General features: G+C 64.5%; 50 protein-coding genes and 1 pseudogene (2 of these 51 only partly in view). 18 read left to right on the forward strand and 33 right to left on the reverse strand.

What is annotated here, in order from left to right; genetic code table 11:
* The 3 genes from groES to HWY30_RS18230 all read right to left on the reverse strand — a co-directional run.
* Positions 1-66: the start of a co-chaperone GroES gene (gene groES / locus HWY30_RS18220; RefSeq protein ID WP_008923887.1), read on the reverse strand. The gene continues 225 nt to the left of window position 1, outside the view; the window shows 66 of its 291 coding nt (coding positions 1-66); the start codon lies at positions 64-66; its stop codon lies off the left edge, out of view.
* A gap of 532 nt (positions 67-598) precedes the next feature.
* Positions 599-1,045: an FkbM family methyltransferase gene (locus HWY30_RS18225; RefSeq protein ID WP_244144939.1), complete on the reverse strand. Its 447-nt coding sequence runs from the start codon at positions 1,043-1,045 to the stop codon at positions 599-601.
* A gap of 229 nt (positions 1,046-1,274) precedes the next feature.
* Positions 1,275-1,664 carry a hypothetical protein gene (locus HWY30_RS18230; RefSeq protein ID WP_090803262.1) on the reverse strand — a complete coding sequence of 130 codons (390 nt, stop codon included), beginning with the start codon at positions 1,662-1,664 and terminating at the stop codon, positions 1,275-1,277.
* 349 nt (positions 1,665-2,013) lie between these two features.
* Here HWY30_RS18230 and HWY30_RS18235 point away from each other — a divergent pair, with 349 nt between their 5' ends.
* Positions 2,014-2,637, forward strand: coding sequence for a hypothetical protein (locus HWY30_RS18235; protein WP_090803261.1), 624 nt, complete (start codon positions 2,014-2,016; stop codon positions 2,635-2,637).
* A gap of 83 nt (positions 2,638-2,720) precedes the next feature.
* Entirely contained in the window at positions 2,721-4,148 is a 1,428-nt protein-coding gene (locus tag HWY30_RS18240; protein WP_090803259.1) for a hypothetical protein, read from the forward strand.
* 96 nt (positions 4,149-4,244) lie between these two features.
* Here the strand turns inward: HWY30_RS18240 and HWY30_RS18245 are convergent, their stop codons facing one another.
* The 5 genes from HWY30_RS18245 to HWY30_RS18265 all read right to left on the reverse strand — a co-directional run bounded on the left by HWY30_RS18245 (position 4,245) and on the right by HWY30_RS18265 (position 11,846).
* A complete protein-coding gene (locus HWY30_RS18245) occupies positions 4,245-6,488 on the reverse strand; it encodes a polysaccharide biosynthesis tyrosine autokinase (protein WP_090805599.1) in 2,244 nt (747 codons plus the stop codon).
* A 49-nt stretch (positions 6,489-6,537) separates the two neighbouring features.
* Entirely contained in the window at positions 6,538-7,677 is a 1,140-nt protein-coding gene (locus tag HWY30_RS18250) for a polysaccharide biosynthesis/export family protein (protein ID WP_167368626.1), read from the reverse strand.
* Positions 7,678-7,717: 40 nt separating this feature from the next.
* On the reverse strand, positions 7,718-9,103 hold the full coding sequence (locus HWY30_RS18255) for an undecaprenyl-phosphate glucose phosphotransferase (protein WP_090803256.1): 1,386 nt from the start codon (positions 9,101-9,103) through the stop codon (positions 7,718-7,720).
* Between the two features lie 55 nt (positions 9,104-9,158).
* Positions 9,159-10,760 (reverse strand): sugar phosphate nucleotidyltransferase, encoded by a 1,602-nt coding sequence (locus HWY30_RS18260; RefSeq protein ID WP_090803255.1) that lies wholly within the window; start codon positions 10,758-10,760, stop codon positions 9,159-9,161.
* A gap of 90 nt (positions 10,761-10,850) precedes the next feature.
* Positions 10,851-11,846: a helix-turn-helix domain-containing protein gene (locus tag HWY30_RS18265; RefSeq protein ID WP_090803253.1), complete on the reverse strand. Its 996-nt coding sequence runs from the start codon at positions 11,844-11,846 to the stop codon at positions 10,851-10,853.
* 877 nt (positions 11,847-12,723) lie between these two features.
* Here HWY30_RS18265 and HWY30_RS18270 point away from each other — a divergent pair.
* Complete coding sequence (locus HWY30_RS18270) at positions 12,724-12,873, forward strand: hypothetical protein (RefSeq protein WP_167368625.1); 150 nt, start codon at positions 12,724-12,726, stop codon at positions 12,871-12,873.
* Positions 12,874-13,160: 287 nt separating this feature from the next.
* Here HWY30_RS18270 and HWY30_RS18275 read toward each other — a convergent pair whose 3' ends face one another.
* From HWY30_RS18275 to HWY30_RS18310, 8 genes are all read right to left on the reverse strand, one after another.
* Positions 13,161-14,663, reverse strand: a complete 1,503-nt coding sequence (locus HWY30_RS18275; protein WP_090803252.1) for an MFS transporter — start codon at positions 14,661-14,663, stop codon at positions 13,161-13,163.
* 61 nt (positions 14,664-14,724) lie between these two features.
* Entirely contained in the window at positions 14,725-15,972 is a 1,248-nt protein-coding gene (locus HWY30_RS18280; RefSeq protein WP_090803250.1) for a CaiB/BaiF CoA transferase family protein, read from the reverse strand.
* Positions 15,969-16,985 (reverse strand): hydroxymethylglutaryl-CoA lyase, encoded by a 1,017-nt coding sequence (locus HWY30_RS18285; protein ID WP_090803249.1) that lies wholly within the window; start codon positions 16,983-16,985, stop codon positions 15,969-15,971. Before HWY30_RS18285 ends, HWY30_RS18280 begins: the two co-directional genes overlap by 4 nt.
* A 245-nt stretch (positions 16,986-17,230) precedes the next feature.
* Positions 17,231-18,124, reverse strand: coding sequence for a LysR family transcriptional regulator (locus tag HWY30_RS18290; RefSeq protein WP_090803247.1), 894 nt, complete (start codon positions 18,122-18,124; stop codon positions 17,231-17,233).
* A gap of 390 nt (positions 18,125-18,514) precedes the next feature.
* Positions 18,515-19,018: a lysozyme inhibitor LprI family protein gene (locus HWY30_RS18295; protein ID WP_167368624.1), complete on the reverse strand. Its 504-nt coding sequence runs from the start codon at positions 19,016-19,018 to the stop codon at positions 18,515-18,517.
* Positions 19,002-19,598, reverse strand: coding sequence for a lysozyme (locus HWY30_RS18300; RefSeq protein ID WP_090803245.1), 597 nt, complete (start codon positions 19,596-19,598; stop codon positions 19,002-19,004). The genes HWY30_RS18295 and HWY30_RS18300 overlap by 17 nt, the downstream gene beginning before the upstream one ends.
* Positions 19,598-19,972: a hypothetical protein gene (locus HWY30_RS18305; protein WP_341809934.1), complete on the reverse strand. Its 375-nt coding sequence runs from the start codon at positions 19,970-19,972 to the stop codon at positions 19,598-19,600. The genes HWY30_RS18300 and HWY30_RS18305 overlap by 1 nt, the downstream gene beginning before the upstream one ends.
* Before the next feature lie 172 nt (positions 19,973-20,144).
* Positions 20,145-20,378 (reverse strand): hypothetical protein, encoded by a 234-nt coding sequence (locus HWY30_RS18310; RefSeq protein ID WP_143037141.1) that lies wholly within the window; start codon positions 20,376-20,378, stop codon positions 20,145-20,147.
* 121 nt (positions 20,379-20,499) lie between these two features.
* On the opposite strand from HWY30_RS18310, the gene HWY30_RS18315 reads away from it, so the two are divergent.
* Together HWY30_RS18315 and HWY30_RS18320 are read left to right on the forward strand one after the other, a co-directional pair.
* Positions 20,500-21,171, forward strand: a complete 672-nt coding sequence (locus HWY30_RS18315) for a LysE family translocator (protein WP_090803241.1) — start codon at positions 20,500-20,502, stop codon at positions 21,169-21,171.
* Positions 21,172-21,427: 256 nt separating this feature from the next.
* Positions 21,428-22,216 carry a sulfite exporter TauE/SafE family protein gene (locus tag HWY30_RS18320; RefSeq protein ID WP_090803240.1) on the forward strand — a complete coding sequence of 263 codons (789 nt, stop codon included), beginning with the start codon at positions 21,428-21,430 and terminating at the stop codon, positions 22,214-22,216.
* Positions 22,217-22,257: 41 nt separating this feature from the next.
* On the opposite strand, the gene HWY30_RS18325 is transcribed toward HWY30_RS18320, so the two are convergent.
* Together HWY30_RS18325 and HWY30_RS18330 are read right to left on the reverse strand one after the other, a co-directional pair.
* Positions 22,258-22,506 carry a hypothetical protein gene (locus tag HWY30_RS18325; protein WP_090803237.1) on the reverse strand — a complete coding sequence of 83 codons (249 nt, stop codon included), beginning with the start codon at positions 22,504-22,506 and terminating at the stop codon, positions 22,258-22,260.
* Positions 22,507-22,766: 260 nt separating this feature from the next.
* On the reverse strand, positions 22,767-23,111 hold the full coding sequence (locus HWY30_RS18330; RefSeq protein WP_090803235.1) for a BON domain-containing protein: 345 nt from the start codon (positions 23,109-23,111) through the stop codon (positions 22,767-22,769).
* A 563-nt stretch (positions 23,112-23,674) separates the two neighbouring features.
* Here HWY30_RS18330 and HWY30_RS18335 point away from each other — a divergent pair.
* The 3 genes from HWY30_RS18335 (at position 23,675) to HWY30_RS18345 (ending at position 27,046) form a co-directional block, all read left to right on the forward strand.
* Positions 23,675-25,078 carry a TAXI family TRAP transporter solute-binding subunit gene (locus tag HWY30_RS18335; RefSeq protein WP_090803232.1) on the forward strand — a complete coding sequence of 468 codons (1,404 nt, stop codon included), beginning with the start codon at positions 23,675-23,677 and terminating at the stop codon, positions 25,076-25,078.
* Positions 25,079-25,238: 160 nt separating this feature from the next.
* Positions 25,239-25,895 (forward strand): 2-hydroxychromene-2-carboxylate isomerase, encoded by a 657-nt coding sequence (locus tag HWY30_RS18340; RefSeq protein ID WP_090803231.1) that lies wholly within the window; start codon positions 25,239-25,241, stop codon positions 25,893-25,895.
* A 200-nt stretch (positions 25,896-26,095) separates the two neighbouring features.
* Positions 26,096-27,046, forward strand: coding sequence for a LysR substrate-binding domain-containing protein (locus HWY30_RS18345; RefSeq protein ID WP_090803229.1), 951 nt, complete (start codon positions 26,096-26,098; stop codon positions 27,044-27,046).
* Here HWY30_RS18345 and xdhC read toward each other — a convergent pair.
* The 3 genes from xdhC to xdhA are packed head-to-tail and all read right to left on the reverse strand — an operon-like array spanning position 27,043 to position 31,588.
* Positions 27,043-27,633 carry a xanthine dehydrogenase accessory protein XdhC gene (xdhC, locus tag HWY30_RS18350; RefSeq protein WP_090803228.1) on the reverse strand — a complete coding sequence of 197 codons (591 nt, stop codon included), beginning with the start codon at positions 27,631-27,633 and terminating at the stop codon, positions 27,043-27,045. The two genes, HWY30_RS18345 and xdhC, sit on opposite strands and share 4 nt — an antisense overlap.
* A 31-nt stretch (positions 27,634-27,664) precedes the next feature.
* A complete protein-coding gene (gene xdhB, locus HWY30_RS18355) occupies positions 27,665-30,034 on the reverse strand; it encodes a xanthine dehydrogenase molybdopterin binding subunit (RefSeq protein WP_090803226.1) in 2,370 nt (789 codons plus the stop codon).
* Positions 30,035-30,070: 36 nt separating this feature from the next.
* Entirely contained in the window at positions 30,071-31,588 is a 1,518-nt protein-coding gene (xdhA, locus tag HWY30_RS18360; protein WP_090803225.1) for a xanthine dehydrogenase small subunit, read from the reverse strand.
* Positions 31,589-31,815: 227 nt separating this feature from the next.
* Between xdhA and HWY30_RS18365 the strand changes: the two genes are divergently transcribed.
* Entirely contained in the window at positions 31,816-33,027 is a 1,212-nt protein-coding gene (locus HWY30_RS18365) for an MFS transporter (RefSeq protein WP_090803223.1), read from the forward strand.
* Between the two features lie 115 nt (positions 33,028-33,142).
* Here HWY30_RS18365 and HWY30_RS18370 read toward each other — a convergent pair whose 3' ends face one another.
* The 6 genes from HWY30_RS18370 to HWY30_RS18395 all read right to left on the reverse strand — a co-directional run bounded on the left by HWY30_RS18370 (position 33,143) and on the right by HWY30_RS18395 (position 42,003).
* Positions 33,143-34,432, reverse strand: coding sequence for an oligosaccharide flippase family protein (locus HWY30_RS18370; protein WP_090803222.1), 1,290 nt, complete (start codon positions 34,430-34,432; stop codon positions 33,143-33,145).
* A gap of 31 nt (positions 34,433-34,463) precedes the next feature.
* Positions 34,464-36,200 (reverse strand): hypothetical protein, encoded by a 1,737-nt coding sequence (locus tag HWY30_RS18375; RefSeq protein WP_090803221.1) that lies wholly within the window; start codon positions 36,198-36,200, stop codon positions 34,464-34,466.
* A gap of 58 nt (positions 36,201-36,258) precedes the next feature.
* Entirely contained in the window at positions 36,259-37,173 is a 915-nt protein-coding gene (locus HWY30_RS18380; protein WP_090803220.1) for a glycosyltransferase family 2 protein, read from the reverse strand.
* Between the two features lie 157 nt (positions 37,174-37,330).
* Complete coding sequence (locus tag HWY30_RS18385) at positions 37,331-38,536, reverse strand: hypothetical protein (RefSeq protein WP_090803218.1); 1,206 nt, start codon at positions 38,534-38,536, stop codon at positions 37,331-37,333.
* 4 nt (positions 38,537-38,540) lie between these two features.
* Positions 38,541-39,641, reverse strand: a complete 1,101-nt coding sequence (locus HWY30_RS18390) for a glycosyltransferase (RefSeq protein WP_090803216.1) — start codon at positions 39,639-39,641, stop codon at positions 38,541-38,543.
* A 142-nt stretch (positions 39,642-39,783) separates the two neighbouring features.
* Entirely contained in the window at positions 39,784-42,003 is a 2,220-nt protein-coding gene (locus HWY30_RS18395) for a GNVR domain-containing protein (protein WP_090803215.1), read from the reverse strand.
* 220 nt (positions 42,004-42,223) lie between these two features.
* Between HWY30_RS18395 and HWY30_RS18400 the strand changes: the two genes are divergently transcribed.
* Complete coding sequence (locus HWY30_RS18400; protein WP_090803213.1) at positions 42,224-42,607, forward strand: hypothetical protein; 384 nt, start codon at positions 42,224-42,226, stop codon at positions 42,605-42,607.
* 463 nt (positions 42,608-43,070) lie between these two features.
* On the opposite strand, the gene HWY30_RS18405 is transcribed toward HWY30_RS18400, so the two are convergent.
* From HWY30_RS18405 to HWY30_RS18425, 5 genes are all read right to left on the reverse strand, one after another.
* Complete coding sequence (locus HWY30_RS18405) at positions 43,071-44,315, reverse strand: glycosyltransferase (protein WP_090803212.1); 1,245 nt, start codon at positions 44,313-44,315, stop codon at positions 43,071-43,073.
* Between the two features lie 92 nt (positions 44,316-44,407).
* A complete protein-coding gene (locus HWY30_RS18410) occupies positions 44,408-45,292 on the reverse strand; it encodes a polysaccharide deacetylase family protein (RefSeq protein ID WP_090805598.1) in 885 nt (294 codons plus the stop codon).
* Between the two features lie 61 nt (positions 45,293-45,353).
* On the reverse strand, positions 45,354-46,607 hold the full coding sequence (locus HWY30_RS18415; RefSeq protein WP_090803210.1) for an NAD(P)-binding domain-containing protein: 1,254 nt from the start codon (positions 46,605-46,607) through the stop codon (positions 45,354-45,356).
* 35 nt (positions 46,608-46,642) lie between these two features.
* Positions 46,643-47,632 (reverse strand): carboxylate--amine ligase, encoded by a 990-nt coding sequence (locus tag HWY30_RS18420; RefSeq protein WP_090803209.1) that lies wholly within the window; start codon positions 47,630-47,632, stop codon positions 46,643-46,645.
* Positions 47,633-48,351: 719 nt separating this feature from the next.
* The gene (locus HWY30_RS18425) at positions 48,352-49,575 is read right to left on the reverse strand and encodes a pyridoxal-phosphate-dependent aminotransferase family protein (protein ID WP_090803207.1); all 1,224 of its coding nucleotides are present in this window, start codon (positions 49,573-49,575) and stop codon (positions 48,352-48,354) included.
* Between the two features lie 223 nt (positions 49,576-49,798).
* Between HWY30_RS18425 and HWY30_RS18430 the strand changes: the two genes are divergently transcribed.
* Entirely contained in the window at positions 49,799-50,794 is a 996-nt protein-coding gene (locus HWY30_RS18430) for a 2-hydroxyacid dehydrogenase (protein ID WP_090803206.1), read from the forward strand.
* 44 nt (positions 50,795-50,838) lie between these two features.
* On the opposite strand, the gene HWY30_RS18435 is transcribed toward HWY30_RS18430, so the two are convergent.
* Positions 50,839-51,420, reverse strand: coding sequence for a plasmid fertility inhibition factor family protein (locus HWY30_RS18435; RefSeq protein WP_425199387.1), 582 nt, complete (start codon positions 51,418-51,420; stop codon positions 50,839-50,841).
* A 142-nt stretch (positions 51,421-51,562) separates the two neighbouring features.
* Here HWY30_RS18435 and HWY30_RS18440 point away from each other — a divergent pair, with 142 nt between their 5' ends.
* From HWY30_RS18440 to HWY30_RS18470, 7 genes and pseudogenes are all read left to right on the forward strand, one after another.
* On the forward strand, positions 51,563-52,381 hold the full coding sequence (locus tag HWY30_RS18440; RefSeq protein WP_090803203.1) for a crotonase/enoyl-CoA hydratase family protein: 819 nt from the start codon (positions 51,563-51,565) through the stop codon (positions 52,379-52,381).
* Positions 52,382-52,480: 99 nt separating this feature from the next.
* Positions 52,481-52,873: an SRPBCC family protein gene (locus HWY30_RS18445; protein WP_090803201.1), complete on the forward strand. Its 393-nt coding sequence runs from the start codon at positions 52,481-52,483 to the stop codon at positions 52,871-52,873.
* 198 nt (positions 52,874-53,071) lie between these two features.
* The gene (locus HWY30_RS18450) at positions 53,072-54,229 is read left to right on the forward strand and encodes an MFS transporter (protein ID WP_090805596.1); all 1,158 of its coding nucleotides are present in this window, start codon (positions 53,072-53,074) and stop codon (positions 54,227-54,229) included.
* A gap of 402 nt (positions 54,230-54,631) precedes the next feature.
* A complete protein-coding gene (locus tag HWY30_RS18455; RefSeq protein WP_090803200.1) occupies positions 54,632-55,264 on the forward strand; it encodes a hypothetical protein in 633 nt (210 codons plus the stop codon).
* Positions 55,261-55,815 carry a hypothetical protein gene (locus HWY30_RS18460; protein WP_090803198.1) on the forward strand — a complete coding sequence of 185 codons (555 nt, stop codon included), beginning with the start codon at positions 55,261-55,263 and terminating at the stop codon, positions 55,813-55,815. The genes HWY30_RS18455 and HWY30_RS18460 overlap by 4 nt, the downstream gene beginning before the upstream one ends.
* Positions 55,816-55,889: 74 nt before the next feature.
* Positions 55,890-57,051 (forward strand): annotated as a pseudogene (locus tag HWY30_RS18465) (MFS transporter).
* A gap of 126 nt (positions 57,052-57,177) precedes the next feature.
* A protein-coding gene (locus HWY30_RS18470; protein WP_090803197.1) for an outer membrane protein assembly factor BamB family protein crosses the window boundary here: on the forward strand, positions 57,178-57,181 show its start. It continues 1,781 nt past the right edge of the window; the window shows 4 of its 1,785 coding nt (coding positions 1-4); its start codon is at positions 57,178-57,180; its stop codon lies beyond the right edge, outside the window.

Consider the following 57,181-nt stretch of genomic DNA (forward strand, 5'->3'; position numbering starts at 1 on the left):
CGCGGTCTTGGTTTCCTGATCCAGACGTTTGACGATCACGCGATCATGCAAAGGACGAAGGTTCATACATACTCCTCTCTGATTGAGACTGAAGAACGCTGAGAAAAACCCGGCTGGCCGAGCCAACCGGAGATGTTGTTAGCACTCTCGTGCAGCGAGTGCTAATTATATGGACGGGCAGTGACAAATTCAAGAAGCGGGGAACGCGGTCGAAGTTCACTGACCCTCAAACGTGATTCGCTCGGGCTTGAACCCGCCCCGTGCGGAATGTCTGCCGTTCGGCATTTTCTCTAAGAAAACAATAATTTACCGACGTGTTGCGTTGAGATTCGGCCCTTCGTGAAGGAAGAGGCGAGCCATGACGAGGCAGCGACTTCGGAGCGGAGCGCCCGCTCGAAACGTCAAACCCAGGGAAATCCCCCATAAGCGCGGGCCGTTACGATAGTCAGCCTTCAGGCAAGTCGAGGGGGCTCATGAATGTGCTTGGCGGCTGAGGCACCAGTCGGTCCAAGTATATCTGGACCGTTGCAGCGGCCGTTGATAGCGGGATTGTGAAATTGATAGCAGCTGCAAGGACGATACTTGCAGAACCGTAACGCTATAACTGAGTGCGAAAGATTTGAGATCTTTCCACTCTGAAGATCAGCGACAAATATGTCCAACTGACCAGTCGATAATTGCGCTCCTCCAGATAGCGAAATATGGCGGAAGCTATTACTTCCCTTATCGAAGTCAGCGTAGACTCCACAATAATGATTTTTGGTTTATACCTGCTGATATCAATCGATCGCAAGACTTCGTAATCGTGACCTTCCACGTCGATGGAAAGCAGATCGATTTCCTGGCCGGCGTACGGGGTGTGCTCGAGAACGTCGTTCAATGTGGTGGTTTCAACGGTCCGGACGGAGATAGGCTTCTGGACTTCGGCCGCAGCCACTGAAAAATTATAGACTTCCTTGAGCTGTTTCTCGTTCGAGACGGCCGCACATACATTGACATCACCGGACCGCGCAAGAGAAAACGTTTCAATTTTCACCGGATCCATGTCTATGTTGATGCCGCGCCAACCACTACTCGACGGTTAGCCGAACATTAAGTGAAAGTCATAATAATGTGTATTTTTGGCCGAAACCGTCGATTGATGCAAAAAGCTTCCGGTTCCAGTCGGTTCGCGTGTCGTCGACTACAGCCGCGCCAGATTCAGCCCGGCGAAGCCTTCTGCATCAGGCCACGATCCGCCAGTTTCGCTCGCCCGACAGCGCGCTCGTTTCACTTCACTTCTGCGCAGGCCGGTGCAACGCATTACCCGCCATCCACTTGAGCCGTTCGCAATTGACCTTGATGCGCGCCGCGAATTCCTTCGGATCTCGCTCGCGGAGTGCGTTCATCTGGCTATTGGTGATGTCGGCGCGGTGCCAGCCCGTGTCCCAGTGCTGATCGAAATCGGTCGCACCGGTCAGGACCTTTCGGAGCCGCTCCTTATAGGCGTCGATCCGCTCGGGCGACACGTCGCAAAACGCCCGCGCGAAGCTTGCGCGCTCGCCCGCCGTCTCCGCGCTCATGTTGGCGTCGCTCGCGCCGCTCGCGAGCGGCGCGGCGAGCGACAGCACCGACAGACAGAACGCTGCGCAAAGCGGCCGATAGCGATACGATAGGTTTTTCATCTTCGACTCCTGACGATCCTTCGTGGCGACCAGGGATTGTCCCGATCTTCAACGCCGCCTCGCCGATTGTGTCCTGATTGCACTGCACGATGGCGTTTTCGCGCGCTATCCGATGCATCGCGTGGCCAAACTGCGGTGCTACGCTCGTTAAAGCGGCATTCGCGACGTGCCCGTTCCGGGGAGCGGTGGCGCAAGCACCGCAACGCCACGGCCTATCGGCAGGCCGCGACAGAAGCACGAGCGCCAGGCATGAGAACGAGCTCGAACACGACGCGCAACGAGCACAGAACGAAAGCACGACACGAAATCAAACACAAAAAGGCGAGACATCGCTGCGGGAGTGACTGCGATGGCATTTAGAACATATACCGTACTGACGCTGTTGGTGACGAGCACTGCCGCGTTTGCGTGGCGGCCTGTCACCTATCCGATCCGAAGTCAGAGCCCTTACGAGCGCAGCATCGACAACGCGATGTGCTACGCCGAGGCGAACCGCGTGACCGGGGTCAACATGGCCCACGAGTCGCAGATTCCGCCGCGTCAGCCGCCCGCGGCCAAAGGTGCGTCGACCGGCGTACCGTCGAAGCCGCCGCTTCCGCCTAGTTCCTTCTCAGCCACGCCGCTGCCGTGGAGCGCGAGCGCGCCCGAAGCCGCGAGCGCGCCGTTGGCTGGCGCGCAAGCGCCTGGCGGCGCATCGTCGGCGAAACCGGTGAACGAAGCCGCGGCCGGCGCCAGCGCGCCAGGCGCGCCAGCCACCGCGGCGGCGAATGTACCGCCGAACGCATCGGCAGCGGCAACGGGCCCCAGTGCGAACGCGGCACCCGGCGCGTCGGATGGGGCGGCCGCTTCGCTGCAGGCCAACGCGGCGTCGAACGTGAAGCTGCCGCCCCTGCCCGCGCCCGAGCCGCCGATGACCCGCTATTGGGCCGCCTACGGCGCGTGCATGCAGGCGCGCGGTTACGTCGTTCAGTAGTCCGGCCGACGCCGCTTGCGGGCGTCGTTGCATTCATTCTTTTTGATGGCGCCGCCCTTCGGCGCCAGTGGAGCGACACGGCCATGCCGCGCGACACGACCTCCGACCAGCCATTTTTCCATCACTGCGCATACTGCGGCGTGCCGCTGTCGGGCCGCTTTTCGCCGTGTCCCGCATGCCACGCACTGCCGATCGATTCGTTCGATACGGACGACAAGCCCGGCGAGCGCTCCGCGCGATCCCGGGCGCTGAGCGCATCGCGCACGCAACTCGAACCGCTGCCAGCGGCCGCGAGCTTGCCCGCGGACCGTTCGTCGCGACGCTCCGCGCAAACGAAGATGAGCCCCTACGATCTGATCGACGAAGCGACGTTCGAGCCGGGCGGGCGTCGACGGCGGCATCCGCTCGCACTTGCCGCAGCCGCGCTCGCGACGCTCGGCGTCGTGTACGTCGGCTTCGTTCTACTCAACGACGACGATGCGAGCGTCGACACGCCGGTCACGGTCTTCGGCACGGTGCGCCCGGACAACCCTGGCCAAGCCCCTGCACAGAACGTTGCGCAGAATGCGGCGCCGTCGGTTGCCGCGGCGCCGAAGCCGGCGTCGATCGTCGCGCAACGGCCGCGTCCCGTTGTCGTCGCGCGGCAGCAACCGGCGAACGTACACGCGGCCCCCGTCGCGCCACCGGCACCGCCCGTCGTTGCGACCGCGCCTGCCGTAGCGCGATCGAGCCCGCCCATCGTGGCGACCGCGCCGACCGTTGCGCCATCGTCACCGCCCGTCGTTGCGACCGCGCCTGCCGTAGCGCGATCGAGCCCGCCCATCGTGGCGACCGCACCGACCGTTGCGCCATCGTCACCGCCGGTCGTTGCGACCGCGCCTGCCGTAGCGCGATCGGCTCCACCCGTCGTGGCGACCGCGCCCGTCCCAGCGCGACCGTCAACGCCCGTCGTTGTGACCACGCCGACCGCAGCGCGACCGTCAACGCCCGTTGTCACGACCGCGCGCGCCGTAGCGTCAACGAAGACATCGAGCGCGGCCATCTCCGCGCCCACGCCGCGTGGCGCGGCGCTCGCGTCGACCAGCACCAACAGCAACACCGACACGATGGCCGCCCCGCTCACGCAAGCCGACAAACAGCGCGCCGACGCCGAGCGCAATCTGAAAGCCGCGCACGGCTATCTGCGACGAGGCAATCTGGCGGCGACCAGAGCACGCCTCGCCGCCGTAATCACCGCGCAGGCCGACAATCGCGACGCGCGCAGCATGCGCGCCCAGGTGAGCACGCTAGAGCAGCAACGCGACGCGTTGCTGAGCCTCGCGCGCGGCTGCAGCAACGTGGGACAGTGGGAGTGCGCGTCGCACAACGCCAACGAAGCGTTGCGGATCGATTCGAGCAGCAAGGCCGCGCAACGGCTCGTCGCGCTCGCGTCGCACGAGTCGGCGTGGCAAACCATGCAGCCGACGGCGGAAGAGTCGCGCGCATTGCGCGATCTGCTGCGTCACCACTAAGGATTGCGAGGTATCTCGCGGGACGGCGGCACGGGCGTGCAGTCGACCACGCCCGCCCGCGCGGCGCCCCGAAAGACGCGCGCGCGGGCAGCAGTGTCAGCCGGCGATGCTGTCGTAGCCGTAATAGCCGCCCTGATACCCTGAGCCGAGAAACGCCGCTTCCTGCGGCACGTCGGTGAGCAGCACGCCGCGCAGACCGACGCCACCGTTACGCAGGCGTTTGGTGGTTTCGATGATCTCATGCAGCGGTTGACGCCCATGCCGCACGACGAGCAGCGTCGTCGCCGCGTATTTGCCGATCAGCGTCGAGTCGGTCACGGCGAGCACCGGCGGCGTGTCGATGATCACGACGTCGTATTGCGGCTTCAACACCTCGAGCATCGCTTCGAAGCGTTTGCTCATCAGCAGCTCGGCCGGGTGCGAGGGCAGCGTGCCTTTCGCGAGCACGTCGAGGTTGGGCAGCACGTCGCGCTGGATCATCGCGTTGAGATCGCCGCCGCACAGCACGTCGGACAGTCCCGGCCGATGGCTGACGCCGAAATGCGAATGCACGTCGCCGCGTCGCATGTCGCCGTCGATGATCAGCACGCGCTTGTTCGCCGACGCGACCAGCGTCGCCAGATTCACCGACAAAAACGACTTGCCCGCATCGGGCCGCGAGCCGGTGATCATCACGACGTTGTTGGCCGCATGATCGAGCGACAGTTGCAGCGAGGTGCGCAGATTGCGCACCCCTTCCACCGCGATATCTTCGGGCGCCTGTTGCGCCAGCACATGCTGCCCGCGCTGGCGCAGCGACACCTTTTCCTGCAGGCGCAATTGCGTCTGGCTGCGCGGCACCACCGCGAATACCGGCACGCCGAGCATCCCCTCGAGTTCGTCCGGGCGCTCCACGCCGCCGCGCATCGCGCGCCGCAAGAAGACCAGCAGCAAGCCGAGCGCGAGGCCGCCGCCGAGCGAGATCAGGATCACCAGCATGCGCTTCGGCCACACCGGATCGTCGGGCGTTTCGGCGAAGTCCACCACGCGCACGCCGCTCACCTGCCCCGCCTGCGCGACCCGCAGTCGCTGCACGCTGTTGAGCAGGTTCATGTACAGATCGGTGTTCACGTGCACGTCGCGCTGCAGACGCAGCGCGGTCTGCTCGGTGTCGGGCATCGTCGAGACGCTGTGGTTCATCGTGCCCTGCGCGCCCTGCAACGCGGCGATCTGCGCATCGAGCGCGGCGACCATCGGATGATTCGGCGTAAAACGCTGCAACAGCTCCGCGCGCTGCTGCTGCAGGTCGAGCAGCTTCGTCTTGTTGTCGACGATCTGCTGCAGCAGCAGCTTGCTTTCTTCACCGAGATCGACGGCGCCATGTGTATTGCGGAACTTGCCGTAGCGCTCTTCCGCGTCGTCGAGCGCCTTGCGCGCGTCGGGTAGTTGCTGTTCGAGATACGCGAGCGTGTGGTCGGATTCGGTCGAACGGCTCGCGAGATCCTGCCGCACGAACTGGCGCGCCACGTTGTTGACGATCGCCGCGGTCAGCGCCGGATCGGCGCCTTCGAGACTCACGCGGATCACGCCGGAGTCCTCCGCCGTTTCCTGCACGACCATCTTCTTCGCCAGACGCTCCACCGTGCCGAGCGTCGACGCGCGCGTCAGCTCGAAACGCGAGCCGGGCGCGCCGACCAGTGTGTCGACGTGCAGCGTGACCGGGCCGACCGCGGTATCGGTTTGCACGGTCTCGCCGACGCGCCCCGACAGGATCGCGCTGCCGTGAGGATCGCGCAGCATGAAGGTGTTGCCGGCGCCCGCGACTAGCGTGAAGGTCTCGCCATACAAGTCCTTCGACGTGTCGAAGCGCGACACCGCGATGCTCTCGTTACCCCACGCGAACCCGCGCAGGTTGACGAACGACGGCAGCCGGAACCACCAGTGCCCGTTCACGAGTCCGGCGATCCTGCTGCCGATCACCGGCAGATAACGCGGCTTCGCCGTAATGTCGAGGTGCAGCGCGCGGACCGCCTCCTCGGTGACGAGACGCGACTTCAAAAGCTCGATCTGCGCCGCGGTCGACGGCTTCGAATCGTACGCGCCGGGAAGCGGCGCCGCCGCGTCCCGGCCGTTCGCATTGACGTTGACCGCGTTCGCCGTCCTGTCCTGGACGTGAAACAGCACGTCCGAACGATAGACCGGCGGCGTGAGGAACGCGTACGCGCAACCGAGCGCGAGCGCGATCAGCGTCACGGTGAGGATCGTGCGCCAACCGCGCACGATCGTGCGCACGTAGTCCGACAGATGCAACTGCCCCGGTTCATACACGCCGGCGTAACGGTTTTCGTAATTGATTGCCATGTTTTCACCCAACAAGGCCTGCCGGTTCAGATATCGCGTCACGCAAGCGTCACTTCGACACGACGACTCCCGTCACCGCCGCGTTGATCGCGGGCAACAGCAGGTTCAACACACGGTTGAAGCGGACCAGACCGCCCTGACCGACGTACACGATGTCCTTCGGCTGCAGCTCGAACTGGTTCGCAAGCAGCATCGCCACCGGCGAGGTCGCATCGAGGTGATAGATCTGCGGCGAGTCGCTGGTCGAATTGCGGATCACGAACAGCTGCTGCCCCGAAGCCGTATTCGAGTCGAAGCTGCCGCCGTCGGAGATCGCCTGCGACAGCGTCAGCGAGCCGTTGCGCAACGGCAGCACCGTGGCCGGCTTGTTGACTTCGCCCATCACGTAGACGCCGCTGTCTTCGCGCCCGTTCACGCGCACGGTATCGCCCGGCTGCAGATAGATATCCGACGGATTGAGGCCGCGCTTGATGAGCTCGTCGATGTTCAGCCTATAGGTCTTGCCGTCGCGGATCAGATCGACCCGGCTGCGATCCGCGGTCGCGTTGAAGCCGCCGCTCAGGCCGATCGCGTTCGTCAGCGACAGCGGAATGTCGTTGATCGATTGCGTGCCCGGTGTGCGCACTTCGCCATCGATATACACCGTCGCGTTACGGAACGACGCGACGCGCACCGTCACCTCGGGCTTCTGATAGACCTTGCTCAGCCGCGAATACAGCTCGCGCTGGATCGTCGCGACGTCCTTGCCGGCGACATGCAGGTTGCCCGCGTACGGAAACTGGATGTCGCCGTGCTCGTCGATCAGGAAGCCCGGCATTGCATCGGAAGGGCGCGAGGTCGTCGGCGGCTGTCCCAGCGCGGCCGCGAGTTCCGGGTGATCCCACACGACGATCTGCAGCACGTCGCCGGGGCCGACCCTGTACATGGCCGGCTTGCCGAACAGACCCGTCGTCGTCGGCGGCAACACCGAGGCAGTCTGGTCGGCATTCATCTTCTTCACCAGTTCCAGATTGATATCGGTGATCGGAATCTGCTTCTGCTGCGAGCCTTCGGTACTGAATTCGCCACCCGTCTCCTGAATCGCGGCCGGCGTGACCATCCGTTGTCCCGGTACGACCTGACATCCGGAAAGCAATGCTGCGCTTGCGAAAACCACAAGACTTCCTGTGCGAAAACCAAGTGAGCTCATGATCTTTACTCCTTCGCCCCGAGGCGTTGTTATCGACTTTCTAGTAAGCGTTTCGATGCACCAGTCCGGCGACAATCGTCGCGCCGATGATCCGCATGTCGAGTGCGAACGACCAGTGACCCAGGTAGTACAGGTCATGTTCGACGCGACGCTCCATCTTCTCGATGCGGTCGGTTTCGCCACGGAAGCCGTTGATTTGCGCCCAGCCCGTGATTCCCGGTTTGATCCGGTAGCGATTGATATAGCCCGCGACCACCTTCTGATAGAGGTCGTCGTGCTCGAGCGCATGGGGACGCGGTCCTACGACCGACATGTCGCCACGCAACACGTTGAAAAATTGCGGCAGCTCGTCGAGGCTCGTGCGGCGCAGAAACGCGCCCACTTTCGTCACGCGCTTGTCGTTGCGCGTCGCCTGGCTCAAGGTGCCCTTCGCTTCGGTATGCACGCGCATCGAGCGGAACTTGTAGATCGTAAACACACGGCCGTCCGCGCCCTTGCGCTTCTGTTTGAACAGCACCGGTCCGCGCGAGGACAGCTTGACCGCGATCGCAATGCCAAGCAGCAGCGGCGCGAGGGCAATGATCGCGGCCGCGGCGAACAGCCGGTCGAAGACTTCCTTTTTCAGCATCGCGTTGGCCGACAGCGGCGAGGCGACCAGATTGATCGCCGGCACGCCGAGCAGATCGACCACGCCACTGCCTTCGAACAGCGCATGGCTGCGCACGTCCGGCATGAAGCGGATATTCACGAGGTCGTCGCGGAACTCGTCGATCAGCGCGCAGATCAGCGGCTCCTCGGACAGCGACAGCATCAGCCATAGCTCGTGCACGTCGTTGGTGCGGATGTAGTCGGCCAGCAGATCGACGCGATCGAACACTGGCACGCGCGGATTCGTCACGCCGGAGTCGTCCGGGCGCGTGTTGTAGACGGCGGTCGCGCGAAAGCCCGCGGTCGGCGCCGACTCGATGCGGCGCAGGAGCGCATCGCACTGCGAACCGCTGCCGACGATCGCCACCTGATGCAGGTTCATACCCGCGCCGCGCGCCCGCGCGAGCACCGCGTGCGCGATCACCCGATTCGCGATCAGCAGGCCACCCGTCGCCGCGGTCCAGTACGAGAACCACAGCCGCGACACGATATCGATGCGATGCAACGAGTACATCAGCACGAGCGCGCAGGCCTGCACGATCAGCCACGCGAGCGACACCTGACCGGCGAGCCCGAGCTTCGAGCGGCCGCGCCATGATTCGTAGAGGCCGAACGCGGGGAAGATCGCGAGCGCGAACGCAGCCGAAAACATCACCAGCGCCCAGTAGAAACCCGACTGGCCGAGATAATCAAAGCGGATCCGCGACGCCACGGTCGCACCCGCCAATACCAGAGCGACATCGAAAATCCGCGCGAGCAGATCCTGAAACTTGCGCATTTTACTTACCTCGTTCTGCCGTTCCTGTATGCAAAAAGGGGCGTGCATGGGCTGCCTACGGGCAGCGGCCGTAGTTGTCGTCAAACCTCACGATGTCGTCTTCGCCGAGATAGGTACCCGACTGGATTTCGATGATTTCGAGCGGCACCCTGCCGGGGTTTTCGAGCCGGTGACGCGTGCCGAGCGGAATGTAGGTCGATTCGTTTTCGCTGAGCAGGAACTGCTCTTCGCCGCGCGTGACGAGCGCGGTGCCGCGCACGACCACCCAATGCTCAGCGCGATGATGATGGAGTTGCAGCGACAGCTTTGCGCCGGGCGTCACGACGATGCGCTTGACCTGGAAGCGCTCGCCGCGATCGATCGAGTCGTAGAAGCCCCACGGGCGCCGCACCTTGCGATGCGCGTCGGCCTCCGGCGCGTGCTGCGCCTTGATGCGCGACACGAGCCCCTTGACGTCCTGCACATGCGAGCGATCCACCACGAGCACCGCGTCGGCGGTCTCGACCACGACGACGTTCGCGGTACCGACGCACGCGACGAGCCGCCCTTCGGAATGCGCATAGCAGGACACCGCGCCTTCGAACGCCACGCGGCCGCGCCCGGCGTTGCCGTTCGGGTCCTTCTCCATCGCGGCCCATACCGCGTCCCATGAGCCGAGGTCGGACCAGCCGGCTTCGAGCGGGATCACGACGCCGGGGGGAATGACCGCGGCTCGACTTTGAGCTTGCATATCGTCCTGTGCCGCGCCTTGCGCTTCGACGTTGCTCGCGCTGTCGTCTTGCGCCGGCGCCGGTTCGGTCAAACGCTCCATCACCGCATAGTCGATCGAATCGGCGGGCACGTCGAGGAACGCGTCGTGCGATGGCCGGAATACGTCGCCGTCCTGCTTGCCGCTCGCAAACGCGGTTGCGCACGGCGCATGCATGTCGGGCCGCAGCGCCGCGAGCGTATCGAGCCACACGCGCGCACGCACGATGAAGATGCCGCTATTCCACCAGTAGGTGCCGGCCGCCAGGTATTGCCTCGCGATTTCCTCGGCGGGCTTCTCGACGAAACCGTCGATCGCGTGGCCGCCAGCGGCCAATGCCGCGCCGATCCGGATATAGCCGAAGCCGGTGTCGGGACGCGTCGGCGGCACACCGAGCGTCGCAATCGCGCCCTCGCTCGCGTGGTGCGCCGCGCACGCTAGCGCGCGCTGCAGGGCAGGCACGTCCGCGATCGCGTGGTCGGCCGGCATCACGATCAGGATCGCGTCGTCGCCGGCCGCGCACGCGAGCGATGCCGCGAGCGTCAGCGCGGGCGCCGTGTCGCGGCGCGCGGGCTCGACGATCAGACGCGCGTCGACGCCGTTTTCATGCAACTGTTCGGCGATCACGAAGCGATGCTCCTCGCCGCACACGACGATCGGCGAAGCGTCGACGCTCCAGCCCGCCGGGAAGCTCTCGAGCCGCCGCGCGGTCGCCTGCAGCAGCGAGTCGGAGCCGACCACGTCGATCAGCTGCTTCGGAAAGTTTTCGCGCGACACCGGCCAAAGCCGCGTGCCCGAGCCGCCCGCGAGAATGACCGGGACGATGTGCGCGCAGCGCGCGCCAGCAACCCCGGCGCTTGCGCCGTTCGGCTCGACGGATCGGGCGCTCACACCTGCCTGCGTCAACATATCGGGAATCCTTTTCGATCTGCAAGGTACGACGAACAACGGACCAGTCCCCGCCTGTCACGCGCGGTTACCGGGCGGGCTCCGTCGGTGCTACTCGCCTGCCATGCGGCGGCTTTGAATCCTGAACTCGGTCGGCGAAATCCTCATCCGCTTGCGAAACACTTTCGCGAGCCGGTCGCCGTTGCCCATCCCGGTGCGCCGGGCGATCTTGTCGACCGGCAATTCCGATTCGGTCAACAGGCTGCACGTCACCGCGAGGCGCTCGTGCAACAGGAAACTCGACGGCGTGATACCCATTTCCATCTTGAAGCGGCGCAGAAAGTTGCGCTCGCTCATCGCCGCGAACTGCGCGGCATCCGCAATCGAAATCGCCTGCTGGCAGTTTTCCTGCAGCCAGCGCGCCGCCGCGCGAACCTTGTCGCCGGGACTCATGCCGCCGTCCTCGCCGAGCAGCGGCGCGAGGTTCGTGCACGAGTCGGACAGCAGCCGCTCGGCAGCCGAGCGCGCGGTCGCGTTGCCCAGATCGCGCTTGATCATCGCGAGCGCGCTGCGCATCGATTCCAGCCGGTCGTTAAGGTCGACGACGCCCTGCTCCGCCGAGCCCGCGCCATTTCTGGCCACGGCCGGCTGGCGCGGGTCGCTCCCGTCCTTGTCCTCGGGCAGGGCCGCCGCGTCGAGCACCGCGCGCCCTTCGGCGATCGGCCGGATCATCGCGGTGTTGCGACGCACGCGCCGCAGCCAACCAAGCAGACGCTCATCGCGCGCCGCCGACGCCGCGCCCTTGCCGCCCGCCACATAGAGCGCGTCGAAGCCGCCGTAATGGCGCGCGTCGAGTCCGTCGGTCCAGACGCGCAAACCCGACGACGAAGTCACCATGCCGCCGCCGGCGGACAGGAACGACACGTCGTACAGCCACGCGCCCGAACCGGAAGTGGCGAGTTCGTTGGCAGCCTGGAACACCTCGGCGATCACGCCCGCCCCTTGCAGCGAGCAGTCGTTGAACAACAGAATCGCGACACGACGCACGCCCTTGTTCGGAGCATGCACCCAGCGCAGCATTGCAGACTCGAGACTCGCGCAGGTCATAGTCATCCTCTCGACAGAAAACGATCTACTACACCTTTTACGATCACGCACGATGCGAACTCCGCGCAATGCATCATAGCGACGGCCTCCGGCGCTCTGCCGTCATGTCCGAAAGTGCAGACATATTGGCACTATGAATACGTGATCGGCCAGTGCAATTCGGCACAATACCGAAACGACCGTCTTTTCACTGGATTAATCGTCTAACCGCATATGGTTGAATATGCACTCGCAAATCTTAATGCAATTTAAAAAATGAATGCGTACGCCAGCGCACACTGCGCGGCTACTCGAAAAGCGGCGTGTCCCGCCTTATGTACCCACCGAGGCGGCATTTTAAAAGAGATTTTTTGCCGGAATGGGCTATCGATGAGTGAAACACCCCTAGCCCTACCCAGCGGGCCCGGCTGTATCGACAACTTCCCCTAACGATCCGCGCAAGCGCCGCGCAACCGACCCTTCCGCCGTCCAATGCAAGCACTCAACGCGCCAGAACAGATTATTTAATCGATTTTTATTGATGGCGGGAATATTAACGTGGCGATTAACGTTTCAAACCTGAAACACGGATATCGGACGACTTTAGCGTCCCCGCAATAGATGGGCCAATGGCGGAATAAGTCGGATGCGAGCGGGTGCATTTCCGCCAACCGATTGCGGAAATGGACTACGAGGTTTCCGCAAAGGGGGTTGGGGACAGCGAACGAAGTCCGCCATTCCTATGCAACGACTGTGACACCCGTCGAGAACGCGCCGCGTAATGGCACGACGCGACGATAGTTCGGCGTCGCCTGACAGGTTTACGGCGGGCAAGCGCACATAAAAGTGGTTCTGAACGGGTTACGATGCCCCCGACAAACGCGCTGGAACCGCACACATGGACGGCATTTCATGGATCACGCTGATACTTGCCACGATGATCGGCGGGTTCCTGTTCGCAATGATCGGCGTGGTGCTGCTCGCGCTGCTGCTCGGCAACGTATCGGACCGGCTGTCGAGCAACGACGAGACTCGCCAGGACTCCTAGGGCCTGTTCACGCTAATAACGGGCTTGCGAACGTGCCTTTCCGCGCGTAGTGCAAGGAGAGAGGAGCGCCGTTTGGCCGAGCCAAACAAGCGACGACCGACGCCGCAATACGGGCGGAAAGGCATGTTCCCCTGTTTTAAAAAACCTTCAAGGGGCTGGCCGCCAGAAGGGCCGATCGCCGCGTCATGCTCCTTGCGAATACATCGAGTATTCGTTGCGTCGCAATCCTTGCGCTCGGCCCTTCTGGCGGCCAGCGCAAGCCCGTTATTAGCGTGAACAGGCCCTAGCTACTTCGAAAGATCCTCGAGCGCGACATCGCGCGTCTTCGGTCCCAGCGTACCGATCGCGACCATGACGATCGCCATTGCCCCCGAGATGAACACGAACACGCCGTTCACGCCGAAGCGACCGAGGCAGGCGGCGATCACGAACGCCGAGAACATCGCCGAAATCCGGCTCCACGAGTAGACGAAGCCGACCGCGCGCGCGCGGATGCCGGTCGGAAACAGTTCGGCCTGGTACGCGTGATAGCTGTATGAAATGATGTTGCCCGCGAGCACAAGGCACACGCCGAGACTCACGAGCAGCACCGTCTCGCGCGCCTGGCTGAACGCGAGTCCGCACACGACGTTGACCGCCGCCATGCAGACGATGACGGTCTTGCGCTCGAAGCGATCGGCGATCAGCAGCCCCAGCAACGGCCCGAGCGGCGCCGCGATCGCGATGATGCTCGCGTACATCAGACTCGTCGTCACCGTGATGCCCTGCTTCATCAGCAGCGTCGGAATCCAGTTCGCGAAGCCGTAGTAGCCCATCGTCTGGAACACGTGAAAGATGATCAGCATCAGCGTGCGCTTACGATACGGCGGCACCAGCAGATCGCGAAACGCCGCCCGCGCGCGCACCGGTTCGGGCAGCGCGGGCTCGGGCAACGGCAGGCCGCATTGGCGCCGATACTCGCGCGCGACGCGTGCTTCGAGACGCGTCATCACCGCGTCGGCTTCGTCGAGGCGGCCTTTTTGCGCGAGCCAGCGCGGGCTCTCCGGCAAGCCGCGGCGAATCCACCACACCACGATCGCGCCAATCGCGCCGATCAGCACGACCACACGCCAGCCGTCGAGACCGAACAGGCGTTGCGGCACCAGCAGATACGACAGGAACGCGACGATCGGCACCGCGCAGAAGCCGACCGCTTGCGAGCACGCCGAAGCGCGCCCGCGAATGTGCTTCGGCACAAGTTCGGAAATATACGTGCCGATCGTGACGATCTCGACGCCGATGCCGACTCCCGCGATAAAGCGCCAGCAGTTCAATCCGAGCGCCGTGTGCTGGAACGCCATCACGACGTTGGCCGCCGTGTACCACAGCAGCGACCAGGTGAAGATCGCGCGCCGGCCGAAGCGGTCGGCGAGAAAGCCGCAGGCCGCCGTGCCGATGAACAGGCCCGCGAACAGCGCGGCGATGAAACTCGCGACGCCGCTCGTGCCGAACAGGCCGCGCGTCGTGGCCGTCAGCAGGCCGCTGTGCACGAGTCCCGGCGCGATATAGCCGGAGTACATCAGGTCGTAGAGTTCGAAGAACATGCCGAAGCTCAGCAGCATCACGAGCTGCCAGATCGTGCGGGTCGCGGGTAGCCGGTCGAGCCGCGCGGAAATGCGCGCGCCGTCGAGCGCGATCGCGCCGGCGCGGTCCGAACCTGCCGCATCCGCGCCCGCGTCCGTGGGTGAGCCGTCGAGCGCGCCGGCATCGCCGAGCGCCGTTGAGTACATCGCCTGATTCGACGATTTCATCGTCTGTCTCCAGAATTATTGGTCTATTGCCCGCTGCAGCGGGTCAAGCGCGGCACGACGCTCACGCAGCCGCGCGCGGCGCCCGCGATTGCACGCCACCGCCGAGCTCCGCGATCCGCGCGTCGTCGAACCCGAGTTCGCGCAGCACCTCGACGGTGTGCTCGCCGATCTTCGCGATCGGCCGACGCGGCCCGAGACGCGCACCGTCGAGCGAAATCGGCAGCAACGGCATCGCGGTTTCGCTGCCGTCGTCGAGCGTCAGCGGCACGAGGCCGCCGCTCGCGTTCAGGTGCGGATCGTCGAACAACTCCTCGGGCTTCGTGATCGACGCGAACGGAATGTGATTGCGCTCGAACAGCGGCACGAGCGTCGCGCCGTCGAAACGGCTCAGGCTTTCGCCGAGCGTCTGCAGCAGCCAGCCGCGCGCGAGCACGCGGTCGTTGTTGGTCGCGAGGCGCGCATCGGCGAGCAGATCGTCGCGTTCGAGAATCGCGCACAGCGCGCGCCACTGCGCGTCGCCGGTCGCGGCGATGAACATCTGCTCGCCGTGCGCGAGCGTAAACACGTCGTAGACGGCCCAGGCGCTGATGCGCTCGGGCATCGGCGCGGCGGCCACGCCGGTCGCCGCGAACTGCTGCATGTGCTGCGCCGAGAGCAGCACGCAGTTCTCGAACAGCGCGCTCTGCACCTCCTTGCCGCGGCCGCTCGCGTGCCGTTCGTGCAGCGCCGCCAGCACGCCGATCGCGCCGAACATGCCGCCCATGATGTCGTTGACCGAGCTGCCCGCGCGTAGCGGACGGCCCACCGGACCGGTCATGTACGCGAGGCCCGCCATCATCTGCACGACTTCGTCGAGCGCCAGACGATGGTCGTACGGACCATTGAGAAAGCCCTTGTGGGACACGTAAATCAGCCTGGGATTGCGCTCGCGCAGCGTCGCGTAATCGAGGCCGAGACTCGCCATGCGGCCGGGCTTGAAGTTTTCGACGAAGACGTCGGCGCTATCGACGAGTTGCTTCAGCGCGGCGAGACCGGCTTCACTGTCGAGATCGAGCGCGACGCTCTTCTTGTTGCGATTGAAGGTGCGGAAAAAGCCCGCGCCGGTGCCGAGCAGCCGGCGCGTGCTGTCGCCGCGCGGCGGCTCGACCTTGATCACTTCGGCGCCGAGGTCGCCGAGAATCATGCCGCAGGTCGGACCCATCACCATATGCGACAACTCGATCACGCGGATGCCCGCGAGCGGCAAGGTACCCGGCTGCGGCGAGGACGTCGACGACGAAGCTGAAGTAGCGGAGGAAAGCGGAGTCATTGCGGCACCTGCGGAACGGAAGAATGGGGACAACGCAAAGATTCGGCGTAGCTGGCGGAGTCGCGCGCGACCGCTTGCGCGTGCGCGAACTGTTTCGGTAGTCCCGCTCGCGCGAGATAGCCGTACAGCGGCTCGCCCGGCAGCGCTTGCGCCAGCACCGCGCGCGATGCGAGTAGCCGGGCGATGTCGATACCGGTGTCGTAGCCCATGCTGTGGAGCATGAACACGAGGTCTTCGGTATTGACGTTGCCGGTTGCGCCCGGCGCATGCGGACAGCCGCCGAGACCAGCCAGCGACGCATCGAACTCGCGGATCCCGTGCTGCAGCGCGACCAGCGTATTGGCGAGCCCGAGGCCGCGCGTGTCGTGGAAATGCAGCGAGCGCAGCCTGTCGCCCGCGACGTCGCGCACCAGCTCGATGACCTCGCCGACCTGATGCGGCGTCGCTTCGCCGGTCGTATCGCCGAGGGCGATCACGTCGGCGCCGGCCTGCACCGCGGCGCGCGCGATCGCGGCGATATCCGCGTACGGCACGGCGCCCTGCAGCGTGCAGCCGAACACCGTCGACAAACCGGCGATCAACTCGACACGGCGCCCACCTGCCAGGGGCGCGCCATCGATCAGCTCGCGCATCGCGGCGAACGCGTCGATCATCTCGGCGGGGGTCTTGCGCACGTTCGCGGCGCTATGCGCGGCGCTCACCGAAATCGGCGCGACGATGCGCTCTACGCCAGCCTCGAGCGCGTGCTGCGCGCCCTTCAGGTTCGGCACGAGCGCGCTCACGCTGAGATCGTCGTAGCTACGGGCGTGGGCGACTACGTCGGCGGCGTCCGCCATTTGCGGCAGCAGCTTCGCCGGCACGAACGACGCGACTTCCATGTGGCGCACGCCGGCCGCGTAGGCGGCGTCGATCCAGCGCCGCTTGTCGTCGGTGGACATGATGCGGGCAATGCTTTGCAGACCGTCGCGCAGACCGACTTCGGTCACGACGACGCGCTCGCGGGTTTCATTCATTGGTTGGAATCCTGGTCGTGGACGCGGGCTTCAGAGGCCCCTTGGATGGAAGTGATGCGCTGACTGGGTCACAGCGTGCCCGCGTGACGACGCGCGGCAAAGTCTGCTTTGACGAAGCACACCATCGCCGCTCGCGATGGCCGCTCAGGCCGATGGGGCGGGCTTTGGCGCTCGCCTGGGTGAAATGCTTAGGGGTTTGTCTGGGGAGGTGGCGAAGGCGCGGGTGACGAGGCGTGTCGCCCGTCTTATCTGGCGCTCAGCAGATGTTCGAGCAATCGCGCGGCCGCCAGCGTCAGCGCCGCGCGATCGCGCATGCAGATCACGAAGCGCCGCGCGGCCCAAACCTCGCGCAACGGCACGGCGACGATGCCGTACTCGTCGGCCGCATGGCGCGGCAGCGCCTCGCGCGGCAGGATCGCGACCGCGAGACCCGCCTGGATGAAGCGATAGGCGGCGTCGAACGTCGATACATAGGTGCGGTAATTCAACTCGCTGCCCTTCTCCAGCGCGATGCGCTGCATCAGCGCATTGACCGATGCATTCGATGCGAGCCCCAGATGATCGAACCCGAGCGTCTGCTCGAAGCCGATCTGCGTCTCGCCCGCGAGCGGATGCGCGCGCGGCACGATCAGCGCGAGATGGTCGGCGCGATACGGCAACGTGTCGAGACTGCCGAGCGGCACCGTGTCGCGGCAGATGCCCAGATCGGCCACACCCTCTTCGAGTCCGCGCACGATGTCCGCGCTGACGCGCTCCTCGACGTCGACGCGAATCGCCGGATTCGCCTGCAGAAACGCCGACAACGCCTCGGGCAAAAACTCCACCATCGACGACACGTTGGCGAGCACGCGCACATGCCCACGCGCGCCGGCCGCATACTCGCTGAGTTCGGCCTGCAGGCGTTCGTGGCCGCGCATGATGAGCCGCGCGTGGCGCAACAGCGCTTCGCCGGCGGCGGTCGCGCGCACGCCGCGCTGGCTGCGCGACAGCAACGCGACATCGACGAGCGCTTCGAGATCGGCGAGCCGCTTGCTGACCGCCGACGGCGCGATGAACTCACGCTCGGCCGCGCGCGCGATCGTGCCTTCCTCGCACACGGCGATGAACAAGCGCAGCGTCACCTGATCGATTTGCCACATCGGCGCAGCGGATTCGTGGGTTGGGGGTGGGGGAAATTATGGTTGATCGTTGAAAACTGTGGAGGGATTTCTGGCGCTTGCGGAACGGCTCGAACGTCGTGTTGAATGGCGCCAGGCTCCGGTCTTTATCGCACATTTGTCGCCGCCGTGCGCCGCCACGCATCGACGAAGCGCATCTGCGGGCGCTCACGCTTCCGGCTGATCCTCCACGGCTCGAACTGCTTCACGTACCGGCGCCACACTGCGGCTTCGCAGATTTTCAGCAATGCGTGTGATCGCCAAGGCGTGCCACTCGATGATGCCGAAGCGACGCAGAAACAAGCACACTTGACGCTCGAATGGAAAGCCCCGCAAAGCAGGGCGACGTATTTGAGGCGAGGGTGCCTTTCGTTAGTCTTCCGCGCTCTTCAGATCGCTTATCCGCTCTTTCGTTATGCGCGCCATGCAATCCCAAAACGTCATATAACGCATCGACGCTTCGCCTAATGAATAGGTCTCAGCGTAACACTGGTTGTCGCGATACTGGACCCATGCCCTTTGTCCTTTCTCAAAATAAGGCAATGCAACAGGATTGTTATCGGCTTTCAAATCAACATCGCCTTTCCTCAACTCAGCTTCCAACGGTTTAATCGTAGAATTCAATTGCGCGGAAATTTGTTCGAAATTCCTTTGGCTGCATGCAGCGATATCGGCAGTTGACGCGTGCTCACCGGTCTTGCAAAGGCGGTCAATTTCTTCGCGCGATTTCCCACTAAAATAAACCGATGATGGCGTTGCTTTTTTGTAGTCAAACCGCACCGAGTAAATTGTTTTACCCAGCACAATTGAGTCAAGAAAAAGCAATGTCGAAATCAGGATAAGCGGCACAGCTATTATTCTAATGAGATGCATCATATACACCTTCATAGAATACTCTAGCCTCCGTTTCCCGGCGTTGGTGCAAGCTCGAGGAACAGCGAAATCCTTTTATGTAATTCGGAATATTTCGGTAGTCCCCCTGATTTACGCGATGCGTCAATTCGTCCGCAGCATGGCCTGCTCCAGCATTAAAAGAAATGCTCACCAATGCATCATACTCGTATTGAAACAACGGTACATGCACTTTTGCATTTATGGCCCGTTCTGTTCGCCTCAAATCTTTCTTCAAAAACTCTCTGGCGCGTTGAACTGATACTGTCTGCCCGAGGTGCAGATTGTCTTCCGGCAAGACCAGATGGCCGCAACCCACCGTAGGATTTCCGCGATCATCGGGATAGACAACCAGAATAAAGCCCTCTGAAACGGGCACGTCGATGTGTGAGCGATCCGAATGAAAAATTCGTGTTATGCCGTTCAATCTGCCGCTCTCCCATACCGCCAGGAAGGTTGAAATCTGGCTTGACGCAACCCAAGGTTTGCAAAGCCTATCCGATTGGACAACTACGCATGAATTCGGGACCGTGTTTGTTACTGCCGTTCCAAGCGCATCAGGCATTACGCCACCTCTCTATGACCAAGATAGATATGCATGGATTGAGCACCTTCTGTTTCGTATCGCTCGGTGCGTCCCTGAGAATCAGTGGTGCCGCGATGCAGAGCGCCTGACAAAAGACGCACGGTGTAATAGGTACTGGCGAGCGGCCTGCCGTTCGCATCGTGAAGTGTGAACTGCTCGTCGTGCCGTGCAGCTTCGGACTGTACTGCCAACACGCCAGTGCGAACCTTCGAAGTCAGCGCTGGCGTTGCTTTACGCCCCCGACAATCGCACGCCCATGCGTAACCCAGGGCTTCAGCCATGTCGTAACCGTTTGAATACGACTTCAGCCTATCGAACGGAAACCATTCGCCGGTTTCGACGTTCAGCGCCATTGCGGACGGCATTGGTGGGAAGTTTGAGTATATTGAATAGGTGATACGGCAAAGCTCGCACTCTCCCTTGCCCACGGTACCATCTTGTTTCTGTCGTCCCATTTGACCTTTTCTGATTTTCCAGAGAACACTCGGAGAATTAACCACCTAAACGTGGTCACGGTCAACGACATTAATTTGAGATAAAACTTTTTTGACAGATATTAACGATTGCTCTGGCCATCTCATTTTTAGGCGATTTTTTCCCGATATCACGACCAAACAAAAAAAGCGGCATTGAGCCGCAATGCCGTTCAGTTGAGCAACTGAGCGGCATTTTTGTTTTTCTGACAAAAGAGCCGTTGTAAGCGAGCGCGGCGATGTCCGCTTTCATCGCCATGCCGGCCGATGCGCTGAAGCGAGTCATCGCGCGTCGAGTCTCACCCATCCCCGCCCTTGCCCGCGATTTTCGGGATGGCTATGCTGGCGGGTGCGCCGGCTGCCCGCAGGCGACCGCCCCAACCAGAACAACGCTCGAGAACCTGCCCATGTCCACCACCAGTCTGTTTTTCACGGCCGCCGGCGTCGGCCTCGCGATCGCCGCGCCGGTCGGCCCGATGGGCATGCTGTGCATCCGCCGAACGCTGAGCGGCGGTCCGCGCGCGGGACTCGCGATCGGCTTCGGCATCGCCAGCGGCGACGCGGCCTACGGGCTGATCGCGGCGCTCGGCCTCGTCGGCATTTCGCAGTTCATGCTCGCGTACGACCGCCCGCTGCATCTGCTCGCGGGCCTGTTCCTGCTGTATCTCGGCGTGCGCGCCCTGCTGCAGAAGCCGCCCGCTGAAACCGCCGACGGCAATGGCAATGGCAATGGCAACGGCAACGGCAATGGCAATGGCAAGCTCGCGCAGATCGGCCGCGCCGGCGCGCTGCGTGCGTACGCGAGCGCGCTGCTGTTGACGCTGACCAATCCGCAGACCGTCATCATGTTCGCGGCGCTATTCACGACGCTCGCACCGCGCGGCGCGTTCTCGCCGGCCATCGCGCTGACGACGGTCGGCGGTGTGTTCGCCGGCTCGATCGCGTGGTGGTGCTGTCTGGTGACCATGGTGTCGCTCGCGCGTCATGCGATCGGCAGCAGGCTACGCGCCGCGATCGATCGCGTGGTCGGCTTCACGCTCGCGGCGTTCGGCGTCGTCGAAATCCGCCGCGCGCTCTGAGCGGCACCTCACACGCCATGCGGCACATCAGCGCCGTACACGGCGAACGCAGCCCGCTGCCAGCCGCGACGCGCTCCCCCTGAACAAGTGCCGCACGCTGGCGCGGCAGTTTTGCGACAATAGCGCCTTTCGCCGCTGAGGCGCCGGCCGACGCGGCCGTGCAGCGCACCGCACGCCGCCGCACCCACCCGCCCCGGCGCGTACGCCGGCCTTGCCGCCCCAACCCTTCACCCGCGCTGCGTCAGCTGTCCGTTCAATGGCTCTACCCCACATCGATCTGCTGTACTCCGTCTCCGGCCTGTTCGTCGGCTTTCTGGTCGGGCTGACGGGCGTCGGCGGCGGCTCGCTGATGACGCCGATCCTCGTCCTGCTGTTCAAGGTGCACCCTGCCACCGCGGTCGGCACCGACCTGCTGTACGCGGCCGCCACCAAGGCGACCGGCACGCTGGTGCACGGACTGAAGGGCTCGGTCGACTGGCAGGTCACGCTGCGCCTCGCGGCCGGCAGCGTGCCCGCGGCGACCGTCACGCTGATCCTGCTGCATCGCTATGGAATGGATACGCCTGGCGCGGGCCGGCTGATCCAGGTCGTGCTCGGCGCGGCGCTGCTGATTACCGCGATCGCGCTGGTGTTCCGTCCGCAGCTCGCGGCGCTCGGCGCGCGCAAGCAACGCGCGCCGAGCCAGGCACGCACGCTCGCGCTGACCATGCTGACCGGCGCGACCCTCGGCGTGCTGGTGTCGTTGACGTCGGTGGGCGCGGGTGCGATCGGCGTGACGGTGTTGATGCTGCTGTATCCGATGCTGCCGACGACGCGCATCGTCGGCTCCGACATCGCGCACGCGGTGCCGCTGACCTTGCTCGCGGGCGCCGGACATTGGCTGCTCGGCTCGATCGACTGGTCGATGCTGCTGTCGCTGCTGGTGGGATCGCTGCCCGGCATCGCGATCGGCAGCTATCTGGCCTCGCGCGCGCCGGACGCGCTGCTGCGCAATCTGCTCGCCGCGACGCTAACGCTGGTCGGCGTGCGGCTGGTGTTGTCGTGAGGCGGTGAAGACGCGTCGAGCGCGCACGCCGCAACCCGTGTCTATTTGAAAAACCGGCAGGTCAGATCGGCCTCGAACTGCCTGACCCACTGACCGTGGCGGTCGTAATACGACTGTGACCAGTTGCCGCGCCGCACGGTGACGACCCGCTCGTGCGCCGGCTCACCGGGTGCCACACTCGCGCTGATGTCGAAATGCGCGGGCGCGAAACCGTGTCGCGCGCACACCAGTTCGAATGCCGCGCGATCGCCGATCGGCAGATCGATATAGCGAAACAGCGTGGTTTCCATGACCTTGGCTCCCCCTTCCCTCTTGGTCACAGTACGCTTTGCGATGCGGCGGTAATGTGTCGCAGCGCACGAATCCGCGACGGCCGCGCCTCCATCAGGACCTGTGCGTGCGGCAAGCCGCATTGCTGCGGTCCCGCAAACCTCGCGAGTGCCGCGCCATAAAACCGGCGGCGAAAAAAAAGCTCCGGCGATCATGCCAGAGCCTCCAGGTTGACCACCGCGCGACGCGGGCCTTGCGGCGCCGCGCGCACGCGTACCGCTTACTGCTGCACCACTTTGAGCTTGTTCGACACTGACATTACGCCGTCGACACCCTTGGCGGCTTCGCCGGCCGCATCGATCTGTCCCTGGGTCGGCACCGAGCCGGTCAGCGTCACTGCGCCGCCGCGCGCGCGCACGGCGATGTGCGACACGTCGAGACCCTGGGTCTTCGTCAGCGCGTGGCGCACCTTACGGCCAAGTTCGTGATTCGCTGCCTTGCCGGCCTTGACGGCGGCTGCCGCCGACGCCGTATCGGTTGCCGGAGCGTTTTGGGCGTAGACGTTGCACGCCACCGCCATCGCCACCACCGGACCCAGTGCTTTCAGAAAACCGACCGTCTTCATAGCTCTCTTCTCCTTGGCTTCACATTGGACCGCATGAACAAGCGGCATTGTTACGACTACGGGCGGCCGTCATCGCGCGAACGCGCGCGTGAGCGACGGCCATCAACGGCTGTGACACGATGTGCAAGAGGCGAGAGAGGCTGATTACCGGCAACCGGCAAACCGCGACGTCCGCCGACGCACCCGGTTCTTGTCCGTCTTGCCGGGTCGCGCCGCAAACGTTGGATCGCGGTAGCGATGCACAATTTAATCTAGCCGGCACAGAAGCGCAAAGGATTTAGCGCGCGGCGTGGCGCGCCGACAGCGGGTGCGTCATGCGTGCCGGATAGAAGCAGACACGCTCCGTGGTCGCGCAAGAATTTGCACGGGCATCATGCCAGCGCTCATGCCGGCGTTCACCGCGGTGCTCACCATTTGTTACGCGTTTGTCGGCGTGACGGGCGGCTACGCGTTTCGCGGCCGCGCCAATCTCAGGTACCATCGGCGCGACGCGTGCTGGCGCGCGCCGCCCACGCCGCCTTCGCGCATTCGAGCCCGATCGACCGCCGCTTTCAGATGATCCGATGAAGCCTGACACCGGCCGCACCCGCCCTACCCATCTCGTCGCCCGTTTTGTCGCGATCTCGTGGCGCGACCTGGCGGTCTCGTTCGGCCCGCTCGTGCTGCTCGTGATCGTCGCAATCTGGGCCGCCGTGCGGCTGATCCAACCCGCCCCGCCGAATACGCTGACGATTAGCGCCGGTCCCGTCGGCAGCACCTTCTGGATCGCCGCGCAGAAGTACAAGACGATCCTTGCGCGCAATCGCATTACGCTGAACGTGCTGGCCTCGCAGGGCTCGCAGGAAAATCTGAAGCGGCTGTTGGACCCGAACGCGGACGTCGACGTCGGCTTCGTGCAGAGCGGCATCGCGCCCGCCGCGGTGGACAAGGACAAAAGCCTGATGTCGCTCGGCAGCGTCGCTTACGTGCCGCTCGCGATCTTCTACCGCGGCGCCCCCGTCGACTGGCTGTCCGGGTTCAAGGGCGAACGCCTCGCGATCGGCCCCGAGGGCAGCGGCACGCGCGAACTCGCGCTCGCGCTGCTGAAGGCCAACGGCATCGTGCCGGGCGGTCCGACCCAACTGCTGCCGCTGACGGGCGACGCCGCCGCCGACGCGCTGATCGACGGCACGATCGACGCGACCTTCCTCGCGGGCGACTCGGCGCAGCCGGCCGTGATGGGTAAGCTCTACCGCACGCAGAACGTGCGCTTCTACGATTTTTCGCAGGCCGACGCGTACACGCGCCGCTTTCCGTACCTGACGCAGCTGAAGGTGCCGATGGGCGCCTTCGACCTCGGCAAGAACCTGCCGGCGAACTCGATCAGCATCGTCGCGCCGACCGCCGAGCTGATCGCGCGCGATTCGCTGCATCCGGCGCTGTCCGATCTGCTGATCGAAGCCGCGCGCGAGGTGCACGGCGGCGCGACGACGTTGCAGCGCGCCGGCGAATTCCCCGCCCCGCTCGCGCACGACTTCCCGCTTTCGGACGACGCCGCGCGCTACTACAAGTCGGGCAAGAGCTTCCTGTACCGAACGCTGCCGTTCTGGATCGCGAGTCTCGCGGACCGCCTGCTGGTGATCATCGTGCCGCTGATCGTGCTGCTGGTGCCGGCGCTGCGCATCGTGCCCGGGTTGTACGCGTGGCGCGTCAAATCGCGCATCTATCGCTGGTATGGCGCGCTGATCGCGATCGAGCGCAGCGCGCTCGGCGAACATGCGTCGGCCGAACGCGCGTCGCTGATCGAGCGGCTCGACGCGATCGAAGACTCGGTCAACGGCATGAAGATGCCGCTCGCGTACGCGGACCAGTTCTACGTGCTGCGCGAGCACATCGGCTTCGTGCGGCGGCGGCTCACGGAAAGCCGCGACACGCAGGGCGGGCTGGACGAGGTCGACGAGCTGGCGGCCGATAAAGTCAAAGGCTGAGCGCCTCTGACGACTCCGCCGGAACCTACGCCCACCGACCGCCACCAGGGGATATCGACCGATGCAAGCCGGGACCGCACCGCGTAAGATCGCTACAATTTTGATGAGGTAACGGACGCACCGTCCGCATCGTCCGACACAGGCAATCCGGGAGACATTTATGACCGTTGGCATCGACGCCCAACAGCGGCAGTGGTTTTACGATTTCGTCTCGCCGTTCACCTACCTGTTGCTCGAGCAATACGACAAATGGCCCGGCTTCGACTTCGCGTTCACGCCGGTCGTGCTGAACGATCTGTATCGCCACTGGGGCCAGCGCTCCGCGTACAGCGTGCCCGCCAAGCGCACCTTCATGTACCGGCACGCGCTGTTTCGCGCGGAGCAGCTCGGCATTCCGTACAAAATGCCGCCCGCCCATCCGTTCGATTCGATCAAACCGCTGCTGCTCGCGACCGCCGCGAACGGCGACGTGCAATTCGTGCGCGAGATTTTCCGCTTCATCTGGCGCGAGGGGCGCGATCCGTCGAGCGACGAAGCGTTCGCCGAGCTGTGCGAGCGCGTCGGCAAGCCGGACGGCCCGGAACTGATCCAGGACGAAGCCGTGCAGGCGCAATTGCAGCGCAATACCGCCGATGCGGTCGAACTCGGCGTCTATGGCGTGCCGACGTTCCGTCTGAACGATCAGCTGTTCTGGGGCGAGGACGCGCTGCCGATGGTGCTGTACTGTGCGCGCACGCCGAACTGGCTCGAATCGCGCGAGGTGAAGCGGATCAGTTCGCTACCGTGGGGGCTGCCGGACAAACCAACACCGGCATAACACGGCGGCCGCTGCGGGCCGCGCCCTGGTTGCGGCTTCGGCCCGAACGAATCGATGCCGGCAGGCGTCGCGCTGATGCCGGCCATACCGTGCCCGCTATGCCGCCGAAGCGCAAACGCGCCTAAGGTTAAGCTTTCGCACCCCACGCGCGCGCCGCGCGGCGAGCTCATCGGCAGCGCCCGCGCCACCACGCTTCGATCATGGACGACACCGCCGCCTCACTCGATATCTGGCTCGTGCGCGTGCTGCGCACGCTGCTCGTCGAGCGCAGCGTCACGCAGACCGCGTTGCGGCTGAACCAGACCCAGCCCGCGATCAGCACCGCGCTGCGCAAGCTGCGCGACACGCTCGGCGATCCGATTCTGGTGCGCGGCAAGTCGGGTATGGTGCCGACCGAATACGGCGAGTCGCTGCTCGCGGCCGCGCAGCGCGTGTTGCGCGATGTCGATTTCGTCGCGACGCCGCATGGCGATTTCGACCCGGGCCGCTCGCGCCGCACTTTTCGCGTCGCCGCGCCCGACTATCTGAACGACTTCTTCATGCCGACCGTGATCGCGCGGTTTCGCGAAGCGGCGCCGCATGCGCGGCTCGAAATCGAATCGCTGGGGCCGCTGCTCGATCATTCGGCCGCGCTCGACGCCGGCGAACTCGATCTGGTGATCGGCAACTGGCCGAAGCCCGATCCGCGCTTCGAGCGCAGCGACCTGTTCGCCGATACCGTCGTGTGCATGATGCGCGCGGACCATCCGCTGACACACGAGCCGCTCACCCGCGAAGCCTATCTGGCCGCGCCGCATCTCGCGCCGACACCCTACAGCGGCGCGCGCGGCGGCGCGATCGATACCGGCTTCGCGCGGGCGAAGGCGAGCCGGCGCATCGTCGCGACGCTGCCCTACTTCGGCCTCGTCGCGCAGACGCTACTGCAATCGGATCTGATCTTCACGACGACGCGGCGCTTCGCGATGCACTACGCGAGCATGTTGCCGCTCGCGGTCGTCGACGTGCCGATCGCGTTTCCGCGCATCCGCTGCTATCAGTTGTGGCATCCGCAGCCGGATCGACCGAGCGATATCGGCTGGCTGAGGACGTTGATGTCCGAGGTGTCGGGTGAGCTGGTCGCGCGCAAGCCCCCGTTGCGCCGTATGGCCTAAACCGTGATCTGCTCCGTTGCGCGGACGTGGCTCGCGGCTTGCCCCAACGCATGAACCGTCGCGGCCTGCCGTGTCCTCAGTCGCAGCAGTTGCGCGCACACCGCAATCGCGATCGCGGCGGGCGCCTTGTCGACGATCCCTTCGACGCCGATCGGGCAGGTCATCTCCGCGAGCCGCTCCAACTCCACGCCTCGTTCGAGCAGTCGCCGCTCGAACTTCACGCGCTTCGTGTTCGAGCCGATCATGCCGAAGTAGCTGAAATCACGCCGTCGCATGATGCTCGAGGCCAGCGAAAAATCGAGCGCATGGTTGTGCGTCATCACCAGAAACCACGCGCCGGGCGGCGCCGCGTCGACGATCGCCTCGGGCGTGTCGGTCGCTTCGACCTGCACGTTGGGCGGCGTTTCGTCGGGGAACAGCTCGTCGCGTTCGTCGACCCACTGGACCACGCACGGCAGGCTGCCAAGCAGATGCGCCAGCGCATGGCCGACGTGTCCCGCGCCGAACAGCACGATGTGCATCGGCGCCGGCCGCGGTGCAAGCTCGGGTCCGCTCCCGCCCGGAGAACAATTCAGGCGTGCTTCCATATTGCGCTCCCAACTCGTTTGCCAGTCGCCATCACGCCTGCCGCGCGGCCGCCGTCGCGGCCCGCACCGCGCCGACCGCTTTCAGGATTTCCTCGCTGGTCGCGGGCGCATTGAGCGGCGGATTGACCTGATGGCCGCCGACCGCCGACACCGCGTCGCGTACCGCGAAAAACACCGAGAACGGCAGCAGCAGCGGCGGCTCGCCGGTCGCTTTCGAACGATGGATGCTGTCCTCCGCGTTACGGTTCCTGAACAGCCTGACATTAAAAACCGGCGGCACGTCGTTGACGGTCGGGATCTTGTACGTCGAGGGCGCGTGCGTCATCAGCTTGCCGCCCGCGTCCCACCACAGCTCCTCGGTGGTGAGCCAGCCCATGCCCTGAATGAACGCGCCTTCCACCTGGCCGACGTCGAGCGCCGGATTCAGCGAGGCGCCGACGTCGTGCAGCGCATCGGCGCGCAGCACGCGCATTTCGCCGGTCAGCGTGTCGATTACGACTTCCGATACCGCCGCGCCATACGAGTAGTAGTAGAACGGCCGTCCTTGCAGCTTCGACTGATCCCAGTAGAGCTTCGGTGTCGCGTAGAAGCCGTCGGACCACAACTGGATGCGCGCGAGATAAGCCTTCGCGACCACTTCCTCGAACCGCACGGCGACCTCGCCGACCATCACGCGATCATGCGCGAAGCGCACGTCCCGCGGGTTCACGCTGCCCGCGCCGAAGCGCTCGGCCGCGAACGCGGCGAGCCGCTCGCGCAATTGGCGCGCGGCGTCCTGCGCGGCTTTGCCGTTCAGGTCGGACCCGGTCGACGCGGCCGTCGCAGACGTATTGGCGACCTTGCTGGTATCGGTCGCGGTCACCCGAATCCGGTTGAAGCCGACGCCGAGTTCATGCGCGACGACCTGCGCGACCTTCGTGTTCAGCCCCTGGCCCATTTCGGTGCCGCCGTGGTTCACGAGCACCGAGCCGTCGGTGTAGATATGCACGAGCGCGCCGGCCTGGTTGAAGTGCGTGACGTTGAACGCGATGCCGAACTTGACCGGCGTGAGTGCCAGGCCCTTCTTCAGGATCTCGTTGTTCGCGTTGAATGCGTCGATCTCCTTGCGGCGCGCGCGATAGTCGCTGGTCGCTTCGAGCTCGTCGATCAGCTCGTGAATCACGTTGTCTTCGACCACCTGGCCGTACGGCGTCTGGTTGCGTTCGGTCTTGCCGTAGAGATTGCGGCGGCGCACGTCGAGCGCATCGACGCCGCACGAGCGCGCGACGTTGTCGAGGATGTACTCGATCGCGAACGCGCCCTGCGGGCCGCCGAAGCCGCGAAACGCCGTGTTCGACTGCGTGTTGGTCTTGCCGCAGAAGCCGTCGATCGAGACGTCCGACAGCCAGTACGCGTTGTCGAAGTGGCACAGCGCGCGCGTCATCACCGGGCCCGACAGGTCGGCGGAAAAGCCGCAGCGCGAGGTCATGTCGACCGCGACGCCTTCGATCACGCCCTCTGCGTCGTAGCCGACTTCGTACGTGTAGTGGAAATCGTGACGCTTGCCGGTCACCATCATGTCGTCGTCGCGATCCGGGCGCAGCTTGACCGGGCACAGCAGCTTCCACGCGGCGAGCGCGGCGCAGCACGCGAACAGCGCCGACTGCGATTCCTTGCCGCCGAAACCGCCACCCATGCGCCGGCATTCGATCAATACGTTATGCGATGCAACGCCCAACGTGTGCGCGACGAGGTGCTGCATTTCGGTCGGATGCTGGGTCGAGCAGTAGACGTGCATGCCGTCGTCGTCCTTCGGCACCGCGTACGAGATCTGCCCTTCCAGATAGAACTGCTCCTGGCCGCCGAGCCACATCTCACCGGCCGCGCGATGCGCGGCACGCGCGATCTTCGTGCCGGCGTCGCCGCGCGCGAGCTTCATCGGCGGCAGCACGAACTGGTTCGCGGCGCGCGCCTGCTGCGCGCTCAGCACCGCCGGCAGTTCCTCGTAGACCACCTCGGCGCGCCGTGCGCCGAGACGCGCCGCCTCGTGCGACGTCGCGACCACGATCAGCATCGGCTGGCCGACGTATTGCACGACGCCGTCGGCGAGGATCGGATCGTCGCCATGAACGATCGGGCCGACGTCGTTGACGCCGGGGATGTCGTCGGCGGTGAAGACCGCGACGACGCCGGGCGTCGCGCGCACCCTGTCGAGCGCGATCGAGACGATCTTCGCGTGCGCCTTCGACGACAGTCCCAGCGCCGCGTGCAGCGTGCCGGCCAGCTCGGGAATGTCGTCGGTGTAGGTCGCGCGGCCGCTTACGTGCAGATGCGCGGACTCGTGCGGACGCGACACGTGCACCTGGGTGAAGTCGTCGAGTTCCTGAACCTCTTTCAGGAACGGTTCGGCTTGCTGGTTCATGGTTGTGTTCTCCGTATCCTCGGGGACGCGCGGCGCTCAGGCGCTCGCGCCGGCCGGCGCGACCGCGCGCACGTCGAGCGCGCTCTTCGGCAGCGGCTGCCGCGCGCGCGTTTCGAGCCAGAAGCGGTACAGCGTGTTCTTCGCCGCTTCGAGGCGGTAGTCGCTGCTCGCGCGCATGTCGGTGAGCGGCGCGTAGTCGGTGCCCAGCGCGAGCATCGCGGCCTGCGCGGTCGCCTCGTGCCATTCGGCATCGCGCAGCACGGCTTCGGCATTGAGCGCGCGCTTCGGCGTCGCGGCCATGCCGCCGAACGCGATGCGCGGCTCGCGGATCGCGTCGCCGTCGGCGATGAACGAGAACGCCGCGCAGACGGCCGAGATATCCGAATCGAAGCGCTTCGACAGCTTGTAGGTACGAAAGCGCAGGTTCGCGCGCGCCCCGCCGCGCGCGGGCACCTTCAGGCCGACGACGAACTCGTGCCCGGCCATGTCCTTCTGCTGATACGCGAGGTACAGGTCTTCGAGCGGCATCTCGCGCTCGATGTCGCCGCCACGCACGATCACGCGCGCGCCGAGCGCGATCAGCCCCGGCATCGAATCGCCGATCGGCGAGCCGTTCGCGATGTTGCCGCCGAGCGTGCCGGCATTGCGGATCGGCAGCGACGCGAAGCGCTGCCACATTTCGGTCAGCTCCGGGTACTGCTTCGCGATCTCGGCATACGCTTTTTCGACGCTGACGCCGGCGCCGATCTCGATCCAGTCGTCATTGGTTTCGAGCTTTTGCAGCTCGGCGATCTGTCCGACGTAGACGAGGTCGCCGAGCTCGCGCATCTGCTTGGTGACCCACAGGCCGATGTCGGTGCTGCCCGCGAGCAGGCGCGCGGCCGGTTCCTGCTGTTTGATCCGCGCGAGCGCCGCGACCGTGCGCGGCGCGGCGAAGCGCTGGCCCGCGTGCTCGTACTGAAACGTGTCGCGGCGTTCGAGCGTCGCGAGCGTGTCGGCGAGCGCCTTTACGTCGACTGGCGCTTGCGGCGCGGGCGCGTCGAACATGCGCTCGGCCGCGTCGACGATCGGCCGGTAGCCGGTGCAGCGGCACAGGTTGCCGGTCAGCGCATTGCCGATCGCCTCGCGCGACGGCACCGTGCGGTTCGCGCAGCCATGCTCGTGGCCGTGCTTCTCGTAGAGCGCCCACATCGACATGATGAAGCCCGGCGTGCAGAAGCCGCACTGCGAGCCGTGGCAGTCCACCATCGCCTGCTGCACCGGATGCAGCGAGCCGTCCGGCTGGCGCAGGTCTTCGACCGTGAAGAGCGCGCGGCCGTCGAGGGTCGGCACGAACTGGATGCAGGCGTTGACCGCCTTGAACTCGACGCCGCCCGCCGGATTGCGCTCGCCGATCACGACGGTGCAGGCGCCGCAGTCGCCTTCGGCGCAGCCCTCCTTGGTGCCGGTGCAATGCGCGTCCTCGCGCAGATACTGCAGCACCGTGCGGGTGACGGGCGCGTCCTCGATTTCGCGGATCGCGTTGCGGTGATAGAAACGAATCGGCTCGGTCATGTCTCGGTGCTCTCGTCTGTTGCGTGTTTGCGCGGACACGCCGCGTCGATGGTTTGAAAGCTATCACCGTCAATAAACCTAACCCATAGCCTGAATCGCATGGGGGACATATTGTTCGCGCGATATGACCCGCCATTGATTCGTCCCATTTTTAAGCAAATCCTGCAAGGGAATCGGTTCCATGGGAGAATCACGCCTTCCCGCCGAATTCAAGTCTGGTTTTCCCGATGTCCACCGACTCCGCGTCCGCCCGCAGCGAATTTGCGACGACCCTTCAGATCATTCCGGTCGTCTTTTTCACCTTTCTTTGCTACCTCGCGATCGGTATTCCGCTCGCGGTGCTGCCCGGTTATGTGCACGGCGACCTCGGCTACAGCGCGGTGCTGGCCGGCGCGGCGATCAGCGTGCAGTACCTCGCGACGCTCGCGTCGCGGCCGCTCGCGGGCCGCTCGGCCGATACGCTCGGGCCGAAGCGCACGGTGTCGATCGGTCTGCTCGGCTGCGGCGCGAGCGGTGTGCTGCTGTTGCTCGCCGCGCTGACCGGTCGCTGGCCGGGGCTGAGCCTCGCACTGCTCGTGTGCAGCCGGCTCGTGCTCGGTTTCGGCGAGAGCCTGTGCGGCACCGGCGCGATCCTGTGGGGAATCGGCCGGGTCGGCACCTCCAACAACGCCCGCGTGATTTCGTGGAACGGCATCGCGACCTACGGCGCACTCGCGATCGGCGCACCGCTCGGCGTGATGATCTCGCGCTCGATCGGCTTTACCGCGCTCGGCATTCTGGTGATCGCGCTCGCGGGGCTCGGCTATTACCTCGCGCGTCTGATCGCGCCGGTGCCGGTCGTGCACGGCGAGCGGATGTCGTATCGCAGCGTGTTGACGCGCGTGCTGCCGCACGGCATAGGTCTCGCGCTCGGCTCGGCCGGCTTCGGTTCGATCGCGACCTTCATCACGCTGTTCTATGCGGCGAAGCACTGGCCGAATGCGGCGCTGTCGCTGACGCTGTTCGGCACGCTGTTCATCGGCGCGCGCCTGCTGTTCGCGAACACGATCAAGACCTACGGCGGCTTTCGTGTGGCAATCGCGTCGTTCTTGTTCGAATGCGCGGGTCTGTTGATGCTGTGGCTCGCGCCCGAGCCGCATATCGCGCTCGCGGGCGCCGCGCTGACCGGCTTTGGCTTCGCGCTGGTGTTTCCGGCGCTCGGCGTCGAGGCGGTCGGGCTCGTGCCGCCGGCGAGCCGCGGCGCGGCGCTGTCCGCGTACTCGGTGTTTCTCGATCTGTCGCTCGGCATTACCGGGCCGCTGGCGGGGTATATCGCCGGCGAGTTCGGTTACGGCTCGGTGTTCCTGTTTGCCGCGATCGCGGCTGCCGCGGCGGTCGTGCTGTCGACGGTGCTGTATCTGCGCAACGCGAAAGTAACCGGTCTGTCTACCGCGCAGTAAGCCCTCGCAGTGAACGCGCGAAACGAACGCGCGGCGCTGACGCAACAAGGCCGCGACGCGCAAAGTCTTCACGACGCGCGCCGCGGCCATTCGATCCCGCTGTCCATCCTCGCGGCTAATCTCTCTCCGCCGCCATCTCCTGCTTGATCGTCGTCTGCGCGCGCACCGCGATCTGGCCGTGATTGATTCGGCTCGACACGTTGTACACGCCGATCAGCATGAACAGCTCGGTGGCGGCCACCGAGCACGCGGTGCCGACACCGCCCCAGAAGTAGATGCTGATCGGTGCCTGCACCAGATGGAACAGCGCGCCGTAGATATAGATCCGCTTCAGCAACGACTGATTGCCCGACGCGATGATCGTCAGCATCACCTGGGTCGTCGTCATGCCGACGATCGCCGGCACGAACACGAGAATGCGCAAAATGCGGAACGTCTCGCCGAACGCCTCGCCGAGAAAACGTCCGACGAACCATTCGCCGAGCACCGTAAAGCCGACCAGAATCAGCACCGCCGACGCCGCGAACGCGACCATGAAGCCGCGGTTGACCTTGTGGATATAGGCGATGTCGTTGCGCTCGTAAGCGACGCAGATCTTCGGAAAGAACGCCTGGATGGCCGGCGCCGTGCACGCGCGTAGCGCGTTGGTGAGTCGCTCGGCCGCCACGTAATAGCCGACCGCGCCCGGGCCGCTGATCATGCGCAGCATGATCACGTTCGCGTACATGTACACGGACGTCAGCGCCGAACCGAGAAAGATGTGATACGCCTCTTTCGCCTCGGCCATCACGTCGGCCCAACTGACCCGCACGCTCAGCAGGATCTCGCGCTTCCAGATCAGCGCGCCCATCAGGATCACGCCGCACACGAAGGTCGGCGCATATTGCAAAGCGGCCGCGAGCATCACGTCGTCGCGAGTCCTCACGAACAGGAACAGCGGAATCAGCAGACCCACGCGCGTCGCGAGCAGCGTGCCCGCGAGCACCGGCAGGCGTTGCGTGCCTTCGTAGAAGCAGCCGGGCGTCAGCACGCCGCCCCAGATCACGAGCGAGCCCAGCAGCGTCGCACCGCGCTCCTGCGGCGACATGTGCGCGGCGAAGGCCCAGCCGACCAGCACCAGCGAGCACAGCAACGCGAGAATCGCGCGGCCGATCGTGGTCGACCAGTAGATGCGGTTCACGACCTCCGGGTTATCGATGTGCACCGCCACCTTGCGCGCGCTCGACAGGCCGAAGCCGAAGTCGACGATGACGAGAAGAATCTGCGAAATCGATTGCGCGTAACCGATCACGCCCAACCCGGCCGGCCCAAGTACGTGCGACAGATACGGCAACGTAACGAGCGGCAGCACGTAGTTCAATGCGTACACCGAATACAGCGCGATGATGACGTTTCTCGTCGACACAATCGTCCTGTTTGCAGTAGGCGGTTAAAACTCACGTCGAAAAAACAGAGTACGACACGAAAGCAGGTTCACTTAGTGCGATATCGATCTTGTTGTAGCGATCGTCTTCGCCATTTGCGTTCAACACCGCGCTCTTCACCGCATTGCCGATCAGATTGCTTACCACGGTCTTGTAGTTGGCATCGGTTGCGTCGGTTGCGAACAGGATTTCGGCGAGTAGAGCATGGCCGCGTGTCGCCACGCGCAACACCACGCGGCCCGAGGTCGAGCGCAGCACGTTGATCGCGATGCGCGTCGTCTCCTGCGACACGGTCTGGTTTCCGCAATGCAGCGCCGCCGCGACGCCGCCGCGTTCGTAGCCAACGCCGAGATTCAGCGCATGCACGAGGCTCGCGTCCTTGCCGCCCGCGATCGCGCCGCCGCCCGGATACGCCTTGGCGTAACCGACTATCGTGTCGCCCGCGCGATCGCCGAAATTGCCCTGAATCGTGATGCCGTCGAGCGGTGTGCTGCCCGGCGCGGTCGAGCTGCCGTACACGAACTGCGGGCCGTCGCAGCCGGCGTTCTCGTCGTCCTGGCCGGGACGGTAGCGATTGCCAACGATCGTCGCCGCCTGCTGGTAATCGATCAGGATGTGGCAACTCTGACCGGGTGGCACATCGAGGTACGACGGATGGCCGCGCGTCGAGAATTTCCAGCGGCCGATCTTGCCGTCGCCGCCGCAACCGTTGCGCGAGAAGTAATTGCCGTTCACCACCTTGCCCCAGTTGCCGCTCTTCATATAGACGCCGGCAAAGCCATTGCGATCGAACACCGCGCCGACGATCAGCGACTCCGCGCCGAGAATCACGCCGTGTCGCGCGTTCCATTCCCAGCGCCCGCCGATCACCTGCCAGAAGTTGTCGACGATATCGGCGCCGGCCGTATGGCAGAACATGCCGATGCAATTGATCAGCGAGCCGTCGGTGTGCTCGGTCGCGTAGAAGCCGCGCTCGCACATGTACGCATAGCAGCGCTCGAGCGTCGAGGTGACGCCGAGTTCGTAGCCCGCGCGCGAAAATCCGATCGCCGTGCAATGACTAGCCCCGGCCGACGTACCGAAGTGGATGCCGATCGCCGTGTTGCCGGTGTGCGCCGGATAGTTGGCGAGGTAGTAGATGACCTTGTCGTAATGCGCGGGCCGCACCTGCACATGCTCGACGAACGCCGAGTCGCCCAGCGTCAGCGCCGCCGACCTCGGGCCGCCCGAGTCCTGTCTCTCCAGCACGGTCGCCCCCATCGCGATGTCGGTGATCACCACGTATTCGCCGCCGCCGTCGCCGCGCAGTCTCGAGCCGTTCGCGGTGGCCAGGTCGCCGGTGTAACGCCAGATGCCGCGCGGTAGATACAACCCGCGCGCACCGCTCGCGAACGCTTGCCTGAGTTCAGCGCCGCAGTCGTAACCGGACGCGCCGCGCTGGATCGCCGCCAGCCGGTGCGGATCGACGAAGCGCGCGACGCTGACCTCGAGTCCCGCGACGATATCGCTGAGCGTCTTCAGATAGCTCGGCGCAACCGGTTCCGATGCGGCGCGCTCGGGCACGGACGCGGCGACGCGCAGGATGCCGCCGGCGCCGTCGCCGGCGCCGTTGCCCATACTCGCGAACGCGCCGCGCTCGCGCAGCGCGTGCCCCGTCGCGCGCGCGATGCCCAAATCGGCTGTGCTTGCACTGGCCCCGGCCAGGCCGCCGAGCAGGAACGTCTTGAGCGCCTGTCGCCGGGTTTTCATCTAGCCCTCCCCCATTGCGTTACTCCGTTCTTTTTTCACGTCGAGACATCGACAGGCATCAGTCCACCGTGATGCTTTGCCCCTGCTCGGCGGCCGCCGGACGCGCGCTCACGGTCATGGGGACCGGCACCGCACGCGCCTTCGCGCTGCGACTCAGGCCCTGCACGCCTGGCGGTCTGAACAGCGGCACACGATACTTGCGGCTGAAACGCCACAAGCTGTTCATATGCCGGCGCCCCGCCTTGCTCAGGAAGCCCGCTGCCGACGCACGCTGATGCTCGTGCGTGAGTCGCGCGCCCGGCACGCACAGCACGCGGTAGCCCGCCTGCCAGATGCGCGCGCAAAAATCGACGTCCTCCATATAGAGAAAGAAGTGCTCGTCCATGCCGCCGAGTTCGCCGAATAGCGCGCGCCGCACGATAAAGCCCGTGCCCAGCACCCAGTCGGCCTCGAACGGCGTGCCCGCGGCCCACGCTTCGCGCATCATGTGGTTGTCGATGCGGCGCTTGAACGCGCCGAGCCGCCCGAGCGGCGAACGCCGGCCGAGTATGTCGAGCACCGAATAAAAGCGCCGCGCGGAAAACTGCCGCTCGCCATCCGGATAGACCAGATCGAGACCGACGAGGCCGACATCCTTCTCCGTTCTGAACAACTGCACCGCGTTTTCGAGCGATGTATCGACGAAATAGGTGTCCGGGTTCAGCACGAGCACGAGTTCGCGCAGACAACCGACCATGCCGAAATTGACGCCGGCTCCGAAGCCGCGATTGATCGACGTTTTGACGAGCCTCACTCCCGTCGGAAGCGTCTCCCTCAGATAGGAAAACGAATTGTCGGGTGAAGCGTTGTCCACCACGACGATGTCCTCCTTATCCGCAATCGAAAGTTCTAGCACGGAGCGCACGCAATTTCCGACCAGTTTTGGCGTGTTGTAATTGACGATCACCACGCTAAACATTCCCTTCAGGTTCATCCCCACCTCCTGCTTTACATCAGGTGTTCGTGGAATTACCCCCAAACACGGCTTTCTGGTTCTTGCACCTTGCTTCGCGCTGTTCGCGCGCACTACCGACTACCCACTGCTCGTCCGCGCGATGCAGACGATCTGGAGCGCACTGCCTTCCGGTTCGCTACGTGCTGTCTGGACGCGGTCCGCCCACGTAATCGAACACTGGCAATGTCATCAGGATGAAGACAAACGGAATCACTTCGATCGATTGATAGAAGAGCGTTTGAAATAAAGCGGCCCACATGCACAACGAAATCCGGCTCGCGCTGCTCGCGAGTTTCGTCACCGATATCAGCACGCCGTAATAGAAGATCGCGCCCATCAGGCCGATATTCAGAATCTGCTGCAGCACGCTCGATTCGACGACGCCGAACTCCTGTTTCACCGGCTCGGGTGCCGAGTTCGTGACGAGCCCAAAGTACGTGCCGGCGATCACGTTGACCGGCAATACGAGCGACTTGGCCTTTTCCCATGCTTCGGTGCGGCCGTCGTTGCCGTCCGATTGCAGATCGGTCGCGCCCATCATCCGTTCCGTGCCGACGTTGACGACACTATCGTTCTGACTGCTCACGGCGACGCCGAAGATCATGATTGCCATCGTCGCGAACACGGTGGCAACGATCAGTTTCGCGTTTCTCGTGATGAACTGGATCGGCGCCTGCACGAACGCGAGCCCGAACGTGCCGAGAATGATCAGCATGCCGCTGCGCGACAGCGCCGAGAAAATCGCGAAGCTGAGCACCGCGCACGCGAGGCCCGACAGCACGTTCCTGCGCACCAGATAGTCGACGCCGCACAGCGACGCGGCAATCGCGACGAACAGCGGGTAGTGCAGATAGCTGCCGGTCAGCGACGGCGCGCGCAGATTGTCGAAGCCGTACGTCGCGCCGGGCAGATCGATCGGGAAGACGTTCTGCTGCTGCGCGAGCGCGACACCCGCCTCGATCAGCGCGATCAGCACGAGCCCCGCATAGGCGACGCGCGGCTGCACGAAGCGCCTCTGATAGTTCGAGATCGCGTAGAAGTAGATGAACAGCGTGAAGATGAAGACGAACAGATAGGACGGCCCGAACTCACCGGTGAGCGCGAGCGTCGCGACGATCGACAGCCCGGTCGAGAACAGCATGCCCACGAGAAAGCCGAACGACAGGCGTCCTTCGTCGCGGAAGTAAGCGGCGATCGCCGTCGGCGAGATGTACCACACGAGCAACCCGACGATGCCGCCGACCTGGATCAGATAGGCGGCGTCCTTGCCGATCAGATACTCGAGCACGCCGCGCGAGGCACACAGTACGACGGCCAGCAGATAGGCGATGGTTGCGATCATGGCGTCAGGCCTGATACGCCACGGAGGCGTTGACGTTGACCGGATCACCGCGGTAGATGCGCTCGATCACGTCCTGGAACTCATCGATTTCGCAGACGTTGAGCAAGGTGCCGTCGTGTTCGACGCCTTCCGCGCCGAGCGGCGTCGAGACGACCGGCAGTTTCGCCGCGAGCATTTCGAGCGTCTTGAGCTTGACGCCGGCGCCCGACAGCAGCGGCACCACGCCGATATCGGCGGACTCGAAGTACTTGCCCGGATTTTCGACGAAGCCGGTCACGCAAATATCGTCGCCATTCAGGCGCTTTACGCGGTCGCTCGGATCGGAGCCGACCACGAACAGCTTCAGTTGCAGGCCGCGCCGGCGCAGCGGCAGAAAAATCGTGTCGATGAAATTGAGCAGCGCTTCTTCGTTTTCACGGCGTTGCATCGCCCCCCAGAACAGGATGTTGCCTTTCTCGACCGTGTCTTTCGAGCGCCGCACTTCCTTCAGAAACGCCGGCAGTGAGATCGGCACGACCTGCAAGGTGCCGACCCCGGGGTACAGGCCGTTGATCAGCTGCGCGTCCTTGCTGGACAGCACGAGCACCTTGTCGGCCAGCTTCAGCAGACGCTGCTCGAGCATGAAGGTCTGCCGGGTGAACAGCCATCCTTCGATGGACTTGACGCGCAAGATGACCTGGATCTGCAAGTCATGCGCGCACATCACGATCTTCACGCCGTCGTGGAAACGGTCGCGCAGATTCTGGGCATACGCAAAGCATTGCGAGAACTCGAGCCGCACGGTGTCGTATCGGTTCCTGTCGACGAGCTCGCAGAGGAACTTACCGATCGCGGGTTTATAGCGCGAGAACAGGCGCGGTGAAAAAGTCAGCGGATTCGCGAGGAACGACGGAATCAGGTCGAACCGGCTCACGTACTGGATGTACACGTTGCGCACGTTCGCGCGGAACTCGACGGCTTTTTCGTCGACCGGCACGCGCGACACGATCAGCACGTCGAGCTCAGATTCCGCGCTCAGTTTGATCAGGTAGTCGTAGGCCAAACGGTGGCCAGCTTGCGGCGCGTTTTTCTGAGGCAGAAACGGCGTGACAAATAGCTGTTTCATCCGAGTAGTCCCTTGCCTGTACGGTGTGCGCTCGGCAGGCGCGGCCGTAAGATCCCTTCGCATTGCCATGTTGGTGTTCTGATCGGTCCAGTCGGGCGCTACGCCCCGCACCGCGGGCGCGTCGCGAACCAGGCGCCCGGGCTTATCTGTCGTACGGTTTGTAGATGTAGGCCGCGTAGCGATAGCGTCCGTAACCGTAGCTGTAGCGTCCCGGCCGCATCCGCAGTCCGTTCATGATCACGCCGCGCACCGGCAGGCCGACCTTCTGCATCTGGCGGACCGACTCACGCAGCTCGCCGATGCCCGTGACACCCTGACGCGCGACGAAGAACGTCGTACCTGCCACGCAGGCGAGCCGGACCGCATCCGCGGCGAGCAGCACCGGCGGTCCGTCGAGCAGCACGACGTCGTAGCCGGTCGCGACCTGGCGCAGCACCGCTTCGAGCCGTGTGTTCGACAGCACGTCGCTCGGGCTCGCCACCTGGCGGCCGCTCGCGATGAAGTCGACACCCTGGAAACGGGTCGCGCGAATCAGCTCCTCGGGACGGTACGCGCCCTGGATCAGATCGGTGAGGCCGGGACCGCGATCGCCGCCGAGATGCCGATGCAGGAAGCCGCGACGCAGGTCGCCGTCGATCAGCAGGACGCGCTTGCCGGTCGCGCCGATTACCGCGGCGAGATTCAGCGACACGAACGACTTGCCGATGCCCGGCGTCGGGCCCGTGATCAGCACGATATGGTTGCGCGCCTTGGTCATCGTGAATTCGAGCGCGGTGCGAAAGCCACGCAGACTTTCGATGGCCGGATCGATCACCGCTTCGCCCGCAAGCACGAGCGCCTTCGATTCCGGACGGCGACGGCTGTGTGCGAACCGCTCTTCCTGACGGCTGAACGGCACGCTCGCGTAGACCGGCAAACCGGTGCGCAGCTCGACTTCGTACGGATCGTCGATCGCGTCGAACAGACGCTGACGCACGAGCGCGATCACCGAGCCGACGAACACGCCCAGCATCAACGCGCCGATGATGATCAGCAGCGGCTTGGGCCGCACCGGCGTATCGGGCGCGACGGCGCCGTCGACGATGCGCACGTTGCCGGACTTACCCGCCTTGATCAGCTTCAGCTGTTCGAGCGTATTGCGCAGCGACGTATCGAGCTCGGTGCCGACCTGCACGTCGCGCTGCAGACGCAGCACGTTCTGTTCGAGCGGCGGCAGCGATTGGGTCCGGCTCGCGAGATCTTTCGCTTCCTGTTGCGCCGCATGCAACTGCGCGTTGACCGACTGCACGGCCGGATGCTGCTCGGTGAAGCGCGTCAGCAGTTCATTGCGCTTCTGTTGAAGTTCCGCGAGCCGCGTCTGCGCCTGAACCGACAACTGCAGCAGGTTGGTCGCTTCCTCGCCGAGATCGACGGTGCCATGCTTCGCGCGGAAGTCGTTGAAGCGCGTTTCCGAAGCGGAAAGCTGCTGGCGCATTTCCGGAAGCTGTATTTCGAGAAAACGGATCGAACGCTCCGCTTCCTCGGATTTGCGCTTCAGGTTCTGGCTCACGTATTCGCCAGCGATGGTCGCGAGAATCGCGCTGATCTTCTTCGGATCGCTGCCTTCGAGCGACACGCCGAGGATGTCCGATTCCTTGCCTTTTTCCGAGATCGTCAGTTCCTTGCGCAGCTTTTCGGTCGTCGTCAGCGCGGACTGGCGCCGCACTTCGAAGGTCGCGCCGGGATTCGCCTCGATCCGGTCGACGACGAGCGTGAGCGGCCCGTAGTTGGTCGTCGCGCTCAGCGGTTGGCCGACCGTGCCTTCGAGCTTCAGCTTGCCGTATTGCAGCTCGTAGCTCGATCCCTCGCCCATCTTCAGCACGAACGGACGGTCGAATAGCTCTTCGGGGACATCGAATTTCGACACCGTGATGCGCTCGTTGCCGTACACGTAGCCGTGCGGTCCCGGCGTCGACAGATGATCGGAATGACGGCCGAGCCAGCGGCCGAACAGCGGGAAGTAGCGCGGCGCCGCTTCAATGTCGAGATTGAGCTTGTCGACCGCTCGGCCCACCACCATGCGCGAGCCGATCACCTGTGCCTCGCCTGACGTCGCGGTCTTCACGTCGAACATCGCGGACACGTCGCCGATCACGCTCCTGGACGAGGTACCCGCGTTCTCCTCGACCTGCACCAGAATGTCCGCGCGATACACGGGTTCGGAGAACACCGAATAAGCGATGCCGAGCGCCACCGCGATGGCCGTCGTGATGGCAATCAGCTTGCGATTGTCGTACAGCGCATCCAGATAATTCGCGAAGCCTGCCGGCGCATGTTCGCTGTTGTTGTTGCGGCTATCGAATGGTGCACTGCTTTGGTTCATGCGAGTTCTCCCAAAGTCTCGACGGTTTGCCACTTGTTCCCGGCGCCGGGACCGGCACGTCGCCGCATCCAGTCACGCCTGTGTCCAGCGAGCTGACCGCCTCGATCGGACGGGGGTAGCTGATTGACGCCACATCGGCTACCTTTGTGTGTAACAGCGCCTATGCGAGGTCGGCTCTTTTCCCTAATATCGCACCACATGCTTTCTTACGGATACCGAAATGAAAAAACTTCTTGCCGCCGTCATGCCCGTCTTGCTGAGCGCCCAGGTGGGTTACGCCCAGAGCATCGTGTCCGCCGCCTCTTCGGCTTATGCGCCGAGTTATGTCGCCAAACACTCGCAACTCGACGCGATGACGCCTCATGCGGCCAGTTCCACCACGCTCTACGGCTCCTCGTCGGATTTCGCGTACGCTAAAAAGAACCGCTATGTCGCGCCCAACGTGTACACCCAAACCAAGAACAGCCTTCCGAAGCAGAAACGTACAAGCGTTGCACAGCCTGTCCGCGGCAAGAACTCAGCGGACCCCTACGGCAGCGATTTGTGGAATTCAGACCAGACCTACGCGTCTCCCGAGACCGCCGATCCGTACAGCGTGCGCTGAGTTGTAGCGCATCACCGTCTGGACCCCCCGTATCGCCGATGTGGCCGCTTGCGGCCACATTCCTGTTTGGTTTGAACTGACTGCCGGGCCCGGTCGCGAAGATTCCCCGATTAGCCGCGTCTCGTCCGCCGTTTTTCCACGCAAACGCTCACGACATGCACATGCTTTTGTTCTGATGAGTCTGGCTTTTTCGCCGACCGATTGAGCCGGTCATCGCCAACTCCGCGCCGTCACCGCGGCCTCGTTTGCTCTGTCGAGCCACGCGCTTCAGCGCTCGATAAAATGCCTTTCCTTGGCGATCATAATATTCAGAGAGCCCGTCCTTACAACGTTCGGCAGCGCACACAAAAGCCGATTGCTGCAGGATTGCTTCAGACAAATCACGCGATAAAAAACACGTGTTTAAAGCGACGATAACGGCACGGATATACACGCCGTTTGCCACAATCAGCGCCGACTATTTTCAGGGCGCCGGACGCGGATTATCCGCATAGCGCGCGCGACGGCGCGACGGCGCGACGTGCGTCGAACTTTCGCCGATGTGCATGATTTCAGCCAGACGCCGCGCGTAATGCTCGGGCAGATATTCTTCGACGTCGTACTTTCTGTGCTCATCGGCCAGATGAATGGCGAGTTCGCCGAGCGCCTGTTTCAGGCTGCCCGGTTCGAACTTGAACTTGATCTTGTTGCCGACCGATTCCGCGGTCACCGCCATGCTGCCGCCATCGCGAACCAGCACCGGCAGACCGAGCATCGCCGCCTCGATCACGACAAGCGGCGCGTTCTCCGCGCCCACCGACGGCACGACCACCGCATCGGCGAACTCGCGCATGGCGGGAAACAACTGCTGCTGCGGCATCGTGCCGAACAGGATCAGCTTGCGCTGTGCGATCAGCGACGCGTAGCGCTGCTCGATCGCCGCGCGGTCCGGGCCGTCGCCGTACACGCCGATGCAATTGATGCGCTCGAAGCCCGTCGCCTCGCAGAGCGTCAGAAATTGCAGCAGGCCTTTCTCCGGCGAGATCCGTCCGACGAACGCGAGGTTGAAGCGCTCCTTGTCACGCACCGTGACGATTGGCATCGCGCTCGGCACCGCCGACGGATTGTGCACGATGACCGTATTCTCGATGCCGACGCGATGCAGCGCCTGCTGCATGAACAGGCTCGGGCACAAGATCCTGTCGAACACGCGCGCGGGCTGATAGGCCGCGCGCACCGCGTGCCACCACGCCTTCGTCATCAGATCGTGCACGAGGCCCTTCGGCGTCGGCCGCAACGTGAAGACCGCGCGTGTGCGCAGCACGTCGAGCGGCAGAATGATCGGACGCTTATCCTTGTCGAAGTACTGCAGCGCCGGGTTGTAGTAGACGAGGTGATAGTCGTGGCAGGTGTGATACGCGCGATAACCGAACTGACGCTCGTGCCGCGCAATCACGCTGAGAATCGAAGGCGACAGCACGTTGTGGTAGTTGTGCACCATCAGCCGATGCGGCCGGAAACGATGCAGCGCCTTTTCGAGCGCGCGCGCGGCGGTCGTGTTCCAGGAGCGCGACAGCATCGTCGAGCGCGCGGAAAACTGGCTATCGTCGAAACGCTCGACCTCGACGCCGGGCAGCGTGCCCAACAGCTCGGCCGATTGTTGATAGACCACTTCCGCGCCGCCCATGTGCGCGTAATCGTTGATCACCAGTACCCTGCAGCGCTGCATGTCCCCTCCTGTCGTATGCCCCTCGTGCCGTCTCGCGAAAAACCCGGACGGCGTTGCCCGGACGAATCGCTTCGTCCAGGCGCTCCCTCTGTTCAAAACTGCGGAAACTTGCCGCGCCAGCCTCCACCCTCGCGCAGATAGCGCAGAAACAGCGCAATGCCGCTCAATTGCGCCGCGAAGCGCAGCGTCGATGCCGCATCGTCGATGATGATCGTGCGCAGCCGGTACGGATCGGTGTGCTGATCGTTCCAGCCGATGTCGCAGGTGCGCGCGGTTTTGAAGCCGGCGGCCCGCACGAACTCCACTTCGCGTTCGCCGTAATTGCCGTTCGGATACGCGAAGTGCTCGCACGGTTGTTGCAGCAGCGCCGCGATCTCATGGCGGCTGTCGCGGATTTCGGCCTCGCTTTCAGCGTTGCTGCAATGTGTGAGGATCGGATGGAAGCGCGTATGCGCCTGGAAGTCGATGTGCTCGCGCATCGCCTGCATCGCTTCGATCGACAGGCCGGTCGGCCGGTCGTCGCCGTCCTGCTGGTAGCCTTGGGCCGCCAGCGCGGCGAGACGCTCGTCGTTCGTCATCCGCTTCAGACGTTCATGGCCGACGCGCAGCGAGCCCGGATGCAGCCACCAGTGACTGCGCGCCCGTCCGACGATGCGGCTGCACAGGAAGATCGTCGGGCGCACGTTGTGCTTGATGAACACCGGCAACAGCTTCGCGTTGCCCGCGTGGCCGTCGTCGAGCGTGATCGCCACGCGTGGCCGGCCGCGGCCGGGCGCGCTGACGTCGGTCAACGGCACGAACTCGCACAGCTTGCGGAGATAAGTCAGGTGACGGTCGAGCGTGTCCGGATCGGGATCGTGATAAAGCAGCACGGCCACGCGATCGCGCCACAGCACCTTGCGCGTGAACCACGCGAGACCCGAAATCAGGACGAAGCCCGCGAGCATCTCCTTCACGAGCATCTTGTAGCGCTTCATGCGGCGCCCGCGGTAGCTGTCGGACAGGTGCGAGCGCGCAGACGCGCCCGTTGCTTGGGTTTTATTCACCTGAGCGCTCCGGCATGGGTGCATCGGCGACGGGCCACGTGCGTTGCCGCGCACCCGCTTTCAACGAACCGATAATGTGCCGCGCCACGGTCGGCGACGCGTGCTTGGTTCCATAGACGAAGCGCATCACGGGCCCGAAGCTGTGCGCGCACGCGGGTCCGATCACATAGAGGCCGCGCACGCGCGTTTCGTAGTGCGACGTCAGATCGGGCATGCCGCCCTGATTCGAAATCGCGTCGGCCAGATCTTTGGACAGGAACGCGTGCTGCCGCATGTCGGTTTTGAAACCGGTCGCGGCGATCACGTGATCGGCGCTCACCCGCGCTTGCTTGCCATCGCTCAGCACGTTCAGTACGACGCGGTCGTTTTCGACCGCAGCGGAGCGCACCACGGTGCGATGCGAGATCTGCACCTTGCCGACCACGCGATCGTGCAGCCACCACGCGCCGGACGCGCCGTACGTGTGCTCCATGATCTGCTTGCGGCGTCGTGGGTCGAGCATGTGGAACACGCCCGGAAACTCGGACAGGAACAGCGAGCGCCAGCCGCGCCCCAGTCCCGCGTCGGGCCCCTTGATGCGCGACAGGATGTTGCGACCGCCCTGCGGCCGCTCATGCCACACCACGCTGCTCTCGCGCATCAGCACGTGCGCGCGCGCGCCGAGTTCGTTGAGCAGCGCGGACAGCCCGAGCGCCGACTGCCCGCCGCCGACGATCGCAATGTCCTTGCCGCGCGCCCACTCGAGGTTTCCATACAGCTCCGAATGCGACGCATATTGCGCCGGCAAGTCCCGCAGCGCCGGCGGGGTTTGCGCGAAGCCCTTCAGGCCGAGCGCGATCACGACTCTGCGCGCGGCGAGCGAGCGGCCGTCGCTCAGCGACAGCTGGAACTGATCGCCGACGCGGCGCAATGCGAGCACGTCGACCGGCTGGATTTCGCCGACCAGATTCGACTGGAACCACAGCCCGTACTCGACGAAGGTTTCGAGCGGCAGCGCCATGCCGAGCGGTTGGTAAGGCAGCCCTGTCAGGCGGCAGTAGTCTTCGACGGTAAAGCCGCTGCGCGGCGCGTGCAGGCTCGACGCGAAAGCCTCGGAGCGCAGCAGCATGCCGGGCGGCATGTAGTTGCGCCACGCTCCCATCGGTTCCCCGAGGATCTGGTGATCCACGCCGGCGGCCTTCAGATGCGCGGCAAGAGATGACCCGTAGGGCCCCGCGCCAATGATGATGGTATCGGTCAAAGACATGCTGGTCTCCAGGGGAACGGCTTTCGTTGCCAGCGTCAGGCTTTGGCCTGACGCGACTCGGGCGCCCTGATCGCTTTTTTCCAGCTGCGCTTCATGCGTCGCAGCGGATTCATCACGACATAGTGCTGCAACGCTGGGAGCGGATCGTTCCAGCGAAAATAGCCATCGAAAATTTTCGTGCGCTCGCTCAGCAATTCGGGCGGCGGCCGGTCGGAAAACGTCGCGCGCCACGCGACCGGTTGCCGGCTCAGGCGCTCGACGGGCAATGGCAGGCCGAGTTCATGGCGGTACGCGGCAAGCGGAATGTTGACGCCGCACAGCGTCGCGATCTCCTCCTGCCAGTCCGTGCGGCCGACCGTGGGCTCGACCATCACGAACTCGTTGTAGTTGTCGTCCCACTTGTACTCGATGCTGCCCATGCCGTCGAAACCGGCCAGCTCGGCGAAGCGCCGCGTCAGCGGTTCGAGCGTCCCGCGCGCTTCGGGCGCGGCCACGCAGATCGCGGTATTGCCGACGCCCGGCGGCGAGCTCAACACCTTGCGGCCGGTGAACATGCTGACCATGTTGCCGTCGGCGCCGCGATAGAACAGCGTGAAGTGGATGTTGCTGTCAGGCCCCTCGATCCACTCCTGCGCGATGATGCCGCCCGGCGTCGCGAGCATCGCGATAGCGCGATCGCGTGCATGCTGCAGCATGTCGACGCGCACCGCGCGTTCTTTCTCGCCGCGCAGCACGTTGCGCTTGTCGTCCGGTTTCAGCACGCACGGGTAGCGCAATTCGGCCAGCCGTTCGATGTCGGCAAGCTTGTCGAGCACGACCGAGCGCGGCACCGGAAAGCCATGCCGCTGCGCGAATTCGTGAAAGCGCGCCTTGCTCGACAACATCTTGACGGTGTCGTCGGCCGGCAAGCGGAACCGATACCAGTGCGACAAAGCCGCCCGATTTTCCGACACCGCATGCACCGCGTCTTCGTCGGTCAGAATCAGAACTGGCAGACGATCGAACCGCTTGCCGAGTTCGATCATTTCATCAACGAATATTTTCCCGACAAAACTCTTTACCTGATGCGCATGAACGTGTCGGCACCACGTCGCCGCGCGGGTCCTCGTATCGACTGCGACAACCGGAACGCGGGCCTGCGCGAGCGACCGCGCCACCCCCAGTCCGTTCAACTCTGCTCCAACGATAACCCCTGCCGATTGACCTGAGTCGTATGCGCTCGCCATAGTGTCGATATCCTTGCTTCGTACGTGCGTGGACCCTCGAAGACAGTCTTCGAGACTCCACGCGATCGAATTATCGAATCGGATAGAAATCCTTTTTTGTCGCCTCGCGGGGGCGCTTTGGCGTTAAAGCTTTGTTCCGGCGGCATGCATGCATGAGCGCGGCAGGCACGTCCTGGCACGCGCCGTGTGTCGAATCATGGTCTTGCGATTTACCGCAGCGTGAGCATTGCGCTGCTCTTGCCTTGACCTACTTTACGTTTCGGCCTGATCTCGATACGTGCGCCGGCGCACAGAGAACAATAGAAAGTAAGAAAGGAAGAAAACCCTTTAGAAAGGCGCAGAGCCTTATTCCGCAAGGGTTTGGACGATTTCGCCATTGTTATGTAAAAACGTTGCGAAGCATTAATTTATTGCAACACGATAATGGCGGAAAAAAACTTTCTAATGGGACTATAAAGTGCTGGATCGCACAAAAGATATGCGCTGCGAATGCTATTCGTAGCGCATCGGAAAAATGCTTATTTACCTTCGCTCAAGCCGCGCTCGAGCGCCGCGACACCCGCCGGCAGATCGACGTTGACGCCGAGATCGACCATCGTGCGGCCCAGCGCATGCACGGTGCGAAACAGGTTGTGCTCGCGGCACTGTTCGCCCATCTGGCCGATACGCACGATCGGCAGACCGAACGAGCCGGAGATTTCCACCTGATGCTGCCGCGAGATATGCGCGCAGACGTCGGTGGGACTGAGGCCGTCCGGCACTTCGATGCCGACCACCGAATTCAGGCGGCAATTCTCCGGCGCATACAGTTGCAGGCCCATCGCGGTGACGCCTTGTTGCAACGCGAGCGAGCATTTCAGATGGCGCGCGAAGCGCTTCTCCAGCGTCTCCGCGCAGACGAGCCGCAGCGCCTCGTGCAGCGCGAGCACGCCCGACACCGGCGCCGTGTAGTGATACCCGGCGTTGTGCCAGAAGTTTTCCGCCAGCGACGCATCGAGGCACCAGTGCGTATTGGGCGCCGTGCGGCCTTTGACGCGCGCCCAGGCCGCGTCTGAAAACGCAATCAGCGACACGCCCGGAATCGATGACAAGCCCTTCTGGCCGCCGGTGATCACCGCGTCGATGCCCCAGATATCCATTTCGAGCGGCATCGTGCTCAGCGTGCAGACAGCGTCGACGATCACGAGCGCGCCCGCTTCCTTCGCAAGCGCGGCGATGTCTTTCAGATGATGATTCCACACGGTGTTCGAGGTCTCGCCCTGCACGACCGTGACGACCTCGGGACGCTCGCGGCGCAGCGCGTCGGCGATCTGGTCGAGACTCGCGACCGTGCGGTCCGCGACTTCGAGCATGCTCACGCGCGCGCCGACGCGCCGGCCCATTTCGCCCATGCGGTCGCTGAAGAAGCCATTCTTGATGCACAGCATGCGCGTGCCTTCCCACGCGAGATTGGAGATCGCCATCTCCATCGCGCCCGATCCCGGTCCCGCGACGCCGAGCACCCACTTCGACTGCGTCTGGAACACGTAGCGCGCCATCGTTTTCACCTGGTTCACCACCTTCGCCATCGTGCCGCCCAGATGGTTGATCACGATCGCATTGGCCTTCGCGACCGCGGCGGGAATCGGCACGGGGCCGGCGCCCATCATCAGCAGCGGTTCTTCGGGAAGGATGGCGTCGAGCGATTCGACAATCGGACAGGGGACGGACGAAGCAACGGTAGTGGAGGTTGAAGTCGGCATGATCGGTGTATGAATGTGAAGCGCAAAGGAACGAACGGCCTCGCGGCAGGCACGCCGCTCGAGGCCGTTCGTCCGATCATTCACCGAACCGCGCGATCGCGCAAGTTTTTTGGCCAAGGTAGCCAGCCGTCATGCGCGAGCGTTACCCGCGTTCACCACATCACCCTACTCTTTCATTCGCGAAGTCGCCTAACATCGAGAAACAGCTTCTTCGGAGCCCGATATGCGCACGATCCTGTTCAGCAGTCGTCAATACGACGTCGATACATTCACCGAGGCCAATGCCGCGCATGGCTATGAACTGCATTTCCAGGAATCCCCTCTCGACAGCGAGACCGCGATCCTCGCGCATGGCTACGACGTGGTCTGCCCGTTCGTCAACGACAGCGTCGACGCCGCCACGCTCGAACGGCTTCATGCGGGCGGCACGCGCATGATCGCGCTGCGCTCGGCGGGCTTCAATCACGTCGACCTCGCGGCGGCCGAGCGGCTCGGCATGCCGGTCGCACGCGTGCCGGCCTACTCGCCGTACGCGGTCGCCGAACATGCGGTGGGGCTGATTCTCGCGCTGAACCGGCGCCTGCCGCGCGCGGTCGCGCGCACGCGCGAAGGCGACTTCTCGCTGCATGGGCTGCTCGGCTTCGACCTGCATGGCAAGACGGTCGGCGTGATCGGCGCGGGCATCATCGGCCGGGTGTTCGCGCGCATCATGGCGGGCTTCGGCATGCAGGTGCTCGCCTACGATCCGGAGCCGCCGGCCGACGAACTGCTCGCGCTCGGCGCGCGCTACGTGCCGCTCGATACCTTGCTCGCCGAATCGGACGTCGTCAGTCTGCATTGCCCGCTGTTGCCCGACACCTATCACCTGATCGACCGCGCCGCGCTGGCGAAGATGAAGCGCGGCGCGATGCTGATCAACACCGGGCGCGGCGGGCTCGTCGAGGCGAACGCACTGATCGGCGCGTTGAAGGACGGCCAGCTCGGCCATCTCGGGCTCGACGTGTACGAGGAAGAAGGCGGCATCTTCTTCGAGGATCATTCGAATCTGCCGCTACAGGACGACGTGCTCGCGCGTCTGTTGATGTTTCCGAACGTGATCGTCACCGCGCACCAGGCGTTCTTCACGCGCGAGGCGATGACCGAGATCGCACAGACCACGCTCGCGAACATCGCGGCATGGCAGGCGGGCACGCCGCGCAACGTCGTGCAGGCGGGGTAGCCGTGATAACCGTGGCGTACGCGAATTGCCGCGGACTGCGAAAGTTAGACGTCGCTGTCGCTGCCCGACTGGGTCGCGCGAATCGCGGTGCGGGCATCATCGGCCGCGCCGCACAGCTCACGCAGCAATCCCGCCTCGCGCTCGTGCACTTCGACCGGACACCAGCGCGCGCCCGCCTCGGCCAGATAGCGCGCGCGATGCTGGCCGTTGCGAAACGCCACCACCCCCTCGCGCTCGATGCCGACCCAGCCGAGCAATCCCGGCGCGCGACGCGTGGAGATCGTCACGTAGGGCATCTGCGGAATCCGCGGGCTGTCGGGATCGAGAAACTCGCGAATGCCGCGGACCTTGCCCGCGTGCCATTCGGCGACCGGCTTCAGCACGTAATCGGTGTTGTCGCGATTCGCGCACACGAGCAGCTTGCGCAGATCGACGAGCACGACCTGGTGACGTGTGCCGTCAGCGACGAAGACGCGCTTCAGACGCACATGGTCGTACCACGCATGCTCGTGCAACGGCACGATCCAGACAGCTTCGGCGCAGCCCGGGGCGGGGGCCGGCGATGAATTGGGCAAAGGCAGGGACAAAGGCAGGCTCGGCAAGCTGGCGGCAGAACGCCAGAGCATTAATAGAGCGCTAACGCTACGAGCCGGACGTGACGGAAACATGACAGCCTACCGGATTAATTACGCTGCATGAGCGCATGGCCACACTGCCTGATCGACAGGCAAACAGGGAGCTTCAGATACCCTTCAGGTATACATAACGATGATAGCCTTCCAATATTTTAATAACCATGTGCGAATCGAGTCGAATGACGGCAACGGCGTCGCTACGATCGTGCTGGAGAGGCCCGCGCGGCGCAATGCGGTCGATCGGCAGGTGGCCGAGGCGTTGAGCGCTGCGTTCAGCCGCTTCGAGGCCGAGCCGGCGTGGCACGCGGCCGTGCTGTTCGGCGCGGGCGGCACATTTTGCGCGGGCGCGGACCTCGGCGCGCTCGCCGACGCGACGCGCCGCAATGAGCTGCACGCGGACGGCAGCGGCCCGGGGCCGATGGGACCGACACGCACATGCTTCAGCAAACCGGTGATCGCCGCGATCGCCGGCTATGCGGTGGCGGGTGGGCTCGAGCTTGCCGCGATGTGCGACCTGCGCGTCGTCGAGGAAGATGCGGTGCTCGGCGTGTTCTGCCGGCGTGTCGGCATTCCGCTGATCGACGGCGGCACGATCCGGCTGCCGCGACTGATCGGTCTGTCGCGTGCGCTCGATCTGATCCTGACCGGCCGCGCGGTCGATGCGCGCGAGGCGCTTTCGTTCGGGCTCGCCAACCGCGTGGTGCCGAAGGGCGAAGCGCGCGCGGCTGCCGAGCAACTGGCCGCGGAGCTCGCCGCGTTTCCGCAGGCGGCGCTGCTCGCCGATCGTCGCTCCGCGCTCGAGAACAGCACGCTGGACGATCTCGCCGAGGCATTGCGGCGCGAAGGCGCGGGCGGCTACCCGGCGGTCTTGGCCGAGGGCGTGGCGGGCGCGGCGCGCTTTGCGTCCGGCGCGGGCCGTCATGGCGACACGTTCGACGCGGATCGCGGATAAGTCGGCGCCGCGCGATCGGCGACAGGTTTGCAATCGCCGGTCGCGACACCCCCGCGCGCACGAGACCTGGGTTGCCCGAAACGAACAGGAGGAAATGCGATGGCGACGATCTACCGGGAAATCGCCGTGGCAACCACCGCGGCCGATGCATGGGCCGCGCTGCGCGATCCCGCCGGGGTCGCCCGCGTATTCGCGGGCGTGCTGATCGCGGCGCGCATGGAAGGCGACCTGCGCTGGGTCACCTTCGCCGACGGCACCGTGGTCGAGGAACGCGTGATCGCCGTCGACGATGCCCACATGCGGCTCGCCTACTCGGTGGGCGGCGGGCGCTTCGAGCATCATCATGCGACGCTGCAGGTCGTGGCCGACACGTCCGCACATTGCCGCGTGATCTGGATCGCCGACTTCAAGCCCGACGATCGCAGCAACGTGGTCGAAGCGCTGACGGATGCGGGCTGCGCGGCACTCGGGCGCAACCTCGCGCGGCGCTGAACGCCCCCTGGCGGCTCGGGCTCCCGCCGCCGCGTTCCACAAAAAACAACAGCTTTCCGGACAGCCGGCAAGCCAGATTTGACTTAGGTAGAATCCCCTACTGTTTTTCCCTAGCCGGCGACAGCGTTTCCGCCTTCGGAATCGCCCGCCCGGCGCCCGTTGTTCGCGCCGCTTCACGCGTCACACCCCATCATCGCCATGCCATTGCCTCTGCTTGCCCTTGCCGTTGCCGCGTTTGGAATCGGTACCACCGAGTTCGTCATCATGGGCCTGTTGCCCGATGTCGCGCGCGATCTGTCCGTGTCGATTCCGGCGGCTGGCATGCTGGTGTCCGCGTATGCGCTCGGCGTCACGATCGGCGCGCCGATCGTCGCGATCGCGGTCGCCAACATGCCGCGCAAAAAGGCCCTGATGAGCCTGATCGGCGTATTCATCGTCGGCAATCTGCTGTGCGCGATCGCGCCGGGCTACGCGGTGCTGATGGCCGCGCGCATCGTCACCGCGTTCTGCCACGGCGCGTTTTTCGGCATCGGCTCGGTGGTCGCGGCCGGGCTCGTCGCGCCGAATCGCCGCGCGCAGGCAATCGCGCTGATGTTCACCGGCCTCACGCTCGCCAACGTGCTCGGCGTGCCGCTCGGCACCGCGCTCGGCCAGGCGGTCGGCTGGCGCGCTACTTTCTGGGCCGTGACCGGCATCGGCGTGCTGGCGGCGGCCGCGCTCGCGGTGTGCCTGCCCGCGAAGATCGAGATGCACAAGGCGAGCCTCGTGCGCGAATTCAGCGTGCTGAAGAACCCGCAGGTGCTGATGGTGCTCGGTATCAGCGTGTTCGCGTCGGCGAGCCTGTTTTCGACCTTCACCTACATCACGCCGATTCTCGAAGACGTGACCGGCTTCACGCCGCACGCGGTCACCCTGGTGCTGCTCTTGTTCGGCCTCGGCCTGACGGTCGGCAGCACGCTCGGCGGCAAGCTCGCGGACTGGCGGCTGATGCCCTCGCTGGTCGCGTTCCTGATGGCGATCGTCGTGATCCTGTGCGTGTTCGCGGGCACGATGCACGCGCGCACTCCGGCGATGCTGACCGTGTTCGTGTGGGGGGTGCTCGCATTCGCGATCGTGCCGCCGCTGCAGATGCTGATCGTCGATCGGGCGAGCCACGCGCCGAATCTGGCGTCGACGCTGAATCAGGGGGCGTTCAACCTCGGCAACGCGACCGGCGCATGGCTCGGCGGCATGGCGATCGGCGCCGGCGCGCCGCTGACGACGCTCCCGTGGGTCGGCGTCGCGACCGCGCTCGGCGCGCTGTTGTTGACGTTGTGGTCGGTGTCGATCGAGCGGCGGGTGGCCGTGGCGGGGTGAGCTTGCCGGGCACTTTGACGATGCGCGAAATGGGGTATTCCATTCCGGCGCGCGACAGCCGCTGTTCCGTGCCGATGCACCAGTGTTCGATGTCCGCCAGCAACGACGAGCGGCCCTGAGGGTAAGGCCTCGTTCGACAGCATTTCAGCCAGCGAGTGGAAACGATCTGCAACAGATCTTGAGCCGGGCGCCGAGGCCAATACCCGCTTCCACTCACGCTTTTCCGCGAACACAGCTTTCGCGACGTGCAGTGACGGGCGCGGCGTGCGGACCATCGTGCTAGGTTGTCGGCTCACCAATTCTCAACGCACGCGAGTTCGACGGCGACGCACAAACGCGTCCGACGGTGACAGCAAATCGTGACCGCTGTCATCGATTTCGAGCCAGGCAGTTTATCCACACATGTCCACGCCGTTTCCTTACACAGTCTCCGAATCGTCGTTTGCCTGGAATGGTAAAAGACCGACAGTCAGGGCTCTCTTCGACGCCCGCCCACCCACCGTTCCACGTGATGCAAAGGCCATTTTCGACGAAGATCTCGGCTGCATCATTGGATACAAGAAGGAAGTAGCCGGCGTATTCCGTATCTATACATTGGACGGCGGGGAATCCTTGAGCGAAAAGCCGCTGGAAGCCCCGCTGATCGATCCGCTCGATGTGCTGTTTCTCGTCGGAGGCATCTGGACGGCTGGCACTCGAGGCATCACGCGAGCAGGGATAAGAGGAGTAGGCTCCGCGATCGACCGGACCACGCTGTTTCGTTTACGTACGCGATACCATGCGCTGATGCAGCGGCCTTTGCGTTTTGCCGCCGCACCGCTCGCGCATATGGGAAATCCCGGACGCTATGTACCCGTTCACATCCTTCGCCTTACCCTGAAATATGGCAAACGTGCCGCCGACCCCGCAGGGCACACTGGCGTGTTTCAATACACCTATCCAATCACGCGCAATGGCACAGCATATATGCTCGAAGTCGTCGTGCGGGAGAGCGACTACACCGTTCTGCACTTTGCCTATAAACCTCTTCCATGAAGCATCCCACCGTCTACACGACTGCCCCTGCCACCGGCGTTTCCGCCACGGTGCGGTGGGATGAAGAAAGCTCCACGCTGTTCTGCGAGGTCAACTATTCACCTTTGCCTTCGCCGCGGGAACCGCAAAGCAGTCTCAGCGACTTGCTGGACGTGCGCTTCGGCATCGGCACGCCTTCCTATGTCCTGACGGCGGGCACGTTGTCGATGCTTCTCGATCAGCATCGCCGGTTGACCCGGTTGGACTTTTACACGAATCCCGAGCGGTGGACGGTGCGCATGTCTGAACCACTCACAGACCCGACCGACAGAACTCCGCACATCGAGACAGAATTCGACGAGCACGGACATGCGGACGACATGGAACCACCGGTGATCGTTTACGAGCCTCGTGACGGCACCCTTTACCTGTCGTGGGGCCCCGTGTCTCACTGGTACGGTATCGCGCCAGCGCTCGCGATCGGCGTCGCTGACGACAAGCGCCTCACGCAGATTCGTCTGCACGGTCTGACGATACCGCCGCGGAGCAGCAAATCCGCGCCTATCGAGTAAGGATCGCACACGAGATCGAGCAAATCTCGCGGCAAAGATACGCGCGACCCACACGCGTAGTAGCATCCCCGCCGATGAAAGTCATCTTCACCTGCGATTTCCTCGCGCTGATCCTGAGCGTCGCTGTCGTCGGACTCGGCAGCGGCGCCGCCCTTCCCCTCACCGCTCTGGCGCTCGCTCAAGCCGGTTACGGCACCGACGCGGTCGGTCTGTTGAACCGCCGCGCAGGCGGGCGGCGGTCTCGCCGTGGTGCCGCTCGCCGGCCGGATCGCGGCGCGCTTCGGTGGCCGCCAGGTGATCGTCGGCGCGGTGCTGGTGGTTGCTTGCGCGACCGCATTGATGCAGCTCACCGCGAACCTGCGGCTATGGGCGCTGCTGCGCGTGCTGTGCGGCGCGGCGCTGATGCTGCTGTTCACGATCGGCGAAGCGTGGGTCAACCAGCTCGCCGACGATGCGTCGCGCGGCCGCGTGATCGCGATCTACGCGACCAACTTCACGCTGTTCCAGATGTCGGGCCCGGTGCTGGTGAGCCAAATCGCGGGCTTCACGCAGGGACGGTTCGTGCTGTGGGGCGCGATATTCCTGCTTGCGTCGCCGCTGCTCGCGACGATCCGTGCCACACCGCACGCATCGAGCGACGAACACGCCGGGCACGGCGACTGGCGCCGCGTACTGCCGCGCATGCCCGCGCTCGTGATCGGCACCGGCTTCTTCGCGCTGTTCGACCCGATCGCGCTATCGCTGCTGCCGCTGTTCGCGATGTCGCATGGCATGTCGAGCGAAGTGGCCGTGCTGTTCGCGTCGGCGCTGCTGCTCGGCGATACGACGATGCAGTTTCCGATCGGCTGGCTCGCCGACCGGCTCGGCCGCGAACGCATGCATATCGGCTGCGGCATCGTGGTCGTCGCGTTGTTGCCGCTGCTGCCGTGGGCAGTCGGCTCGCCGTGGCTGCGCTGGCCGCTGCTGTATGTGCTCGGCGCGGCCGCGGGCGCGATCTACACGCTGTCGCTGGTGGCCTGCTGCGAGCGCTTTCGCGGTGTCGCGCTGGTGTCGGCGAGTTCGCTGGTCGGCGCGTCGTGGAGCGCGGCGAGCTTCGGCGGTCCGCTCGTCGCCGGCGCGTTGATGAAAACGGTCGGCCACGAAGCGGTGGTCGGCGTGCTGTTGTGCGCGGCGCTCGCGTTTCTGGCGGCGGCGTGGTGGGAGCGTCGGCGGATTGCGCTGCGGGCGCCGAGTTGACGAATAGACGCTAATTGCTGGCTTTTACGATCTATACGCAGGGTGCTAATCTCAATCCACGTTGCGCGGACACTCGACGAACGGCCCATATTTCGTGGCGCCGCCGCAAGCAACGGGGAGTCCGCCATGG

The organism is Paraburkholderia tuberum STM678, from assembly GCF_902833905.1.
GTDB lineage: Bacteria > Pseudomonadota > Gammaproteobacteria > Burkholderiales > Burkholderiaceae > Paraburkholderia > Paraburkholderia tuberum.

What these genes read in the sequence shown, in the direction of transcription:
- HWY30_RS18225 (WP_244144939.1), bottom strand. Translation starts at nt 1,045, where the DNA reads ATGGATCCGGTGAAAATTGAAACGTTTTCTCTTGCGCGGTCCGGTGAT.
- HWY30_RS18230 (WP_090803262.1), bottom strand. Translation starts at nt 1,664, where the DNA reads ATGAAAAACCTATCGTATCGCTATCGGCCGCTTTGCGCAGCGTTCTGT.
- HWY30_RS18235 (WP_090803261.1), top strand. Translation starts at nt 2,014, where the DNA reads ATGGCATTTAGAACATATACCGTACTGACGCTGTTGGTGACGAGCACT.
- HWY30_RS18240 (WP_090803259.1), top strand. Translation starts at nt 2,721, where the DNA reads ATGCCGCGCGACACGACCTCCGACCAGCCATTTTTCCATCACTGCGCA.
- HWY30_RS18245 (WP_090805599.1), bottom strand. Translation starts at nt 6,488, where the DNA reads ATGGCAATCAATTACGAAAACCGTTACGCCGGCGTGTATGAACCGGGG.
- HWY30_RS18250 (WP_167368626.1), bottom strand. Translation starts at nt 7,677, where the DNA reads ATGAGCTCACTTGGTTTTCGCACAGGAAGTCTTGTGGTTTTCGCAAGC.
- HWY30_RS18255 (WP_090803256.1), bottom strand. Translation starts at nt 9,103, where the DNA reads ATGCGCAAGTTTCAGGATCTGCTCGCGCGGATTTTCGATGTCGCTCTG.
- HWY30_RS18260 (WP_090803255.1), bottom strand. Translation starts at nt 10,760, where the DNA reads ATGTTGACGCAGGCAGGTGTGAGCGCCCGATCCGTCGAGCCGAACGGC.
- HWY30_RS18265 (WP_090803253.1), bottom strand. Translation starts at nt 11,846, where the DNA reads ATGACCTGCGCGAGTCTCGAGTCTGCAATGCTGCGCTGGGTGCATGCT.
- HWY30_RS18270 (WP_167368625.1), top strand. Translation starts at nt 12,724, where the DNA reads ATGGACGGCATTTCATGGATCACGCTGATACTTGCCACGATGATCGGC.
- HWY30_RS18275 (WP_090803252.1), bottom strand. Translation starts at nt 14,663, where the DNA reads ATGAAATCGTCGAATCAGGCGATGTACTCAACGGCGCTCGGCGATGCC.
- HWY30_RS18280 (WP_090803250.1), bottom strand. Translation starts at nt 15,972, where the DNA reads ATGACTCCGCTTTCCTCCGCTACTTCAGCTTCGTCGTCGACGTCCTCG.
- HWY30_RS18285 (WP_090803249.1), bottom strand. Translation starts at nt 16,985, where the DNA reads ATGAATGAAACCCGCGAGCGCGTCGTCGTGACCGAAGTCGGTCTGCGC.
- HWY30_RS18290 (WP_090803247.1), bottom strand. Translation starts at nt 18,124, where the DNA reads ATGTGGCAAATCGATCAGGTGACGCTGCGCTTGTTCATCGCCGTGTGC.
- HWY30_RS18295 (WP_167368624.1), bottom strand. Translation starts at nt 19,018, where the DNA reads ATGATGCATCTCATTAGAATAATAGCTGTGCCGCTTATCCTGATTTCG.
- HWY30_RS18300 (WP_090803245.1), bottom strand. Translation starts at nt 19,598, where the DNA reads ATGCCTGATGCGCTTGGAACGGCAGTAACAAACACGGTCCCGAATTCA.
- HWY30_RS18305 (WP_341809934.1), bottom strand. Translation starts at nt 19,972, where the DNA reads ATGGCGCTGAACGTCGAAACCGGCGAATGGTTTCCGTTCGATAGGCTG.
- HWY30_RS18310 (WP_143037141.1), bottom strand. Translation starts at nt 20,378, where the DNA reads ATGACTCGCTTCAGCGCATCGGCCGGCATGGCGATGAAAGCGGACATC.
- HWY30_RS18315 (WP_090803241.1), top strand. Translation starts at nt 20,500, where the DNA reads ATGTCCACCACCAGTCTGTTTTTCACGGCCGCCGGCGTCGGCCTCGCG.
- HWY30_RS18320 (WP_090803240.1), top strand. Translation starts at nt 21,428, where the DNA reads ATGGCTCTACCCCACATCGATCTGCTGTACTCCGTCTCCGGCCTGTTC.
- HWY30_RS18325 (WP_090803237.1), bottom strand. Translation starts at nt 22,506, where the DNA reads ATGGAAACCACGCTGTTTCGCTATATCGATCTGCCGATCGGCGATCGC.
- HWY30_RS18330 (WP_090803235.1), bottom strand. Translation starts at nt 23,111, where the DNA reads ATGAAGACGGTCGGTTTTCTGAAAGCACTGGGTCCGGTGGTGGCGATG.
- HWY30_RS18335 (WP_090803232.1), top strand. Translation starts at nt 23,675, where the DNA reads ATGAAGCCTGACACCGGCCGCACCCGCCCTACCCATCTCGTCGCCCGT.
- HWY30_RS18340 (WP_090803231.1), top strand. Translation starts at nt 25,239, where the DNA reads ATGACCGTTGGCATCGACGCCCAACAGCGGCAGTGGTTTTACGATTTC.
- HWY30_RS18345 (WP_090803229.1), top strand. Translation starts at nt 26,096, where the DNA reads ATGGACGACACCGCCGCCTCACTCGATATCTGGCTCGTGCGCGTGCTG.
- xdhC (WP_090803228.1), bottom strand. Translation starts at nt 27,633, where the DNA reads ATGGAAGCACGCCTGAATTGTTCTCCGGGCGGGAGCGGACCCGAGCTT.
- xdhB (WP_090803226.1), bottom strand. Translation starts at nt 30,034, where the DNA reads ATGAACCAGCAAGCCGAACCGTTCCTGAAAGAGGTTCAGGAACTCGAC.
- xdhA (WP_090803225.1), bottom strand. Translation starts at nt 31,588, where the DNA reads ATGACCGAGCCGATTCGTTTCTATCACCGCAACGCGATCCGCGAAATC.
- HWY30_RS18365 (WP_090803223.1), top strand. Translation starts at nt 31,816, where the DNA reads ATGTCCACCGACTCCGCGTCCGCCCGCAGCGAATTTGCGACGACCCTT.
- HWY30_RS18375 (WP_090803221.1), bottom strand. Translation starts at nt 36,200, where the DNA reads ATGAAAACCCGGCGACAGGCGCTCAAGACGTTCCTGCTCGGCGGCCTG.
- HWY30_RS18380 (WP_090803220.1), bottom strand. Translation starts at nt 37,173, where the DNA reads ATGAACCTGAAGGGAATGTTTAGCGTGGTGATCGTCAATTACAACACG.
- HWY30_RS18385 (WP_090803218.1), bottom strand. Translation starts at nt 38,536, where the DNA reads ATGATCGCAACCATCGCCTATCTGCTGGCCGTCGTACTGTGTGCCTCG.
- HWY30_RS18390 (WP_090803216.1), bottom strand. Translation starts at nt 39,641, where the DNA reads ATGAAACAGCTATTTGTCACGCCGTTTCTGCCTCAGAAAAACGCGCCG.
- HWY30_RS18395 (WP_090803215.1), bottom strand. Translation starts at nt 42,003, where the DNA reads ATGAACCAAAGCAGTGCACCATTCGATAGCCGCAACAACAACAGCGAA.
- HWY30_RS18400 (WP_090803213.1), top strand. Translation starts at nt 42,224, where the DNA reads ATGAAAAAACTTCTTGCCGCCGTCATGCCCGTCTTGCTGAGCGCCCAG.
- HWY30_RS18405 (WP_090803212.1), bottom strand. Translation starts at nt 44,315, where the DNA reads ATGCAGCGCTGCAGGGTACTGGTGATCAACGATTACGCGCACATGGGC.
- HWY30_RS18410 (WP_090805598.1), bottom strand. Translation starts at nt 45,292, where the DNA reads ATGAAGCGCTACAAGATGCTCGTGAAGGAGATGCTCGCGGGCTTCGTC.
- HWY30_RS18415 (WP_090803210.1), bottom strand. Translation starts at nt 46,607, where the DNA reads ATGTCTTTGACCGATACCATCATCATTGGCGCGGGGCCCTACGGGTCA.
- HWY30_RS18420 (WP_090803209.1), bottom strand. Translation starts at nt 47,632, where the DNA reads ATGATCGAACTCGGCAAGCGGTTCGATCGTCTGCCAGTTCTGATTCTG.
- HWY30_RS18425 (WP_090803207.1), bottom strand. Translation starts at nt 49,575, where the DNA reads ATGCCGACTTCAACCTCCACTACCGTTGCTTCGTCCGTCCCCTGTCCG.
- HWY30_RS18430 (WP_090803206.1), top strand. Translation starts at nt 49,799, where the DNA reads ATGCGCACGATCCTGTTCAGCAGTCGTCAATACGACGTCGATACATTC.
- HWY30_RS18435 (WP_425199387.1), bottom strand. Translation starts at nt 51,420, where the DNA reads ATGCTCTGGCGTTCTGCCGCCAGCTTGCCGAGCCTGCCTTTGTCCCTG.
- HWY30_RS18440 (WP_090803203.1), top strand. Translation starts at nt 51,563, where the DNA reads ATGATAGCCTTCCAATATTTTAATAACCATGTGCGAATCGAGTCGAAT.
- HWY30_RS18445 (WP_090803201.1), top strand. Translation starts at nt 52,481, where the DNA reads ATGGCGACGATCTACCGGGAAATCGCCGTGGCAACCACCGCGGCCGAT.
- HWY30_RS18450 (WP_090805596.1), top strand. Translation starts at nt 53,072, where the DNA reads ATGCCATTGCCTCTGCTTGCCCTTGCCGTTGCCGCGTTTGGAATCGGT.
- HWY30_RS18455 (WP_090803200.1), top strand. Translation starts at nt 54,632, where the DNA reads ATGTCCACGCCGTTTCCTTACACAGTCTCCGAATCGTCGTTTGCCTGG.
- HWY30_RS18460 (WP_090803198.1), top strand. Translation starts at nt 55,261, where the DNA reads ATGAAGCATCCCACCGTCTACACGACTGCCCCTGCCACCGGCGTTTCC.